At 62.3% G+C, this 55,940-nt stretch carries 61 protein-coding genes (2 of these 61 running past the window's edge); 16 read left to right on the forward strand and 45 right to left on the reverse strand.

The features are described 5' to 3' along the window. From AC5WNJ_RS13545 to AC5WNJ_RS13565, 5 genes are all read right to left on the reverse strand, one after another. Window positions 1-6,727, reverse strand: partial view of a cadherin-like domain-containing protein gene (locus tag AC5WNJ_RS13545; protein WP_495929946.1) — the 5' end (the start) only. It extends 16,436 nt beyond the left edge of the window; the window shows 6,727 of its 23,163 coding nt (coding positions 1-6,727); its start codon is at window positions 6,725-6,727; the stop codon falls past the left edge of the window. 216 nt (window positions 6,728-6,943) lie between these two features. Beyond that, window positions 6,944-9,031 carry a transglutaminase TgpA family protein gene (locus AC5WNJ_RS13550; protein WP_495929947.1) on the reverse strand — a complete coding sequence of 696 codons (2,088 nt, stop codon included), beginning with the start codon at window positions 9,029-9,031 and terminating at the stop codon, window positions 6,944-6,946. Then, the gene (locus tag AC5WNJ_RS13555; protein ID WP_495929948.1) at window positions 9,028-10,047 is read right to left on the reverse strand and encodes a DUF58 domain-containing protein; all 1,020 of its coding nucleotides are present in this window, start codon (window positions 10,045-10,047) and stop codon (window positions 9,028-9,030) included. The genes AC5WNJ_RS13550 and AC5WNJ_RS13555 overlap by 4 nt, the downstream gene beginning before the upstream one ends. Then, window positions 10,044-10,973 (reverse strand): AAA family ATPase, encoded by a 930-nt coding sequence (locus AC5WNJ_RS13560; RefSeq protein WP_495929949.1) that lies wholly within the window; start codon window positions 10,971-10,973, stop codon window positions 10,044-10,046. The genes AC5WNJ_RS13555 and AC5WNJ_RS13560 overlap by 4 nt, the downstream gene beginning before the upstream one ends. 118 nt (window positions 10,974-11,091) lie before the next feature. After that, window positions 11,092-11,604 (reverse strand): NUDIX hydrolase, encoded by a 513-nt coding sequence (locus AC5WNJ_RS13565; RefSeq protein ID WP_495929950.1) that lies wholly within the window; start codon window positions 11,602-11,604, stop codon window positions 11,092-11,094. A gap of 311 nt (window positions 11,605-11,915) precedes the next feature. On the opposite strand from AC5WNJ_RS13565, the gene AC5WNJ_RS13570 reads away from it, so the two are divergent. Next, window positions 11,916-12,467 (forward strand): copper chaperone PCu(A)C, encoded by a 552-nt coding sequence (locus AC5WNJ_RS13570; protein WP_495929951.1) that lies wholly within the window; start codon window positions 11,916-11,918, stop codon window positions 12,465-12,467. Between the two features lie 148 nt (window positions 12,468-12,615). On the opposite strand, the gene AC5WNJ_RS13575 is transcribed toward AC5WNJ_RS13570, so the two are convergent. Further along, a complete protein-coding gene (locus tag AC5WNJ_RS13575) occupies window positions 12,616-13,227 on the reverse strand; it encodes a LysE family translocator (protein WP_495931056.1) in 612 nt (203 codons plus the stop codon). Window positions 13,228-14,163: 936 nt separating this feature from the next. Between AC5WNJ_RS13575 and AC5WNJ_RS13580 the strand changes: the two genes are divergently transcribed. Next, window positions 14,164-14,409 (forward strand): hypothetical protein, encoded by a 246-nt coding sequence (locus AC5WNJ_RS13580; protein ID WP_495929952.1) that lies wholly within the window; start codon window positions 14,164-14,166, stop codon window positions 14,407-14,409. A gap of 490 nt (window positions 14,410-14,899) precedes the next feature. Here AC5WNJ_RS13580 and AC5WNJ_RS13585 read toward each other — a convergent pair whose 3' ends face one another. From AC5WNJ_RS13585 to AC5WNJ_RS13760, 36 genes are all read right to left on the reverse strand, one after another. Continuing rightward, a complete protein-coding gene (locus AC5WNJ_RS13585; RefSeq protein ID WP_200019372.1) occupies window positions 14,900-15,121 on the reverse strand; it encodes a hypothetical protein in 222 nt (73 codons plus the stop codon). A 39-nt stretch (window positions 15,122-15,160) separates the two neighbouring features. Further along, window positions 15,161-17,032: a hypothetical protein gene (locus tag AC5WNJ_RS13590; protein ID WP_200019371.1), complete on the reverse strand. Its 1,872-nt coding sequence runs from the start codon at window positions 17,030-17,032 to the stop codon at window positions 15,161-15,163. 1 nt (window position 17,033) lies between these two features. Beyond that, complete coding sequence (locus tag AC5WNJ_RS13595; RefSeq protein WP_495929953.1) at window positions 17,034-17,435, reverse strand: hypothetical protein; 402 nt, start codon at window positions 17,433-17,435, stop codon at window positions 17,034-17,036. Beyond that, window positions 17,432-19,117, reverse strand: coding sequence for a LamG-like jellyroll fold domain-containing protein (locus tag AC5WNJ_RS13600; RefSeq protein ID WP_495929954.1), 1,686 nt, complete (start codon window positions 19,115-19,117; stop codon window positions 17,432-17,434). The genes AC5WNJ_RS13595 and AC5WNJ_RS13600 overlap by 4 nt, the downstream gene beginning before the upstream one ends. Continuing rightward, entirely contained in the window at window positions 19,118-20,275 is a 1,158-nt protein-coding gene (locus AC5WNJ_RS13605; protein ID WP_495929956.1) for a hypothetical protein, read from the reverse strand. Between the two features lie 76 nt (window positions 20,276-20,351). Continuing rightward, on the reverse strand, window positions 20,352-23,750 hold the full coding sequence (locus tag AC5WNJ_RS13610) for a hypothetical protein (protein WP_495929957.1): 3,399 nt from the start codon (window positions 23,748-23,750) through the stop codon (window positions 20,352-20,354). A gap of 28 nt (window positions 23,751-23,778) precedes the next feature. Then, window positions 23,779-24,177, reverse strand: a complete 399-nt coding sequence (locus AC5WNJ_RS13615) for a hypothetical protein (protein WP_495929958.1) — start codon at window positions 24,175-24,177, stop codon at window positions 23,779-23,781. Window positions 24,178-24,210: 33 nt separating this feature from the next. Then, window positions 24,211-27,555 (reverse strand): coiled-coil domain-containing protein, encoded by a 3,345-nt coding sequence (locus AC5WNJ_RS13620; protein WP_495929959.1) that lies wholly within the window; start codon window positions 27,553-27,555, stop codon window positions 24,211-24,213. Window positions 27,556-27,682: 127 nt separating this feature from the next. Continuing rightward, window positions 27,683-28,435: a phage tail tube protein gene (locus AC5WNJ_RS13625; RefSeq protein ID WP_495929960.1), complete on the reverse strand. Its 753-nt coding sequence runs from the start codon at window positions 28,433-28,435 to the stop codon at window positions 27,683-27,685. 52 nt (window positions 28,436-28,487) lie between these two features. Next, on the reverse strand, window positions 28,488-28,982 hold the full coding sequence (locus tag AC5WNJ_RS13630; protein WP_495929961.1) for a hypothetical protein: 495 nt from the start codon (window positions 28,980-28,982) through the stop codon (window positions 28,488-28,490). 21 nt (window positions 28,983-29,003) lie between these two features. Next, on the reverse strand, window positions 29,004-29,612 hold the full coding sequence (locus AC5WNJ_RS13635) for a phage tail protein (RefSeq protein ID WP_176677863.1): 609 nt from the start codon (window positions 29,610-29,612) through the stop codon (window positions 29,004-29,006). A 2-nt stretch (window positions 29,613-29,614) separates the two neighbouring features. Further along, window positions 29,615-29,932, reverse strand: coding sequence for a head-tail joining protein (locus AC5WNJ_RS13640; protein ID WP_176493351.1), 318 nt, complete (start codon window positions 29,930-29,932; stop codon window positions 29,615-29,617). Between the two features lie 4 nt (window positions 29,933-29,936). Next, entirely contained in the window at window positions 29,937-30,932 is a 996-nt protein-coding gene (locus tag AC5WNJ_RS13645; protein ID WP_495929962.1) for a major capsid protein, read from the reverse strand. 99 nt (window positions 30,933-31,031) lie between these two features. After that, the gene (locus tag AC5WNJ_RS13650; protein WP_495929963.1) at window positions 31,032-31,448 is read right to left on the reverse strand and encodes a head decoration protein; all 417 of its coding nucleotides are present in this window, start codon (window positions 31,446-31,448) and stop codon (window positions 31,032-31,034) included. A gap of 21 nt (window positions 31,449-31,469) precedes the next feature. Continuing rightward, a complete protein-coding gene (locus AC5WNJ_RS13655; RefSeq protein ID WP_495929964.1) occupies window positions 31,470-32,534 on the reverse strand; it encodes a head maturation protease, ClpP-related in 1,065 nt (354 codons plus the stop codon). A 9-nt stretch (window positions 32,535-32,543) separates the two neighbouring features. Continuing rightward, the gene (locus tag AC5WNJ_RS13660; RefSeq protein ID WP_404626694.1) at window positions 32,544-34,031 is read right to left on the reverse strand and encodes a phage portal protein; all 1,488 of its coding nucleotides are present in this window, start codon (window positions 34,029-34,031) and stop codon (window positions 32,544-32,546) included. A gap of 1 nt (window position 34,032) precedes the next feature. Then, complete coding sequence (locus AC5WNJ_RS13665) at window positions 34,033-34,272, reverse strand: head-tail joining protein (RefSeq protein WP_043336586.1); 240 nt, start codon at window positions 34,270-34,272, stop codon at window positions 34,033-34,035. A 31-nt stretch (window positions 34,273-34,303) separates the two neighbouring features. Next, entirely contained in the window at window positions 34,304-36,367 is a 2,064-nt protein-coding gene (locus tag AC5WNJ_RS13670) for a phage terminase large subunit family protein (protein WP_495929965.1), read from the reverse strand. Continuing rightward, window positions 36,360-36,860: a DUF1441 family protein gene (locus AC5WNJ_RS13675; RefSeq protein WP_495929966.1), complete on the reverse strand. Its 501-nt coding sequence runs from the start codon at window positions 36,858-36,860 to the stop codon at window positions 36,360-36,362. The genes AC5WNJ_RS13670 and AC5WNJ_RS13675 overlap by 8 nt, the downstream gene beginning before the upstream one ends. A 308-nt stretch (window positions 36,861-37,168) precedes the next feature. Further along, window positions 37,169-37,666, reverse strand: a complete 498-nt coding sequence (locus tag AC5WNJ_RS13680; protein WP_495929968.1) for a BRO family protein — start codon at window positions 37,664-37,666, stop codon at window positions 37,169-37,171. Window positions 37,667-37,947: 281 nt separating this feature from the next. Then, entirely contained in the window at window positions 37,948-38,175 is a 228-nt protein-coding gene (locus AC5WNJ_RS13685; protein WP_495929970.1) for a hypothetical protein, read from the reverse strand. Continuing rightward, window positions 38,159-38,584, reverse strand: coding sequence for a hypothetical protein (locus AC5WNJ_RS13690; protein WP_317292800.1), 426 nt, complete (start codon window positions 38,582-38,584; stop codon window positions 38,159-38,161). The genes AC5WNJ_RS13685 and AC5WNJ_RS13690 overlap by 17 nt, the downstream gene beginning before the upstream one ends. After that, window positions 38,572-38,925 carry a phage holin, lambda family gene (locus AC5WNJ_RS13695; RefSeq protein ID WP_131431534.1) on the reverse strand — a complete coding sequence of 118 codons (354 nt, stop codon included), beginning with the start codon at window positions 38,923-38,925 and terminating at the stop codon, window positions 38,572-38,574. The genes AC5WNJ_RS13690 and AC5WNJ_RS13695 overlap by 13 nt, the downstream gene beginning before the upstream one ends. Window positions 38,926-38,969: 44 nt before the next feature. After that, entirely contained in the window at window positions 38,970-39,500 is a 531-nt protein-coding gene (locus AC5WNJ_RS13700) for a glycoside hydrolase family 24 protein (protein WP_225347802.1), read from the reverse strand. 107 nt (window positions 39,501-39,607) lie between these two features. Then, window positions 39,608-40,036 carry a type II toxin-antitoxin system death-on-curing family toxin gene (locus AC5WNJ_RS13705; protein ID WP_495929972.1) on the reverse strand — a complete coding sequence of 143 codons (429 nt, stop codon included), beginning with the start codon at window positions 40,034-40,036 and terminating at the stop codon, window positions 39,608-39,610. A 6-nt stretch (window positions 40,037-40,042) separates the two neighbouring features. After that, entirely contained in the window at window positions 40,043-40,213 is a 171-nt protein-coding gene (locus AC5WNJ_RS13710) for a hypothetical protein (protein WP_495929973.1), read from the reverse strand. Window positions 40,214-40,486: 273 nt separating this feature from the next. Beyond that, on the reverse strand, window positions 40,487-41,044 hold the full coding sequence (locus tag AC5WNJ_RS13715; RefSeq protein ID WP_495929974.1) for a hypothetical protein: 558 nt from the start codon (window positions 41,042-41,044) through the stop codon (window positions 40,487-40,489). A gap of 35 nt (window positions 41,045-41,079) precedes the next feature. Then, a complete protein-coding gene (locus tag AC5WNJ_RS13720; protein ID WP_495929975.1) occupies window positions 41,080-41,616 on the reverse strand; it encodes a VRR-NUC domain-containing protein in 537 nt (178 codons plus the stop codon). Then, a complete protein-coding gene (locus AC5WNJ_RS13725; RefSeq protein WP_417285594.1) occupies window positions 41,613-41,915 on the reverse strand; it encodes a hypothetical protein in 303 nt (100 codons plus the stop codon). The genes AC5WNJ_RS13720 and AC5WNJ_RS13725 overlap by 4 nt, the downstream gene beginning before the upstream one ends. A 178-nt stretch (window positions 41,916-42,093) precedes the next feature. Then, window positions 42,094-42,450 carry a hypothetical protein gene (locus AC5WNJ_RS13730; protein ID WP_495929976.1) on the reverse strand — a complete coding sequence of 119 codons (357 nt, stop codon included), beginning with the start codon at window positions 42,448-42,450 and terminating at the stop codon, window positions 42,094-42,096. Then, a complete protein-coding gene (locus AC5WNJ_RS13735) occupies window positions 42,437-43,186 on the reverse strand; it encodes a hypothetical protein (RefSeq protein WP_495929977.1) in 750 nt (249 codons plus the stop codon). The genes AC5WNJ_RS13730 and AC5WNJ_RS13735 overlap by 14 nt, the downstream gene beginning before the upstream one ends. Beyond that, window positions 43,128-44,057 carry a DnaT-like ssDNA-binding domain-containing protein gene (locus AC5WNJ_RS13740; RefSeq protein WP_495929978.1) on the reverse strand — a complete coding sequence of 310 codons (930 nt, stop codon included), beginning with the start codon at window positions 44,055-44,057 and terminating at the stop codon, window positions 43,128-43,130. The genes AC5WNJ_RS13735 and AC5WNJ_RS13740 overlap by 59 nt, the downstream gene beginning before the upstream one ends. Further along, on the reverse strand, window positions 44,054-44,269 hold the full coding sequence (locus tag AC5WNJ_RS13745; protein ID WP_495929979.1) for a hypothetical protein: 216 nt from the start codon (window positions 44,267-44,269) through the stop codon (window positions 44,054-44,056). Before AC5WNJ_RS13745 ends, AC5WNJ_RS13740 begins: the two co-directional genes overlap by 4 nt. A 41-nt stretch (window positions 44,270-44,310) precedes the next feature. Further along, the gene (locus AC5WNJ_RS13750; RefSeq protein WP_495929980.1) at window positions 44,311-44,631 is read right to left on the reverse strand and encodes a hypothetical protein; all 321 of its coding nucleotides are present in this window, start codon (window positions 44,629-44,631) and stop codon (window positions 44,311-44,313) included. Window positions 44,632-44,712: 81 nt separating this feature from the next. Further along, a complete protein-coding gene (locus AC5WNJ_RS13755) occupies window positions 44,713-45,207 on the reverse strand; it encodes a phage regulatory CII family protein (protein WP_417285599.1) in 495 nt (164 codons plus the stop codon). 62 nt (window positions 45,208-45,269) lie between these two features. Continuing rightward, window positions 45,270-45,515 carry a transcriptional regulator gene (locus AC5WNJ_RS13760; RefSeq protein ID WP_345947308.1) on the reverse strand — a complete coding sequence of 82 codons (246 nt, stop codon included), beginning with the start codon at window positions 45,513-45,515 and terminating at the stop codon, window positions 45,270-45,272. Between AC5WNJ_RS13760 and AC5WNJ_RS13765 the strand changes: the two genes are divergently transcribed. Next, a complete protein-coding gene (locus AC5WNJ_RS13765) occupies window positions 45,411-46,286 on the forward strand; it encodes an XRE family transcriptional regulator (protein WP_495929982.1) in 876 nt (291 codons plus the stop codon). The two genes, AC5WNJ_RS13760 and AC5WNJ_RS13765, sit on opposite strands and share 105 nt — an antisense overlap. A 320-nt stretch (window positions 46,287-46,606) precedes the next feature. Further along, window positions 46,607-46,882, forward strand: a complete 276-nt coding sequence (locus AC5WNJ_RS13770; protein WP_176676543.1) for a hypothetical protein — start codon at window positions 46,607-46,609, stop codon at window positions 46,880-46,882. Between the two features lie 349 nt (window positions 46,883-47,231). On the opposite strand, the gene AC5WNJ_RS13775 is transcribed toward AC5WNJ_RS13770, so the two are convergent. After that, complete coding sequence (locus AC5WNJ_RS13775) at window positions 47,232-48,122, reverse strand: DUF6694 family lipoprotein (RefSeq protein WP_495929983.1); 891 nt, start codon at window positions 48,120-48,122, stop codon at window positions 47,232-47,234. 216 nt (window positions 48,123-48,338) lie between these two features. Between AC5WNJ_RS13775 and AC5WNJ_RS13780 the strand changes: the two genes are divergently transcribed. From AC5WNJ_RS13780 to AC5WNJ_RS13835, 12 genes are all read left to right on the forward strand, one after another. Next, window positions 48,339-48,626 (forward strand): hypothetical protein, encoded by a 288-nt coding sequence (locus AC5WNJ_RS13780; RefSeq protein ID WP_495929984.1) that lies wholly within the window; start codon window positions 48,339-48,341, stop codon window positions 48,624-48,626. A 96-nt stretch (window positions 48,627-48,722) separates the two neighbouring features. After that, window positions 48,723-49,340: a hypothetical protein gene (locus AC5WNJ_RS13785; RefSeq protein ID WP_495929985.1), complete on the forward strand. Its 618-nt coding sequence runs from the start codon at window positions 48,723-48,725 to the stop codon at window positions 49,338-49,340. Next, window positions 49,337-50,251, forward strand: a complete 915-nt coding sequence (locus AC5WNJ_RS13790; RefSeq protein ID WP_495929986.1) for a DNA cytosine methyltransferase — start codon at window positions 49,337-49,339, stop codon at window positions 50,249-50,251. Before AC5WNJ_RS13785 ends, AC5WNJ_RS13790 begins: the two co-directional genes overlap by 4 nt. A 19-nt stretch (window positions 50,252-50,270) precedes the next feature. Next, window positions 50,271-50,444, forward strand: a complete 174-nt coding sequence (locus AC5WNJ_RS13795; protein WP_225347789.1) for a hypothetical protein — start codon at window positions 50,271-50,273, stop codon at window positions 50,442-50,444. Beyond that, window positions 50,441-51,067, forward strand: coding sequence for a hypothetical protein (locus tag AC5WNJ_RS13800; RefSeq protein WP_495929987.1), 627 nt, complete (start codon window positions 50,441-50,443; stop codon window positions 51,065-51,067). The genes AC5WNJ_RS13795 and AC5WNJ_RS13800 overlap by 4 nt, the downstream gene beginning before the upstream one ends. Then, window positions 51,064-51,783 (forward strand): helix-hairpin-helix domain-containing protein, encoded by a 720-nt coding sequence (locus tag AC5WNJ_RS13805; RefSeq protein WP_495929988.1) that lies wholly within the window; start codon window positions 51,064-51,066, stop codon window positions 51,781-51,783. The genes AC5WNJ_RS13800 and AC5WNJ_RS13805 overlap by 4 nt, the downstream gene beginning before the upstream one ends. Continuing rightward, window positions 51,780-51,998, forward strand: coding sequence for a hypothetical protein (locus AC5WNJ_RS13810; protein ID WP_495929989.1), 219 nt, complete (start codon window positions 51,780-51,782; stop codon window positions 51,996-51,998). Before AC5WNJ_RS13805 ends, AC5WNJ_RS13810 begins: the two co-directional genes overlap by 4 nt. Continuing rightward, window positions 51,995-52,573, forward strand: coding sequence for a hypothetical protein (locus AC5WNJ_RS13815; RefSeq protein WP_495929991.1), 579 nt, complete (start codon window positions 51,995-51,997; stop codon window positions 52,571-52,573). The genes AC5WNJ_RS13810 and AC5WNJ_RS13815 overlap by 4 nt, the downstream gene beginning before the upstream one ends. Before the next feature lie 184 nt (window positions 52,574-52,757). Next, window positions 52,758-52,946, forward strand: a complete 189-nt coding sequence (locus AC5WNJ_RS13820) for a hypothetical protein (RefSeq protein ID WP_495929992.1) — start codon at window positions 52,758-52,760, stop codon at window positions 52,944-52,946. Between the two features lie 247 nt (window positions 52,947-53,193). Next, window positions 53,194-53,370 carry a hypothetical protein gene (locus AC5WNJ_RS13825; protein WP_495929994.1) on the forward strand — a complete coding sequence of 59 codons (177 nt, stop codon included), beginning with the start codon at window positions 53,194-53,196 and terminating at the stop codon, window positions 53,368-53,370. Window positions 53,371-53,384: 14 nt separating this feature from the next. Further along, window positions 53,385-53,714, forward strand: a complete 330-nt coding sequence (locus tag AC5WNJ_RS13830) for a helix-turn-helix domain-containing protein (protein ID WP_495929996.1) — start codon at window positions 53,385-53,387, stop codon at window positions 53,712-53,714. A gap of 26 nt (window positions 53,715-53,740) precedes the next feature. Then, window positions 53,741-54,580, forward strand: a complete 840-nt coding sequence (locus AC5WNJ_RS13835) for a tyrosine-type recombinase/integrase (RefSeq protein WP_495929998.1) — start codon at window positions 53,741-53,743, stop codon at window positions 54,578-54,580. A 283-nt stretch (window positions 54,581-54,863) separates the two neighbouring features. On the opposite strand, the gene AC5WNJ_RS13840 is transcribed toward AC5WNJ_RS13835, so the two are convergent. Both AC5WNJ_RS13840 and AC5WNJ_RS13845 read right to left on the reverse strand, forming a co-directional pair. Continuing rightward, window positions 54,864-55,085: a hypothetical protein gene (locus AC5WNJ_RS13840; protein WP_200019372.1), complete on the reverse strand. Its 222-nt coding sequence runs from the start codon at window positions 55,083-55,085 to the stop codon at window positions 54,864-54,866. A gap of 39 nt (window positions 55,086-55,124) precedes the next feature. Then, window positions 55,125-55,940, reverse strand: the 3' portion of a protein-coding gene (locus AC5WNJ_RS13845) for a hypothetical protein (RefSeq protein ID WP_200019371.1). 1,056 nt of this gene lie beyond the right edge of the window; the window shows 816 of its 1,872 coding nt (coding positions 1,057-1,872); the start codon falls outside the window, past its right edge — the gene reads right to left on this strand; it ends in the stop codon at window positions 55,125-55,127.

Here is a 55,940-nt window from a genome sequence, read left to right on the forward strand (position 1 = left end):
CCGTGAAGCTGCCGGTGACGGTGTCGCCGGTGGCTTCGGTAACGCTGTTGTCGTCCGTGCCGCTGATGCCGCTGATGGTCGGCACGCCATCGGTCGAGCCCGTGACGGTGATGGTCAGCGTGGTGCGCGAGGCATCGCCATCGGCATCGGTGATGCCGTAGGTGAAGATGTCGGCCAGCGGGTCGCTGTCATCGTTCAGCGACTGGACGTCTGCATTGCTGTTGTCCAGCACGTAGCTGTAGCTGCCGTCACTGTTGAGGGTCAGCGTGCCGTAGTCGCCGATGATCTCGGTGCCGGTCGTGCCGCTGACGTTTGCCGCAAGCGCGTCACCGTCCTCCAGAGTGCCTTTCACGACACCGGTGACCAGGGTCGGCGTGTCGCTGCCCAGGGCATCGGCGGCCGCATCGGCATCCGTGCTGTCGCCCTCGCCGCTGATGACATTGCCGGTCAGGGCATCAGAGGTGTCTTCGGCGATGGTGCCGGTGTCCTCGTTGGCCGTCGGGACGGTGTCGACGATCGCGATGTCGAGACTGTCGGTGGTGCTCTGCCCGGTGATGTCGGTGACCACGACCGCGAAGCTGTCAGTGATGTCGCCGCCCGAGTGATCCTCGGTCTCGCCATCCTCGACGTAAGAGTAGGTAACCTCACCGGTCCCGGCGTTGTAACCGGTCACGCTCAGGGTGCCTTCGCTCCCCTCGATGACCACCGGATCGGCCTCGGTCGCACCCGTGATGTCGACCGACGTATCCGCATCGACGCCAGCAATGGTGACCGTGGCAATCCCGGCAGTGGCGGCGACCGTGAAGCTGCCGGTGACGGTGTCGCCGGTGGCTTCGGTAACGCTGTTGTCGTCCGTGCCGCTGATGCCGCTGATGGTCGGCACGCCATCGGTCGAGCCCGTGACGGTGATGGTCAGCGTGGTGCGCGAGGCATCGCCATCGGCATCGGTGATGCCGTAGGTGAAGATGTCGGCCAGCGGGTCGCTGTCATCGTTCAGCGACTGGACGTCTGCATTGCTGTTGTCCAGCACGTAGCTGTAGCTGCCGTCACTGTTGAGGGTCAGCGTGCCGTAGTCGCCGATGATCTCGGTGCCGGTCGTGCCGCTGACGTTTGCCGCAAGCGCGTCACCGTCCTCCAGAGTGCCTTTCACGACACCGGTGACCAGGGTCGGCGTGTCGCTGCCCAGGGCATCGGCGGCCGCATCGGCATCCGTGCTGTCGCCCTCGCCGCTGATGACATTGCCGGTCAGGGCATCAGAGGTGTCTTCGGCGATGGTGCCGGTGTCCTCGTTGGCCGTCGGGACGGTGTCGACGATCGCGATGTCGAGACTGTCGGTGGTGCTCTGCCCGGTGATGTCGGTGACCACGACCGCGAAGCTGTCAGTGATGTCGCCGCCCGAGTGATCCTCGGTCTCGCCATCCTCGACGTAAGAGTAGGTAACCTCACCGGTCCCGGCGTTGTAACCGGTCACGCTCAGGGTGCCTTCGCTCCCCTCGATGACCACCGGATCGGCCTCGGTCGCACCCGTGATGTCGACCGACGTATCCGCATCGACGCCAGCAATGGTGACCGTGGCAATCCCGGCAGTGGCGGCGACCGTGAAGCTGCCGGTGACGGTGTCGCCGGTGGCTTCGGTGACGCTGTTGTCGTCCGTGCCGCTGATGCCGCTGATGGTCGGCACGCCATCGGTCGAGCCCGTGACGGTGATGGTCAGCGTGGTGCGCGAGGCATCGCCATCGGCATCGGTGATGCCGTAGGTGAAGATGTCGGCCAGCGGGTCGCTGTCATCGTTCAGCGACTGGACGTCTGCATTGCTGTTGTCCAGCACGTAGCTGTAGCTGCCGTCACTGTTGAGGGTCAGCGTGCCGTAGTCGCCGATGATCTCGGTGCCGGTCGTGCCGCTGACGTTTGCCGCAAGCGCGTCACCGTCTTCCAGAGTGCCTTTCACGACACCGGTGACCAGGGTCGGCGTGTCGCTGCCCAGGGCATCGGCGGCCGCATCGGCATCCGTGCTGTCGCCCTCGCCGCTGATGACATTGCCGGTCAGGGCATCAGAGGTGTCTTCGGCGATGGTGCCGGTGTCCTCGTTGGCCGTCGGGACGGTGTCGACGATCGCGATGTCGAGACTGTCGGTGGTGCTCTGCCCGGTGATGTCGGTGACCACGACCGCGAAGCTGTCAGTGATGTCGCCGCCCGAGTGATCCTCGGTCTCGCCATCCTCGACGTAAGAGTAGGTAACCTCACCGGTCCCGGCGTTGTAACCGGTCACGCTCAGGGTGCCTTCGCTCCCCTCGATGACCACCGGATCGGCCTCGGTCGCACCCGTGATGTCGACCGACGTATCCGCATCGACGCCAGCAATGGTGACCGTGGCAATCCCGGCAGTGGCGGCGACCGTGAAGCTGCCGGTGACGGTGTCGCCGGTGGCTTCGGTGACGCTGTTGTCGTCCGTGCCGCTGATGCCGCTGATGGTCGGCACGCCATCGGTCGAGCCCGTGACGGTGATGGTCAGCGTGGTGCGCGAGGCATCGCCATCGGCATCGGTGATGCCGTAGGTGAAGATGTCGGCCAGCGGGTCGCTGTCATCGTTCAGCGACTGGACGTCTGCATTGCTGTTGTCCAGCACGTAGCTGTAGCTGCCGTCACTGTTGAGGGTCAGCGTGCCGTAGTCGCCGATGATCTCGGTGCCGGTCGTGCCGCTGACGTTTGCCGCAAGCGCGTCACCGTCTTCCAGAGTGCCTTTCACGACACCGGTGACCAGGGTCGGCGTGTCGCTGCCCAGGGCATCGGCGGCCGCATCGGCATCCGTGCTGTCGCCCTCGCCGCTGATGACATTGCCGGTCAGGGCATCAGAGGTGTCTTCGGCGATGGTGCCGGTGTCCTCGTTGGCCGTCGGGACGGTGTCGACGATCGCGATGTCGAGACTGTCGGTGGTGCTCTGCCCGGTGATGTCGGTGACCACGACCGCGAAGCTGTCAGTGATGTCGCCGCCCGAGTGATCCTCGGTCTCGCCATCCTCGACGTAAGAGTAGGTAACCTCACCGGTCCCGGCGTTGTAACCGGTCACGCTCAGGGTGCCTTCGCTCCCCTCGATGACCACCGGATCGGCCTCGGTCGCACCCGTGATGTCGACCGACGTATCCGCATCGACGCCAGCAATGGTGACCGTGGCAATCCCGGCAGTGGCGGCGACCGTGAAGCTGCCGGTGACGGTGTCGCCGGTGGCTTCGGTGACGCTGTTGTCGTCCGTGCCGCTGATGCCGCTGATGGTCGGCACGCCATCGGTCGAGCCCGTGACGGTGATGGTCAGCGTGGTGCGCGAGGCATCGCCATCGGCATCGGTGATGCCGTAGGTGAAGATGTCGGCCAGCGGGTCGCTGTCATCGTTCAGCGACTGGACGTCTGCATTGCTGTTGTCCAGCACGTAGCTGTAGCTGCCGTCACTGTTGAGGGTCAGCGTGCCGTAGTCGCCGATGATCTCGGTGCCGGTCGTGCCGCTGACGTTTGCCGCAAGCGCGTCACCGTCTTCCAGAGTGCCTTTCACGACACCGGTGACCAGGGTCGGCGTGTCGCTGCCCAGGGCATCGGCGGCCGCATCGGCATCCGTGCTGTCGCCCTCGCCGCTGATGACATTGCCGGTCAGGGCATCAGAGGTGTCTTCGGCGATGGTGCCGGTGTCCTCGTTGGCCGTCGGGACGGTGTCGACGATCGCGATGTCGAGACTGTCGGTGGTGCTCTGCCCGGTGATGTCGGTGACCACGACCGCGAAGCTGTCAGTGATGTCGCCGCCCGAGTGATCCTCGGTCTCGCCATCCTCGACGTAAGAGTAGGTAACCTCACCGGTCCCGGCGTTGTAACCGGTCACGCTCAGGGTGCCTTCGCTCCCCTCGATGACCACCGGATCGGCCTCGGTCGCACCCGTGATGTCGACCGACGTATCCGCATCGACGCCAGCAATGGTGACCGTGGCAATCCCGGCAGTGGCGGCGACCGTGAAGCTGCCGGTGACGGTGTCGCCGGTGGCTTCGGTGACGCTGTTGTCGTCCGTGCCGCTGATGCCGCTGATGGTCGGCACGCCATCGGTCGAGCCCGTGACGGTGATGGTCAGCGTGGTGCGCGAGGCATCGCCATCGGCATCGGTGATGCCGTAGGTGAAGATGTCGGCCAGCGGGTCGCTGTCATCGTTCAGCGACTGGACGTCTGCATTGCTGTTGTCCAGCACGTAGCTGTAGCTGCCGTCACTGTTGAGGGTCAGCGTGCCGTAGTCGCCGATGATCTCGGTGCCGGTCGTGCCGCTGACGTTTGCCGCAAGCGCGTCACCGTCTTCCAGAGTGCCTTTCACGACACCGGTGACCAGGGTCGGCGTGTCGCTGCCCAGGGCATCGGCGGCCGCATCGGCATCCGTGCTGTCGCCCTCGCCGCTGATGACATTGCCGGTCAGGGCATCAGAGGTGTCTTCGGCGATGGTGCCGGTGTCCTCGTTGGCCGTCGGGACGGTGTCGACGATCGCGATGTCGAGACTGTCCGTGGTGCTCTGCCCGGTGATGTCGGTGACCACGACCGCGAAGCTGTCAGTGATGTCGCCGCCCGAGTGATCCTCGGTCTCGCCATCCTCGACGTAAGAGTAGGTAACCTCACCGGTCCCGGCGTTGTAACCGGTCACGCTCAGGGTGCCTTCGCTCCCCTCGATGACCACCGGATCGGCCTCGGTCGCACCCGTGATGTCGACCGACGTATCCGCATCGACGCCAGCAATGGTGACCGTGGCAATCCCGGCAGTGGCGGCGACCGTGAAGCTGCCGGTGATGGTGTCGCCGGTGGCTTCGGTGACGCTGTTGTCGTCCGTGCCGCTGATGGTCGGCACGCCATCGGGCATACCGGTGATCAGGATGTCGACCGTGGTGGTCGAACCATCACTGAGCTCGACCACGAACGCCTGGCTGACAGTGTCACCTTCATTCAACCCCTGAACGACAGCGGCTTCGTTATTGAGGATGTAGGTCCACTCGCCAGCCTCGTTGACGCTAAAAGTGCCGTAATCATCGCTTTGCGTGCTAGCGACAACATCAGTACTTTCGACATCGACAAGCGCGCCGGAAGCTTCGGTAACGCCATCCTCCGTTACCTCTCCAGAATCGCCGCCAATCAGGGCGCCCACGTCATTGCTGGTCGCGGTGTTGCCGGCCGGATCGCTGACCGAGGCCTCGACGCTGTATTCGCCTTCGCTCAGCGGCGTCTCGGCGTCAACCGTATAGGTGCCGTTCTCGACGGTGGCGGTGACGGTCTGTTCGTTGCCGTCGCTGTCAGTGATGACCAGGGTGACGGTGCTGCCGTCTTCGGCATCGGTAGTGCCGACGATGGTCGGCGTGGTGTCGGAGGTCAGTGCCGGAGCATCGACGGTCAGCGCCGGGGCGCTTGCGTCGATCTCACCCACGTCGTTGCTGGTCGCGGTATTGCCGGCCGGATCGGTGACCGAGGCCTCAACGCTGTACTCGCCTTCGCTCAGCGGCGTCTCGGCGTCAACCGTATAGGTGCCGTTCTCGACGGTGGCGGTGACGGTCTGTTCGTTGCCGTCGCTGTCAGTGATGACCAGGGTGACGGTGCTGCCGTCTTCGGCATCGGTAGTGCCGACGATGGTCGGCGTGGTGTCGGAGGTCAGTGCCGGAGCATCGACGGTCAGCGCCGGCGCGCTTGCGTCGATCTCGCCCACGTCGTTGCTGGTCGCGGTGTTGCCGGCCGGATCGGTGACCGAGGCCTCAACGCTGTACTCGCCTTCGCTCAGCGGTGTCTCGGCGTCAACCACGTAGGTGCCGTTCTCGACGGTGGTGGTGACGGTCTGTTCATTGCCATCGCTGTCAGTGATGACCAGGGTGACGGTGCTGCCGTCTTCGGCATCGGTAGTGCCGACGATGGTCGGCGTGGTGTCGGAGGTCAGTGCCGGAGCATCGACGGTCAGCGCCGGGGCGCTTGCGTCGATCTCACCCACGTCGTTGCTGGTCGCGGTATTGCCGGCCGGATCGGTGACCGAGGCCTCAACGCTGTACTCGCCTTCGCTCAGCGGCGTCTCGGCGTCAACCGTATAGGTGCCGTTCTCGACGGTGGCGGTGACGGTCTGTTCGTTGCCGTCGCTGTCGGTGATGACCAGGGTGACGGTGCTGCCGTCTTCGGCATCGGTAGTGCCGACGATGGTCGGCGTGGTGTCGGAGGTCAGAGCCGGCGCGTCGACCGACAAGGACAGCACGACCTCTGTCGGCAGTGTCGGATCAAGATCCAGCCCCAGACCATCTTCGTCCTCATCATTGAATTCCGGGTCGGTAAAGCCGCCCTCATATTCATAGGAGGTCCGTTCGACACGCCCTTCGCGCCCCACCCCAGAGGCATCCAGGAAACCACTACGACTGCTGCCTGGCGCACCGCCACTCTCACCCGCTGCGGGAGCTTCCTGAATCGCGGTCGGGTCTTCGCCACGAGCGATCGCTTCGCGCAACGCTTCCACTGTCGGGTCAACAGGCGCTTCCCCACGCGACTCGGCCAACAAGACCTCAACGCCGATCGGTGCCCCCTGCGGCACCACAAGCTGGGTGCCGTCTTCCAGCACCACGATCGCGCCCTGCGGTGCGACCAGAGTGGCTGTCGGTTCAAGCGTCATTCCATTGACGACACGCTGCGCCTCGTTGGTGGAGGAAACAACAAGTACTGTGCCTTCTGTGCGGATGACCTGGACCATGGGGGCATACTCCTGCTGGGGAAAGGTGCTGCATCATGCTGCGAAGAGGACAATGGCATGTTCGAAAAGAACGGATGTTTACATTTTGATACACAAAATCACTTACTGCAACTTAGCAATTTTCAGTAGTGGCATCGCGCCATGATGATTAGATGTCTAATCACAAAAAACCTCTATCAATCAGTTACTCACACTCATGAAGGTCGTCGTTGCGCTTCAGCGAATCTTGCGAGACTGAACAGACCACTGCCGCCGGATACTACGCAAGGGCGGTGATTGATCATGAGATCTCGCTAATACCGTAGCATCGTTGTAGAGCCATTGTTCAATCAGATCTGCCAAATGTAACAATACTTTTACATTCTGCGGCTGCTGCTGAGCAATACGACGCAAGTGGCTGCCGGGCGCCTCGCCCACGTGAGGGCCATGGCCCGTACGCTCCAGCCGCTTCACCAACCTGCGGTAGGCCCGCACACCTGCGTGCGCTGACACCTCACGGCCAGACAACAACACCAGTGCCACGCCTGCCAGCACCACACTGGCCAGCAGCCCGAGCACACCCCAGACAAGCCACTCCCAGCGGAAGTCACCAAACAGTCGCTTCCAGAGATTTCGCTGCTCGTCGAGACGGAACCCCACCACGCTACGTTGCCAGCGGTATTCGAAACGCTCCCACTGCCGCCTCAGATCACTGAGCAATGAATTATTCAGCGTGAAGGCACGCAAGCCAGCATCGGCCATGAAGCCCGGCTGCCCCTGCAGGCTCAGCGCCCCCTGCGAGATTCGCTCGGGAGCCACCGCCGCGGTGGGATCAAATCGATGCCAGCGGCCGGCATAGAACACCTCGACCCAGGCATGGGCGTCATACTGGCGAATGCTCAATTCCTGCGGCCCACCGATGCCATCGCCTTGTGCCTCGCCGCCCAGATACCCCGCAACCATCCGCGCTGGCAACCCGGCAGCACGCGCCAGAAAAACGCTGGTAGAGGCGTAATGCGTGCAATAGCCCCGCAAGCTGTCGAACAGGAAATCATCGACACGGCTGAGCCCCTCGAGACGCGGTGGCGTCAAGGTGTAGTGGAAAGGCTGGCGATTGAAATACTGGAAAAGGCGTTGCAGGAAGATCTGCGGATCTCCTCCCGACTCCCGCATCAGATCGCGAGCGAACTCACGGGCACGCGGATTGCCATCATCGGGCAATAGCTGATCAAGGCGCTGCATCCATTGCGGAGCCGTTGTCGGTGGCGCACCGGAGGAAGACATCTCCAGCAGCTCGCGGGTATTGAGTGACGCCAGCCCCTCAAGGGTGCCGTCGATCAGGTACCGGACCTCGCGACTGGTCGTCAGTGGCGTGCCGAGGCTCGGCCGCCAAGGGCGCGGGTCCGGCTCCAGCAGCAGCTCATAGCGATGACGCGCGACTTCCCCCTCCCTACGCGTCCCGCGCTGAACGTAGCGCTCGGCTGGCCCGCCCAGCGCCTCCTGAAGACGCTCCGGCGTGGCGCGCGACCAGCGCACGCCATCAAACAGGCTCAGGGTATACACACGCCAGTAGCGCTGGGAGGCCGCAGGCAGTCCGGTGTCGAAACGCGCCCGAAACGCCAGGGCATCACTGCGACCCAGAGCGGCGATATCACCGGGAGAGACACTGTCGGTAAGCCCCGTGGTGGCCTCGTTGAGCTGCGGCACGTTCCATAGCGGCGGCAAGCGGGGAAAGAGCACGAACAAGCCCAGCATCAGCGGCAGGGACAGCCCCATCAGCCAGGCCGTCTCCCGCATGGCCTCGCGACGTTCGCGTGCACCGGCGATCAACACCAGCCCGCCGACCAGCCACGCCGCGGCCATGACCGAGGCCGCCGCCATCAAGGGCCCCTGGTCATGCAGGAAGGCCGCCGCCAGCACCACGAAACCCAGCCCGCAGACCACGCGACCATCGCGCAGGCTGTCCGTCTCCAGCAGCTTGAGCAGATAGATGCCGACCAGCAGGCCGATCATTGCCTCCAGGCGCAGCATCTGGCCGTATTCGAGAAACAGGCCCGCCGCGACCATGGCCACCGCCGCCAGCCGCAACAGGATGCCAGCGCGCGGAACTCGCGCCCGGAGTTGCTGAAAGCGCCACAACGCCGCCAGCAAGGCCGGCAGGGCAAGCCATACCGGCATCCACAGCACATGCAGCGCCAGCACCAGACACTGGCCGATGAACAGGTGGCGCAGCTCCAGCCAGCCCAATGCCTGATCAGGCGTCAGCGGTTTGCGCTGCCACCAGTGTCGTCTGGCACCAGAGGAGCTGGCTTTCGACAAGGTCATACGCCGCCCTCCTGGCTCAAGGGACGACTCGCGCCGGCTCGCTCGGCGGCCTCACTGGCCGCGAGCTGGGCGGACCATGGCAACCTTCCCTCGCCGCCGAACAGCGTCAATGCCTCAAGCACTCGACGGCGATGCGCCCCACCACTGGCGATGGCCAATGTCTGGCCCGGCAGCCGCAGACCATAGGTCGCCTGGGCGCCTTCCGCCTCCAGCACGCGTGCCGTGAGCTCCGAGAGCCGCTGCTCCATGTCGCCACGACAGGCCTCGTAATCCAGCCACAGCGAGGGACGCGCAGGCGTCTCGAAGCGCTTGGTGACCAGCTCGCCGCTGCGCCCCCAGTGCTTCCAGGCGATATGCGCTGGCGCATCACCCGGTACATAGCGGCGCAGTCCGGCGAAATCGCCCTGCTCTATCTGCTCGAGCGTGCGACGACTGCCCTGCGGGGTGGAGGGAAGCTCTGGCTGTGGATAGACGAGGACCGGCGTGTCGATCGCGACCCAGGCCCACAGGCGTACCAGTCCCAACGGCCAGCGCGACTCCAGCGTCAGCGTCGGCAATGAGAACTGGCCACGCTGAAAGGCAGCCAGCTCCAGCGGCGCACTGCCTTCGCCGTCATGGATCTCGAGTCGCTGGCGCGCCTCTCCCAGCCGAACATCGATGGCATGCGAGCGAGCCCGACCGGTGAGGCGCACCATGACGCGCAACGTATTGCCCGCAAACGCCTCGCCATCGGCGATCAGCTGCACTCGCACGCCCGCCAGATTGCGCCAGCTGCGAAAGATGCTGACCACTGCCACGGCGAACAGCCAGAAGGACAGACCATGCGCCAGCGAGTTCTCGTAATTGATCCCCAACAGCAGCAGCAGAATCACCAGCACTGCCCAGAACAGCCCGAAGGGCGTCGGCAAGATCATCAAGCGCGCGTGATGAAGCGCCTCACCTCCGCCAGTCGACATCTTGCGCAGCATGCGGGCTTTCACGCGCGTCCATGCCCCGGGCTTCGCCATCTGGGTCATGCAGGCACCACCGCCACCTGCCCGAGCAGATGGCGCGCCACGGCCTCACCTTCGACAACACTGCCTTCACTGAGGCGGTGCCCCACAACGGGCGCCCAGACCGCTTGCACATCCTCCGGCAGCACATAGTCACGTCCTGCCAGCAGTGCCCAGCCACGCGCAGCACTGGCCAGCGCCAGCACCCCGCGCGTCGAGAGACCATAGGCCACTTCAGGCGAGCTGCGCGTCGCCGCCACCAGCGCCTGCAGATAATCCAGCAGCGGGTCAGACAGACGCACACGGTCCACGGCGGCCTGCCACTCCTTGAGCACCGAGACGGGCAACAAGGGTCGCAGCGCCTCGATATGCTGACGCCCGGCATTGCCCTTGAGAATCTCGCGCTCGGCTGCGGGTTCCGGGTAGCCCAATGACAGCCGCATCAGGAAGCGGTCCAGCTGGGACTCCGGCAGCGGGAAGGTGCCGGATTGCTGAAGCGGATTCTGGGTCGCGATCACGAAGAACGGTTCTGGCAGGCGACGGGTCTCGCCCTCCACCGTGACCTGACGCTCCTCCATCGCCTCCAGCAACGCGCTCTGCGTCTTGGGCGTGGCACGGTTGATCTCGTCCGCCAGCACCAGCGAGTGGAACACCGGGCCGGGGTGGAAGCGGAAGTTGCCCTCACGCGGATCAAATACCGACACGCCCAGAATGTCTGCCGGCAATAGATCGCTGGTGAACTGCACCCGCTGCATGTCCGCTCCGATCAGACGCGCCAGCCCCTGGGCGAGGGTCGTCTTGCCCAGCCCGGGCAAATCCTCGACCAGGACATGACCACGACACAGCAGACAACAGAGCGCCAGACGGATCTGGCGCGGCTTGCCCGCCAGCACCGCCGACAATGCGGCTTCCACCTCTTCCAGCTGCTGTGGCAATACCTTGGCATTCATGCAAAGACTCCAGAACAAAGTGAGGAGGAGGAGATGCGGCCATCACGATGGGCAGCACACGCCAGATGACGCAGGGCCAGCGGCGTTGCTGCCCAGGCTCGACAAGGAAAAGCGAAGATCATCGGCCCAGGCTCTCACTCAGAAAGCCTTCACTAATCAGGCGCTCAAGGGCCATACGGCTATCAGGGGTTGAAGGATGCAACGCAAGCGCATCAGCAGGCGTGACCCAGAAGGCATCTGCCACTTCTTCAGCCTGCAGCGTCAGCGGGCCATCGTAATGCACCAGATACGCACTGCCGAAGACATGGTTGGTCGCGTCTGTGTAGCAGAAATCGAAACAATGCTTGAGCGGTGCACCGCGCACGCCAATCTCTTCCTCCAGCTCGCGACGGGCAGCCACCTGCACGGCCTCACCGGCCCCGACAACCCCCCCGCTGGCAAGATCGAAATAGCCGGGGAACACTTCCTTGCTCAGGGTACGCTTCTGGATGCACAGCTCACCGCGGCCATTGAGCACGAAGGCATAGGTCGCACGGTGCCAATAGCGGTAGCGTCGCATCAAGCGACGCGGTGCCGTGCCACAAGGGCGATTCTGCGCATCGACCAGCTGAATGATTTCGTCCTGGATCACCGTTCCCTGTTCCTTGCCTGTCCTTGAATCACTTCGATAGTCACCCGCGACGACCAACACCGCCGAATGGCATCGACCAATGCGTCCCACGGTAGCAGAATGCGACGAAGCTGCCTTCAACTGCGGCCCGGACACCTGCCTTCACCCCCTGGCAACAGGTGACGCTCGCATTCGTGCAAATCACCTAAAACAGAACTCTCTGCAATAGCCTCTACACTAGAGGCCATCGACGTCAGAAAACACCACACTGGCATCATGGACCGCTCCCATGGTCATTCTCTTTACACACCCAGACAGGAGATGCGCACAGCATGAGGCAACCTCGCCAGGGACATGGCGCGCCGCGACGCGCCGGAAAGATATCGGCTGGCCTGACCGCCCTTCGCACCATCGCCACCACCGCCAGCAGATGGCTGGCGTCGCTGGCCCTGCTCTCCCTTGCCACGGTTCACGCCACTGCGCAGGAGCCCCTGTCCGCCGCTCCCCATGTCGAGCAAGCCTTTGCGCTACCGACGCCACCGGGTGCCACGACCGGGGCCGCCTACCTGACACTCTCGATCGCAAAGGGCGATGCCGTGCTGACAGGCGCCAGCACGCCGATGGCCGCCACGGTCGAATTGCACAGCATGCAAGTCACGCAAGAGCGCATGCAGATGCACAGAATCGAGCAACTGGCGATTTCCTCTGACGCGCCGCTGACGATGACTCCCGGTGGCGGCCCCCACCTGATGCTGATCGGGCTGACGCAGCCACTCACTGCGGGCGACAGGCTGCCGCTGACGCTGCATTTCCTGGCGAGACCTGACACGAGCCTTGAGATCTCGATCAAGGACTACGCCGAGATGATGTCGCTCAGTGAGTAACGCCATCGGTGCATACGCCTCTATCGACAAACACCTCTATCGACAAACGCCTCAACCCGCAAAACGCGCATGTAAAACGGCCCTGACACAAGGTGCCAGGGCCGTTTTCTCAAGAAGCGCCAGATCCTCACCGGGCTGACAGGCTGTCTCAAAGCCCCCAGACCACCCGCAACGCCAGCCCCAGCAACACCACGCCCGTCAGTCGATTGACCCACATCGCGCGCGCCTGCAACCAGGGCAGCACCCGCGAGTGCGACAGCACCAGTGCCACCAGCACATACCAGAGCCCGTCGATGCCCATGGCCGTCACGACGACCAGCCACTTGCCCATCTCGCTCATCTCCGGCGTGATCAACTGACTGAGCAGCGCCACGAAGAACAGGATCAACTTGGGGTTGGCCAGCGCCACCATGAAGCCATCGCGTATCGCCATGGAACGGGACGTCGTGACGGCCTGCGCCTCCAGCGCTCCACCGCGACCCGCCCGCAGTGCCTTGAACCCCAACCAGGCCAGATAGGCTGCCCCCAGCAGCATGATCGCCTGGAAGACGTCCGGATAATGAACGATCAAGGCGCCGAGCCCCCAGGCAGTCAGCGCGGCATACAACCCGACTCCCAGCGCATGACTGATACCGGCGGCGACCCCCGCACTCCTGCCGCCGTCCAGGGTATGGCGCAGCACCATCGCCAGACTCGGTCCGGGCGACATCGCCCCCATCGCGCATAGCGCAACCAGTGACAACCACAGATTCAGCGGCATCCAATGCATGAAGGTCATTCCATGTTCCAGTCAATTGGTGAAAGCGACACAGCGCCGGCCTCGGACATACACCTGGGGGGATCACCTGACAGTAGCCCGGCGCTCGCGATGGGCCCGCACTCCCCATCCAGCGCTGTTCAAGGGATGAGATCATCGGACACATACGACTCCCACCAAGTCTTCAGGCAGACGCAGTCGAGTGTATCAAGCGCCGTGCTGATGCGGCAGCAGGCCATATGGACGACCTGAACATGCCCCTCACGATGGGGATCACACGAGCAGGAGAGTCCACCCTCGAAGGCGGCCATCGTGCATGGATTTATATGAGAAAATAATAAAGTACAAAAATTTACACATTTGAAAACTTGTGCAACAAATCAGGAGTTGTACAAGTTTGAGATAACCAGTAACGTCTCTACCGCTGCTCAGGAAGAGCGGCAGGTTCAGCGTAGTGACAGGCCAAGTGCACAGGAAGTGCAGCCAGGGACAGGCCCTGTCAAAGGATGACGCGCAGGCTTGGGGACTTCGCTCCCGGCCAGGAAGATTCGTAAGCCTGAGCGGGTAGGTTTACGAATCTTCATGACTGGCAGCCTGCGAGCTCAGGGAAAGAGATCACTACGCTGAATGACACCGAATTCAGTCAGTTTCTGAAAGGTGTCCAAGATTTTTCGGGTCAGCAGCGCCCGATCGCTGCTCAGGAAGAGCGGCAGGTTCAGCGTAGTGACGGGCCAAGTGCACAGGAAGTGCAGCCAGGGACAGGCCCTGTCAGAGGATGACACGCAAGCATGGGAAGCTTCACTCCCTGGCCAGCAAGATCCACGAGCCTAAGAGATTGGTTCATGGGCACTCATGACTGGCAGGCTTGCGCACTCAAGGAAAGAGACCGCTACGCTGCACCTAACCGAATTCAGTCGAAGGCTGAGAGGGAGAGGAGACATGGAAGGGAAAGCGAAAGCCGCACTGTGTTGTCCGGCATGCTCCGGCCTGAAGATGGAGTATCAGTACCACACTCCATCAGCCGACCACCTGGTGCACTGCCAGGATTGCCATGAATACGTCGGCAAGTGGTTCACCCTGCGCCAGGAACTCGCGATCCAGAACACCCGCATCGCGCTCCTCGATCCCTCCCTCGCCAGCAACAGCCTCTATCGACGCGTAACGAGCATTCCACATCAGGCCTAAGTCGCCGTTTGGATGCACGAGACACAGGAAAGCCCCGACATTCGATCGGGGCTTTCCTGTGTCTGGCCCCCTGCCGTCACGTACAGCGCACAGACAAGCAGCAGCTATCGCTATCGCCAGCGCCAAGACAGGCGAGGCGTGATGAGATTAGGAAAAGCTGGTATTCGGGGCAGAGACTGAGCGAGCGAAGAACCACAAGGAAGATGAATCGGTGGGAGCCAGAAACGCAAAAAGCCGCTCGAAAGCGACTTTTTCAATTCTGGTGCCGGTGGTCGGACTCGAACCGACACGCCTATTAAGCGGCGGATTTTGAATCCGTTTTTGGCATTTCGTGGACTGCGCTGGCAGCGGGTCTTTCGAGATATTTCAGACACTTAGCACATTCCATGTGCCACATGACGGACGTTATCTGGTCGCAGTCTGCGACCAAACTGCGACCACGCTGGAATGGTCGCAGTTTGAACGCGACCATATTGCGTGTGAATTTTCCTCACACCTCGATCATCACCACCGGCAAGCTCGGTGCCTCGCCGATGATCTGATCCCCCTCCACGTAGACCATGCTGCCAACCTCGGCAACGCCCTGGCAGGTACGCACCCCACCGCCGACAAGATCCACGCGCACACGCGAGCCACTGATGCTGATCACTTCTCCCACCTGTCGTGGGGTGGTGGGCATCAGGGCCAGCAGCCGCTTATACGGATTGGCCATCATTCTCTCCTGTTGTCATTTGATCCCCACCCCCATTCCTCACAGATGGAAGCGCTGCAGTTCGATTGACTGGCGCACACTCAGGGCGCGCCCCTGCAGGCTGGCGCGTACGCTTACGCCACGGGACATACCCTGCCAGCCATCGCACTCGATCAGCTGTCCCGGCAATACCAGCCCACCCAACGAGGCGCTCAGTGGCATCTCGATGCTTTCCGTGGACTGTCGCAGCGTGGCAGCAAGTTCTGCGATACCACGCGATTGTGCGGGAGCCTGCTCGGTAATGAGACTATCCACCACTGTCGGGGCAAGCTCATCCCCTGCTGTACCGCGCCGGATGATCTGCGCCTGAATGCCCCCGGTATCGCCGTGGAGCCAGACACCATTGCGAGCATCACCGGGCTGCTGATCACTCCCCATCTGGGTGATGATGTCACGCGGGATCACCAGCCCCGCCTCTGTCTCTTCCCATTCCCATGGGGCAGTGGGATAGCGCGGCGCCACGATCAGCGTCTGGCTCTGCTGGTGCGCCTGCACATAGCCACCGGCCGCCTCGGCAATGCGAGAGATGGCATCGATGGGTGCAAGGCTGTCATAGCGCCAGGCACCGGCAGGCACCAGCCAATCAGCCAGCTGCCAGTCCAGCGTCCAGCCAGTGGGCAGCTCGGCCTGTGCCAGCTGCGAGGCAGTAGCTTGGCTATCTTCGGTGTAGCTTCGCGCCGTGGCGTAGGGCGAGCCGAGATAGGCCGCCAGCGATCGACCGCTGATGGTGATGCTGTGGCTCTGCCAGCTTTCGGAGCGCCGCCAGCCGTCCACGATGCAATGCCATGCCTCACCATTGATCTCGGCGGCAACCTCCACTGGCTCGCCATCGACCCCTTCCACCAGTGACTGAGCATCTCGCCCGGCAAGCCCTGCCGAGAAGGACCATGCCCAGCTGTCGGTGTCGATGCTGAGGGACATCTGGGTCGCGGGAATCTCACGCCCGTCAGACAGGCGAATCAGGCGGGCGGTGTTCTGCACGATGTACAGCCTCCGGACAGGAATGGTCGGGGTGGTGGGGATGTCACAGGTCAGGCCAAAGCGCAGCACCCACGGGGCGCTGGGCATGGTGTGGCAGAACTGCAGCAGGGTGCTGCCCTCTACCGGCTCCAGATCGGGTGGCTCAGTCGGGCCCGGGGGCAGATCGATACCAGGTGGCGGTTGACGCGCCTGCTCCCAGGGCACCCGCCAGTCCTCACCGGTGGTACGGCCTTGCTGGAAGGGAGAGTGCACCACCACGCCATCGAGGGTGCGGGCTTCTTCATAGCGGGAGCGACGGGTCGCATCAGCGCGCGGCGGGTGCTGGTAACCACTCGAGCGAGCCGTGGCAATGCCCTGCCCTTGCTCCCATACCGGCCGTGATGCGCGGCGGACACGCGGCAGCTGCAACCACTGGCTGCCACTGAGAGTGCCCAGAATGCGCTCGGTCTGCTCCCAGCGCGCGCCACTGGCGGCATCAGTGCGAGGGCGTGACGCCCAATCGCCCGACTGCCCTGCCGAGAGAGATAGCGCCTGCTCAAACCCTGATCGCGTCGCATGCAGGCTACGAAGTGGAGGTTCCCACCCGCTCCGGCCTTGCGCCTCTACCCGCGCGGCATTCTCGAACCGTGACCCCGCCTGTTCGGCAGGACCACGATAGGCATTGATGTCCCGAGTCATGGCGACATCGATAACCGCCGGTGCGCCCAGCGTGGCGACGACCTCGATCAGCAGCCCTTGACTGAGCGTGGCATCCAGCTCTGGGGGCGGCAGCGTAGTATCTACTGCCAACGTGATCCGCTCTTCACCTTTGCCACCGCTGAAATCCAACACCAGCTGAAGGGCATCGCCTGCCAACGGCTGCCCAGTGAAACGCAGATCGATTGGAGTCACATCAGGCCTCGGCGAAAATGATTCGACTGATTCGGGTAATGATGCCGCGATAAATCGTCGTCGAGCTGATGGTCACGTCAGCGCCTGATCCCTCGATGCCGACATCCAGATCCATCACCCAGCCACCCTCGCCATCCACCAATCGCGCCCAGGTGGCTTCGCCGTCGTCGTCGGCCATGACTTCCTCGAAACCGGCCCCTGTCAGCACTCCGCTCGAGATGTCAGCCGCGAAGGGTTGGGGCACCTCCAGCGTGGCCAGCGCCACCTGATCGGTAACGGCAGCACCAGGTGATGGGCGAGTGCCTGAGTACACAACGAAAGATGCCGGCGACTCGCCGGCATCGATAGCGGTGGCAATGGCTGCCAGCCGCGCATTCTTCACTGCTGTCGAGAATTGGATCACGGGCTGTCCTCCAGCTCAGGATGCACGTTGTCAGATACCACCGCGTTCTGCTGCAGGGTGTGATCGAACGCCATCACAAAGAAGGCGCGACGCGGGTCGAGGTCCGTAAGTCGGTATTTGCCATCGGCATCACTCCACGTCTCGCGCACGATGCGGCCAGTGGCGCGCTCATGCACCCGCACCCGCCGGCTGACGGGCTGCGCCTGGATGTCCAGAACGGTGCCTGCAATGACGCCCATGCGCGTCGGATCAGAGACGCCGCCAGTCGGCGTGCCATTGGCACCACTGCCATCGACTTGATCGAGGTGCGACATGCCTTCCCCTGCCGTTGCCTCCACCATCTGATCGCTCATGCCTCTGCTATCAATCGCGGACGGATTGGGCACCGGCACGGTGGCGGTGGTATACCCTTGGGGCTTGGGGCGAGTGAGTGGGCGCATCGACTGCTTGGGCATCCTGGCCTCTGCCAGCATGCCGAAACGGGCCGTCAGCGCCAGTACCTCACTCTCAGTCAACAGCCGGTCATAGGACGTGAACGCTCCAATAGCGCCAATAAATCCATCACTGCCGGTGTCGGGGTTTGCGCCTATGGCAACTTGCGTGGCCTCAGAGTCGGAATGGCCAAACGCCGCATTGCTCTCTGACAGCACCCCATCTTCATAAATACTGACAACACCATCACCCACCAGCAGCACCAGAAAATGAGATTTTCCATCGCGCTTCAGCCGGTGATTGAGATAGGTATTACGATTTGCCCCAGCCCCCACCTCATAGAAGGTATACAGGCGCGCAGACACATCAATGCGCCACGAATAGTAGTTACTGGCCACATCCTCGCCAGGGCTGCCCAGCGTGACCAAGTTGGAAAAGTTGTCGTGACCGATAGAATCCATGCGATAGAGCATGGCAATGGTGTGGTTTTTGGTCTTGATCATGGCGGGGCTACTGTCACTTCGCAGCATGGCCTCACCATCAAACACCATGGCAGGCACGCCGCCTAGGGTGGTAGGTGTTGCCCCGATGATCTCAGCATCAATGCCCCCGACCTGATCGACCACCTTGCCCCCGGCCACGATGCTCATGTCATACGCCGCGATCTCCCCGCCAATCCCGCCGACTGCCCAGCTAGGGCGGAAGTCACGTACCGCAAGACTCATCGCTGCTTGGTCTTGCTCGGGCCTGGTCAACGCCTGGTCATACCCTCGAACATCGACCACGCGCAGGTCAGCCGCAGTGGCCTGAGAGATGGTCAGAGTTTCGAGTGGCATGGCAGCCGCCGGCCTCTCGATGCCTTCTCGCCCATCCAGTGCCACGCCGATACTTGCCCCGTCATGCGTGATAAAAACGGTGTGATAGTAGCCAGGGTAAAATCCCTGGGCCTGCACGCGCTCGCCGGATACGACAAGCCAGAGGCCATCAGCATCTGTCTCCAGCACGATGCCGCTGTCACCCAGGACAAGGCTAGTGCCGCCCCCTGCTGACAGCATCCAGACCTCGAGCGTCCAGGGTGCCACCAGCCCCATCGGAAATGAGGCGCTAGCACCAGGCACGGCCAGATCAAGCTCTTTGGTCGCCTCGAGCATCTGACTCGGCGTCCAGTCACCCAGCGACTGCTGAGCGGCAGAGTCGCCCAGCTCATCCACTAGATCACCCTCTAGCGGGTAATGGTTTGTGAGTGCCATTTATACCTCCTGCCAGCGATCAAGCCGCCAGGCCATCAACGTCTCCTTGCCGGCATTCCCGCGACTGGCCGCCAGGCGAAACATGACGGGCACATCATCCATCTGGGGCAGATTGTCCACCACCGCTTTGTCGTACCCTGCCCCCGTGTGAAGCGGTTGCAGCATCCCTGGCATCGAGCCGCGCACGCCGCCTGACTCAATGACCAGCATCTCGCCCTGCGCCACATAGAAGCCATTATCCTGCGGATTTGGGTAACTGATCAGGCTGCCGATGCGATCCCCGACACCCTCCAGCGTCCAGCCCACCGCACCAGGCAGCTGATGCCAGGCACGCGCGATACTCATCTCGACAGTCGAGCCAAAGTAGGGAAGCGCGCTATACGTCTCGTAAGTGTCTGAGGTTGAGGACCAGGTGCCATCCTGCAGCCCCGCGACCACACAATGATATGCATCGCCTGGGCGTACCGTCTTAATGTCACCCCAGACGAATACCCCGTGCTTACCTTGGCCGCCATAGCGGTTGAGGTAGAACATCGTCAGACCATCCCCCAACAATGCCCAATCGCGCGTCGTCTCCTTTGCGGAATAGGGCCATTGCCGTGACGCGGCCACGGTATACGTGTCGATGTCGATCATCTCTTCAATGAGACTGACACGCGCCTGGCGGCCACTGTTACTGCTATGCCCTCCCCAGGTGCCATTCTCCACCATCAGCATCACCTCGGTGGCACGCTCGCTGGTACGCTTGAACACTGCGCGATGATTGTCAGCATCCTCTGCTGCGATCTCCCAGCCGCCCACGGGTGCCGTCTTGATCTCGATCAGCTCGCCGGTCGCCTCATTGGCAGCGGGCGCGGTATCGAGCGCGAAGCGCACCCAGTCGCTGCCGATGGCGGTCACGCGATGCTCGCCATTGTAGCCAGCCTGGTCTGCCCCGCTGATGGCGACCACCTGCCATTTGAGATAGCCGTGGCCACTGCCCACGCTCGCGGTGGCTTGCTGGGTGGCGCTGTCATACGTCAGCGAGGCGATGGGCTTGGTGTTGAAACCGGTCACAAGGCAGGCTTTCAGCAGCTCGATCAGCGCACCATATTGGTCGCCATTCTCGGGGCTGGATCCCATGTCACTGCTGAACCACTTCACCGGAAAATCGGCCATCGTAATGACTCCTGAAACGAATTCGCCCGGCAGGTGCCGGGCGTAGAGAATGAAACTTGAGAGCTGATGTGTGGCGTCAGGCGTTGGCGTTGCCACGAATCTGCAGGCGGAAAGAATCTTGCTGGCCGCTGGCCGGCCCCTGGAGGATCACGCGCGCCAGCCACATCGGGAAGTTGGCGCCGATGGTCGAGAATCTGATCACGTTGCCATTCACCCAGCCGGCCCCGAATCCGCCAGCCTTGAGGGTCCAGTAGGGCACGCCGTGATTGGGGTTGGTGGGGGCGGTGTCTTCATTGATATTGCCCACACCGATCTCACCCACAGTGCGGCCGATGATGCGGAAGTTGCTGGCGCCAGTGAAGATCAGCGCCCAGTCTTCGGTGATGGCCCCGCGGTTGGTGATGATGGGCGGATAGGTGGTGGTGTTGTACTCGGCCAGGGTGCCGTCTGCGCCGTCGTTGTCATCCCTGCTCCAGTCCCGGTCCCAGCTGGCGAGGTCGAAGAAGTTGGTGACGCGCGCCTGCAGATCACCGGCCACCATCGCGGCGCTGACTAGAGTGTCATCTGACGGATAGTCGTGACTCAGGTTGCCCTTGAGCGTCAGCACGCCTGAGAGGTCCACATCTCCCACCAGCAGCATGTCCTCGACACGGTGAAGGGCGTACCAGGGTTCGGGGTATGTGGCCGTGTCAGGCGCGGCGAGCTGCACGGTGCCGGCGTCGAGGTCTGCACTGTACTGGGTGGCTGGCACCTCCTCGCCGGTGGCGTCCTCCACCACCAGACTGGCCAGACGGGTACGTCCCACATCCAGCGTGGTGCCATCCGCCAGCCCCAAGGGGAATGGCGCTCGGCCAGTGTGGTGCACCACCACCACACCGCCGGCACGATAGATGGGCACGCGGCCATCGCTGGGCAGGCGCACGGGGTCGATGCCGATCAGCTCAGCCTCGAGCGGCAGCGTGGTCAGAATGACGGCATTGAAACGCGCGGTGCTCGGGATCACCTCGGTGGGCCGCCAGATCATGCCGGCATCATCCACCGCAGCGGCGTCATACCAGCTTTCTGACTTCTCGGCGGCTGTCAGGCTGGCATCGGTCACCTGCTTGCCGAACATGACGCGCACCACCCCCGTCTCGAAGCTGACCCGCCCTGCCATCTCATCACCCTCGATCTCGCCGGAGAGTGCCGCCTGGCCGGTGATCGATCGGCCGTCGAGCGTGGTGGCCTGAATCAGTAGACCACCCACCTGCAGCGGCGAGCCGGGCGTGCGGAAGAAGGCTTCATCCAGCGTCCAGGTGCCGAAGGTAGACACGAGTGTCTGCACGGTGATGGTGGCGCTGGTGCCTGTCGGCCAGTCGGTGATGCGGGCATCGCCGCTGCCATAGTCGATGGTGCCCGCCAACACCCCAGCGCCATTGCTGTCCACGCTGCGATAGAGGCTGCCCTGGCGATCGATGAAGGTGTCACCCCGGAAGGTGAAGCTGAGCGTGCCGGGCACCACGCTGTCCTGCAGCAGCGGCATCAGGTCTACATCCAGCGGGGCGAGATCCTGGGTGATGGTGTGGGTGGTCGGGGCGGCGCTGTCAGCCTGAGACGTGACCCAGACGCTTGAACCATTCTCGAAGGCATCACGGTGCTCATAGCTGCCCCAAGTACGGTTGCCGTCGCCGCTCGCGCTGCCTGTGTCCCACTCATTGAACTCATTGACCTTTTCCACCTCTAGACTTACCGCGCCTGTGGCGTAGTCAATGCTGCCCTCCCAGCCCACCAAGCCACCGTTGCCGTCATCATCTACCGAGTAGGTCACGGTGACTTCATCGCTATTTTCTTCAACATTGACCCAAGTGCGGGGCTCTTTACGGGTGCCGCCACTCCAATAGCCCTGCCTTGACTCTTGGTAGCTCTTGGTACGAGTAACCGTCCAAGTGGCTGAAAAGCTACCGGGCCTGATCGGCGCGTTGCTCACCTGGAGGTCAACGAAGCCTGCCGCACTGGCCGCTGGCAGGAACTGCTCAAGCTGGGGCGCACCATAACTGTAGTCCATGGCAACCTGCGAATTGGCGTCTGGGAAAGCATCGCCATTGAACGCCACATAGGCCTCGCCAGGCTGAGGCGTCCCATCTGCATCGGCATAGCCATAGACCACACGGCCGGTGGCCGCACCACTGAGATTCCCCAGGCCATCATCGGTGGCCGTCTTCTCACTGCCGCCAGAGATCCAGCGCACGGTAACGCTACCAGGCGTGACACCAGGGTGCTCGAGCACGAATGACATCCAGGGCTTGTCGATGGTGGCTTGACCGGCACGGTCTGCGTAATGCACCGGCGTGCCCCAGCTGAACAGGATGGCGCTGCCCACATCCGGCATGGCGCTGAGCGTGACGTTGACCGATCCGCTGGTGTAATCCACCCGCCCTGCGCCATTGCCGGTGAGGTCACCATTGCTGTCTTCATCTCTGAGCTCATACCACTTGCCCAGGCTGCGGAAGGCGATCACCACGCTGCCCGGGGCCGGCAGCGGATTCAGGCGATTGACATAGGTGAAGCCGCGATTGTTGAGCTCTACCGCGATCTGGGTGGTGCTGGCGATCTGCGCCACCTCGAAGGATTGGCCGTTGCTGCTGACGGTGATACTCGCCGTGCCGCCCACCTGCACATCGGTCACTGCCTGCTCGGTGGTGGTGGCCGGTACCAGTGGCGCGTAGGTGCTGGCGACCTGCACGGTGTTGTCACCAAACTCAGCGGGCTGGGCCAGAGTGCTGACGCCATAGTAACGGGCAGCATCAGTGCTCTGCCCTTCGCGGATCACGGTGTCAGGGTTCACGGTGCCGGGCTTGGGCTGCACGCCATAGACGCGCTGACGCAGTGAGGTCGAGATGCCCAGGGTCAGCACGCGGCGCTCGAACGTCTGCACGTTGCTGCCATTCAGATACTCGAAGGTTCTGATCTCGTGATCGATTTCAGTGATACGCACGTACTGCACCTCGCCGGCGAAGTCGCCCTGCTCGGTGATCAGCGCCAGCACATCGCCTAGGTCCGGCAATGGGGCCTCGGTCATCTGAAACGTGGTGAGGCTGCGCTGACCGGCGAGCTGATCGCCCAGCAGTGTCATGCGTGAATTGACGCCGGCGGTGACATAGCTTTCCACATGGTCACGCGCGGCCTCCCGCTCATCCGAGGGGGAGCCGGTATCGAACATCACCACGCTGACGTTCGGGTCGGATGGCACCTGATCGATGATCGCGTGGGCGCCGAAATACTGGGCGGTGTTGTCGGTCAGTACGCCGGCACCCACCTTGCGCAGCGAGGTGCGCCCTGCAGCGCGATCAAGATCAGAGATGTCATCGAATATCTCATTGCTCGCGCCGTCCGTCACGGTACGCCCGGTGAGGCGACCACCGCCGTCGGCGTTGTCGGTCATGCGCTCAGACTGCAGGATGCGGATGTCGCCGCTATGAATCGTGTCGTCGGCCATGTGGCTGGCTCCAGCAGGAAGGTGAGAATCAGGCAGTGATCAGGCGCAGCGTAATGGTGTAGGGGTGATCCGGCCCCTGGCCGCCAGCGGCGAGGCGATAGACCTCGGTGGCCGTGACCGCCTCACCACTGGCATGGTCGAACACGCAATCGAAGGTTTGCCCATCGCCCCAGATGAGCGTCATGGGCGTGCCGTCTGGCCGTGGCGTGGCCGCCAGCTCAGAGAGGGCCAACGCGGTGGCGCGGGTTACCCAGGCCCCGTTGCCGCTGGCGAGGGTGATGGGGCGCCCCGCCGCCTGCGCGGATTCCTCGATGATGAGTGCCCCGGTCAGCGTGGGCGTCTGCACCTGGCCGACGCTGTGGGACACCAGCTCATCGGTCCACTGGATGTCATCGGGCAGCACAATGCCCTCAAGGGTGATCGCCATGGTGTTCTCTCAATAGAAATGAAACGCCCGCCATCAGCGGCGGGCCGTCGTGCGTGAGGCTTGGGCCAATCGATCAAGGAAGGCATCGGCCTCGCGCTCGTCCACCCCGTTGAGGGTGACGGTCTCGTTACCGATGTTGAGGTCTACCGCCACGCGGCGCTGGGCCTGCACCGATTGGGTGAGCTGGCTGGTACGGTTCTGGGCGTCACGGTTGTTCTCGCGCTGGGTGACCTCGGCCTCCTGCACGTTGCGCTGACGCTCAGCCTCATCAGCCAAGGCCTGCTGCTTCTCCTGCTCGGACTGGGCGCGGATATCCTCAAGGCGCAGGTTGTGGGCGCGTTCCGCCAGACGCAGCGACTCCTGCGCCGCGCTGATGGTCTGAGCATCGCCCAATGCCCGGGCGGCGTTGAGCGCCTCCTGAAGCTCGGTCTGTTGCTGCTGATACCGCAGCGCCTCGACCTGGGCGCTATCGCCCTGCAGGCTGGCGAGCTCCGAGCGCAGACTGGCCAAGGTGTCACTCACGCTGTCTGACAGCGACTCGACCTGACTGCGCACCGACTGGATGGAGCTTTCGAGACCGGAAAGATCCGACTCATCGAGCAGGTCGAAGCGGCGTGAGAGATCATCCATGTCCTGCGAGAATGCGCTGGCTGGTGCCCGCCCTGCCTCGATCTGGTCGGTCAGCGATTCCACGGCGATCTTCTGCTCGAGGAAGGCGATCTCGGTCTGACGTGACGTGGTGGCGAGGTCTGTCATCCAGGCTGTGAAGCCGGTGGAGTCGAGACGGGTGGCGAGGTTGTCGCGAAGATCACCGATTTCATGATCCAACTCGGCAATGCGCTCCTGCATTCCCTCGATGCCTTCGGCCTGGGTGTCGATGCCCCAGTCAGTCGCGAAGGCCTGATAGGCGGCGTCACTGAGTGACCGCATCTGATCTTCCGTCTCGTGCAGGGCATTGCTCATCAGCTGGGCAATGGTCTGGGCGCTGCGCGTGACAGAGGCCTCCACCGTCTTGGCCGTGTCGGCAGAGGCCTGCTGCGTCTTGTCTCCCGTGTCCCGGGCTGCCTTAGCCGTGGCTTCCTGAGCCTCGATCCACTGCGCCTTGAGCGTGCGAGCCCCGGTCACACCATCCTTGACCAGCCCATCGAGCACCGCGCCGAAAGCCTTGATGCCCTCGTCAGAGCTGATCTGCTCCTTGGCACCGACATAGGCACGGCTCAGCTCCTTGGCGGACAGCTCACCGGTGGAGGCGATCTTGGTGAAGGCATCAATAGCCGAGCGTTCCGCCTCGGTCATACCGGTGCGGATCTCTTCCAGGGTGGTGCCCATGTCCTTGGCCAGGCGGGCACCAGCAGATTTCCACTTGGTCGCGAGGGCATCCGCACCGGTCACACCGTCATTCACCAGCCCATCGACCTGATCCTTGAGGGCGGCGATACCCTTGTCAGACTTGATCTTGTCCTGCGCCTTCTCGAAGGCCGTCGCCAGCTGCGCCGCACTCAATTCACCACTGGCCGCCAGCGTGGCGAAGGCATCGAGGGCTTCCTGTTCGCTGTCCGCGATACCACTGGACAGCTCGCCCAGCGAGGTACCGAGCGAAGTGGCGGCGTTTTCCAGTGCCTTCTGACGTTTGGCGGCCGCATCCGCTGCCTGCTTGGCGGCCTTCTCTTCCTCTTCGGTCTGCTTCTTGGCGGCGATAGCCGCAGCCTCAGAGGCAGCGGCCTGCTTGGCAGCCGACTTGGCGGCTTTCTGCGCGGCCGTATCGCTGTTGTCGAAGGCATTGAAGGCATCCTTGGCAGCGGCAGCAGCTTGCTGGGCATAGCGCACTGCATCCGCGTTCAAGTCATTCAAGGTGGCACGGGCCGTAGCTGCCCGTGCCTTGGCCTGCGCCACCTGCGCCTCGGATGCCAGCCCTACCATCTCCAGCGCCCTGACCGAGGTAGCCGTCAACTCCAGCACCCAGGTGGAAGCTGCCGCGACCGCAGCGACCAGCCCCGCGACAACAGATTGCACACCACGGAAGACCGCCGTGAGGGAGTTGCCGAGGAATTGCCCCGTATCAATGATCGACTGCATGGCGCCGCCGATCTGCTCGCGATGCTCTATGAAGCTGCGCGCCCACTCACCGCCGGTGCGAATCACACCCCCGATGGCTGTGGCGAGGTCGTCCAGCAGCCCGGGGTTTTCCGCCAGTGCCTGCTCGAAGTCAGCGGACACCTGATTGACTGCCGGCGACAGCTCGCCCATCAGGCGATTGCTCAACCCTTGTAGCCGGCCTTGCAGGCGGGTGATGGCGGCATCGGTCGCTTGCAGATTGGCGATCTGCTCCGGGGACATGATCAGCCCCACCTCGCTGGCCTCTTCCATCAGCGCTCGGAGTTCAGCGGCATTATTGGCAAGCAGTGGCTGCAGGCGTGTGGCATCGTCTGCCAGCGATTCCAGCAGGTTGACCTGAGAGGCCTGGGGCAGATTCTTCATGGCATCGGCCAGGCGCAGCACCATCTCGTCTGGCGCCAGCTCGATCAGCTCCTCGGCCTTGATACCCAGGGCATCGAGGGCGTCCTGCGCCTCACCGCCACCGTTCTGGTAGGCGTCACCAATCTTGTCGGCAGTGTCCTTGAAGATATCGGCGGTCTTGTCGGCATCGATACCGGCACGCTGAAAGGCGTACTGATAGCCCTGCAGCGCCTGAGTGGAGATACCCAGCGAGCGCGACGTGATATCCAGCTGCTGGGCCATCTCGGCCTGCTGAGCGGTGTAGCGCGTGGCCCAGCCAACGGCCAGCCCTGCCCCTGCCACCGTGGCGGCGGCAGCACCGGCAGCCCACTGTTTGAGTGAGGCACCTGCTTTCTTGAAGCGGCTTTCGCTGCGCTCGGCCTGATCGCCTGCCTGGGCGGCTGAGCTGCCCATGCCGTTGAGCGCGTTCTGGGCCTCACGCGCCTCACGCGCCAATCGCAATTGTTCTTGCGAGAGGCTGCTGGTGTTGATGCCGGCGTCAGTCAGGCTCTGCCCCAGCTGAGCCGCTTGCGCTGCCTGCTGCTCATACGCTGCGCCGGTGCGAGCTGCCACGGCGCGAGCTTCGTTGAGGCGATTTTGCTGCGCGATGCTGGCCTGGCCGCTGGCCTCGATCTCCTGCTCGAGCACGCGCACCTTATCGGCAGCCTTGTCCCATTCTTTCTGGGCTTTGCCGGTGGCAGTGGTGGCCTGCTGGAAGGCACGCACCAGGCCGCGCTGATCCTCGAGCTGATCCAGGTTGCTGCGCAGCTCCTCGGCGTTGGCAGATAAGTCGCTGACACTATCGGCGGCCGCCTCGGTGCTCGGAGAAATCAGGTTTTTGGCCTTGAGCACCAGCTCTACGGCGCGATCTTTCAGAGCCATGGCGGCATCTCCAGGCAGAAAAACACCCGCTCGGTGGCGGGTGTGGATAACTCAGAGGCGGCCGGATCTCCAGCCGCCTGGAATAAGCCCCAGCAGCTGAGCCGCTGGGGTGGTAGTGCGGTGATGCTTAGCGCGCCATGGCTACCTTGAAGTAACGCGACACGCCGGCACCGACCTTGCTGGAATCGACCAGCAAGCTGCCATCGAGCGACAGCTCGCCAAAGTCGTCACCGATCAGCGCCAGGCCAGTGGTCGGGCTGAACTTGACGCGGTGCGCGGTGACAGTCACGGGGCGGTCGCTCTCGGCTTCGTTCAAGCCATCGAACACCAATTCGTATTCGTCGCCGCTGCCGGTCATGGCCTCGATCACATCAGCCGCTGCGCTGGTGTAGTCGATGGCGACCACATCGCCCTCAGAGATAGCACCGCCCTCGGTCACGTAGACGCCGGCACCGGTGATCTCGTAATCGACATCCTCGATGGCCACATCACCCGCGCCATCGGGGTCGATGGTGACAGTGATGCTCTCGGAGCGGTCAGGCGTTTTGCTGAGCGCCAGCAGGGTGCCAGGGTAGGCGGTGTGACGCTCGCCAGTGACGGGGGCGCTCTGCACCTCGGAGCGAGTACCGCGCAGCGCCATCGCCACGTTTTCGGGGCGCAGCTCCAGCATGGTGATGCTCGCGCCCACGCTGCTGACGCGCTGGATCTCGTTGGCGTTGCCGCCGCCGGCCTGGGTGTAATCGGATTGGGTCAGCGTGTCCGTCTCGACAGAGAACTCGAGGGCGGAACAGTTGCCGACTTGCTTGAGGCCGCCACCGCTTGAGCGGTTGCGCAGATACACCATGCCTTTGCCGAGATAGCTATAGGTTTTCGTGGCCATGTTGTGGCTCTCCAAATATGCGGGGTGGTGGGTGTCGTGCAGTGATGCGCGGTCAGGTGTAGTGCTCGACGCACTCCATGGTCACTGGCATGGATGCCAGGGCGTAGCGGGAATCCTCGGCCAGTGCATACTCGGCCGCGCCCAGCGTCACGCCGTTGTGCTTGAGCACGCGCGTCAGATCATCGCTCTGGTCCATCAGCAGGCACCGGCGCAGATCGGCCAGCCCTGCCTCGAGTGCCGTCTCGCCGGCGGTCGCATCGTCCTCACTGCGCGGCAGTGCATCGACCACCAGCACCAGGCGCGCGTCAGTGCTGAGCTTGGCGCGATTTTGCCGCGTGTCGGTGGGGCGCTCGGTGTCAGACTGCAGCGCCAAAATCGGCACATGCTGGCGAGCACCCAGTGCCAGAATCCAGAATCCCCGCCAGACGCTCAGACCGAGATCGGTGTGATAGCCATTGGCGCGCATGATGCTGGCCAGCCTGGCCTGCAGCGCGTGCATGGCTTGTGTGGTGATCGGCAGCTCAGGCGCTGCCAGTGAGTCGGGCATGGTGACCTCTCAGAGAATGGGTCAGCTCAGGCGATCAAACTGCCTGATGAACTCATCAGCGGCATGCTGCATGGCCTGGGGTGCGACAGTCGCGCGCACGTCAGACCACACCTGGTACACGCTGGGGCCGTGCATCACGCGGTAATCGCTCGGCCCATCGCCGGTGCGCTCTGCCGGTGCCCACTGGCCACTCCCAGCAAGTCGCACCCAGAATGCGCCCTCGATCCGCTTGGTGCCGCCGCCAGTCTTCACCCTGACGCCCTTCACGCCTGCCGCCTTGCGACCTGCTGCGATGCCCCGTGCTGGGTCACCCTTGAGGCCGCGCCGGCTGCTGGCCTTCACGGTGCGCATCTTGGCCCCGTAGCGAGTCAGCAGCACCGCGCGAGGATTGGCCGCAATCCGCGTCGAGAGATCCGTCGAGGTGGCGAAGGTGCGCACCTTGAGATTGTCATTCACATAGCCGGCAGAAAGTGCCACCTGCTGGCGTATCGCGGCGCTGCCCAGAGTACGGGCACGCCGCGCGGCAGAATTGAGCGCGAGCTGCGCCGCCTTGGCCGCCGCCTTGGGTGCCAGGCGGTAGGCATCAGCGACGCCCTCGAGGTCGCGCAGATCCAGGCTTGTCGCTGCCATTGTCAGTACCTCGAGGCTGTCCAGCGCTGCTCGAATCCGTCATCGCCAATTGGCTCGAGCAGCGTCCAGCGGTCATCGGGTTTGCCGGTGTCGATCAGCGTGCCCCGATCCACCCGCCCCACCTCCTCAGTGAGCACACCGATCTCACACCGCGATTCCAGCACGATGCCAAAATCGTCAGTAATGGTGGCGTCACGGTCGATGATGATGCGGGTGGGGATGGGCGCGCCGCCACGCGGGGTAACGGTGGCGGGCACGCTGAGGCCGCCGACACCGAACAGCAGCCGGTTAGCTGCTGCCTCGATCTCGTCGATGCTCATTGGCTCAGGCCGTCTCGACCAAACGGATGCACGCGCCTGGGCGAGTGTTGAGAATGATCGGGTTAGATTGGGCCTCCAGCTCCACGCCCTTGCCGTGCGGCAGGCGGTCGGTGCTGGAGTAGAACGGCAGGCCGATAGTGTTCACAGCCTCGACGTAATCGGCCGGCGCATAATGCGCGAGGAACATGTCCGGCACGCCCATCGGGATCACGATAGCCTCGCCGGTGGCGACAAAGGGCTGGCCGGCGACATTGCCCACGGCGCGCTCCCAGGTGATGCCACCGAACTCGAAGGCGTCGCGGCCATCGCCGCGCAGCTTGTCGCTTTTCTGGTAGATATACGCCTCGCGCACGCTCGGATTGCTGAGCAGCTTGCGCCAGAAGCTGCGGCCACAGAACGCATGCGAGCTGGTGTAAGGCTGCATCTTGAGCGCATCCTCGATGTACTCGTTTACGTCCAGCGCCTTGGCCTGCACATCAGTGCCCTCAGAGCTGAGCGCCATCTTGACGGTCTTTTGCTGGATGCCAAACGCGCTATAGAGATCCGTCAGCACGGTCTTGCCGTCAGCGTCCAGAATCTTGCCTTTCAGCGCGCCCATGCGCTGCCACTCGAGGGTGGCGTCGATACGGCGCGCCATACGTGCCAGGCGGGCATCAACCAACTGCTGCACGCCCTCGAGCTGGTCCTCGCTGCCGAAGGCACGCACGTTCTGCACTTCATCCGCGAGGATGGTGTCAGTCACCGGCAGGTGTACGGCATTGAAGGTGACGCCGGTGCGCTTGTTGCGCTTGAGCGGGTCTGCCGGCGCGCCACGCTCGCCAGCCGGCACCAGCGCCAGGGTGTCGCCATCCTTCTCGACGGTGGCGGTGGTAGTGGCAATGCCGGCTTCTTCAAAGATGCCCAGCTGGCCAAGGCGAGACGGCACGTAATCGGCTTCATTGATCGAGGCCGTCAGGCTGCCGATAGAGAAGATGTCAGAGGAGAAAATATCAGCGGGCATGTCGCCCTCCTTGAGATGTCGGGTACGGTCGGGGTCGTGCGCTAGAAACGACAGCGCCGCCCAGTGGGCGGCGCATCAGACGGTGTAAGTGCGGGTCATTTATTCGACGGCGGGATCTTCAACGACAAGCACGCCCACCGGCAGCTCGACACCGCGCAAGATGATGCCGGCCTGAGTGAGCGCGGTATTCATCGCGCCCAGCTGGCCGTCGTTCATGCCGTCAGTCCAGGTGATCGCGGTGCCATTCACCTCGCAATCGCGCACATGCGCGACGGCCGGCACCGGCCCATCAGTGGCATCTGCCGGTCCATAGAGGATGCCAGCAGCGATCTCGGTGCCATCGCTGGCAGTCGGGTCATGCGCCACGTAGGTGCCATCGGTGGCCATGGCCAGCACGGTGCCGGCCGCCAGTACGCCAGACGCGACCACAATGGCCTCGCGCGAGCGAGAGCCGGCAGCCTCTGAGAGTACGTGCTCGCCGGTACGGGCCGGCTCAGTGTGTTTAATCGGGGTCATGATGCTCTCCAGGTGGTGCGGTTAGGATGCGCTGCGAGCGCGGCGGCGGGCATAGATGCCCTGGGTGTCGATGCCGGCACGCTGGCCACCCTCGGGCGAGTGGCTGGAATGCACGCCGGCGCTCGAGGCAGCGGCCACGTCGAAAACGTATTCGCGGGCGGTATCGGTCTGCATGTCGCTGGCGACCAGCTTGGCGAGCAGCTGGTGCTGGCCGGTGGTGGTGCAGGTGTCGATGATGGCGACCACGCGCTCACGCTCAGCCGCGACAGCCTCGCGCTGCAGGGCAGCGGTATCAGCCGCCGGCGCGGTTGCCGGCTTGTCACGCCAGGCGAGAATCTGATCGCCCAGCTCAGCGGCGCGGGCCTCGGCCTGGGCCGGCTCGATGTCGAAGGCCAACGCCAGGGCATCGGCGGCGCTCATGGCGCTGGGTGCCGGTGCAGGCTGAGCCGGTGCGCGCTGCTGCTCGAGGTGGTGCTGGGCAGAGCGGCCGGCAGCGGCCAGGGCGCGGGAGTAATCGCCAATCGAGGCGGCCGCTTTGAGATCAGTATCCACGGCGTCGATCAGTCCCAGCGCCATGGCGTCCTCGCCGGTCATCCAGGTTTCTGCGCGCATCGCCTCCTGAATCTCAACGCGGCGCGGCTCGCCGGCACGCGCGACGAACAGCTCGAGGATGCCATTGCGGATAGTGTCGAGATCATCCGCGAGCTTGCGCATCTCGGTGGCGTTGCCCATGGCGACGGTCCACGGGTCGTGGATCATCAGCAGCGAGCCGGTAGCCATCTCGCGGCGATCCCCGCCCATGGCGATGGTCGCGGCGATAGAGGCGGCGATGCCCTCCACGCGCGTGGTTACCTGGGCCTTATGGCCGCGCAGATAGTTGGCGATAGCGATGCCATCGGCCACGTCGCCGCCTGGCGAGTTGATATGCACGGTCAGTGTCTCGACATCGCCCAGCGACGCGATGGCGTTGATAAACGCGCTGGCCGTGGTGCCGTCACCGCTCCACCAGTCGATGCCGATCTGGTCATTGATCCACACGTCAGCGTGGCGGCCATCAGCGGCCGCCTGTACTTCAAACCATTTCATGGTGATTCCTCATTGGTCGGGGTCGGCGTCAGGGTCTGGGTCGCTGGCCTGCGCGGTGCCGTTTTTGGCCACGCGGCGCGGGTCAGAATCGAGCACCAGCCCCTGGTCATCTGCGCTCACGTTGCCGCGCGCGATCTCTTTGTCGAGCTGATCGAGCGACCAGCCGCGCTCTGCTGCCGCCTCGCCGCGAGGCTTGAAGCCGGCGCGCACCTCCATCAGATCGGCGGTGACCTCCTTCACGGGGTCCACCCATTGCCACTTGGGCGCGATCCAGTCGATGGCCAGCAGATCCGCGCGGCGGCGTGCGTAGTCGGGAATGACCAGCGCCCCGCTGCTGACGGCGGTATCGAGCCACTTGGCCGCGATAGGTCGGCACCACTTGTGGATCACCAGATCGGCCTGCAGCATCTCAGCCCGCCGGCGGAACTCCAGCAGCCCCGCACGGATCGAGGAATAATTGACGCCCTGCAGATCGCCGGTCAGCTGCTCATGCGTCAGGCCGGCACCGCGCGCCACCGCGTGCATCTCGGTGCGCAGCCAGTTGGTGTAGCTGCTGCCAATGTCGGGCGGGTCGGAGAATGTCACCTCCTCGCCATCCTCGAGGTAGTGGATGCCGCCAGGCTCGAAGGCGTCGATGCCCTCGCCTGGCTCGCCATCCTCGACATGAGTGCCAAAGAATGGCCCTTCATCCTCGGGGTCGGCATCGGCCTTGCGTTTGACGAATGCCCCGAACAGCTGCGCCAGTTTCTGGCGCGCGAGGGTGGCATCCTGCATGGCGTCGATCTCATAGAGCCTGACGATCACGCTGGTCAGCTCAGGCACGCCGCGCAGCTGGCCAGGGCGGGTGCGCCGGAACAGGTGCAGCACCTGATCAGCCGGCACCGGCACGCGAGCATTGATCTGCGCGGTCAGCTTCTCGGCAGGGTGGTAGCGCCAGAGATGGTAGGCGCGGCGCTGGCCGATGCCGTCCATCTCGATGCCCATTTTGATCACGCGGCCGCTGAGGGTGGTGGAGTGGCTGGCGTCCAGGTGGTCGGCCTCGATCACCTGGAGCTGCAGCGGCACGCTCAGGCCATCGCTGAGGCGGCGATAGCGGAAACGCCCCAGTACCTCGCCGGCCTCGAACTGACTGCCAATCGCCAGCGCCTGCAGCCCATAGAAGCTATCCAGGCCATCGGCGTCGGCCTCGCCTGCCCAGCGGTCCCACAACGCCTGAATCTCAGGATCTGACCACTGGGGTCTGATGCCGGTGCCCACCAGGTTGGCCACGTAGCTCTCGCGCGCGCCGCTGGCGTATGCGTTGTTGCGCACCGCATGGCGCGAGCGCGACTTGAGCAGCGGCAGCGAGTGAGCAATGGCGGCATTGGGGCCGGTGGTGGTCACGCCCCGCCCTGCCATGCGTCGGCCCTGGCTTGCCCCTTCATAGGCGCTCGCCTTGATCCCCAGCCGCGAGGCGGCACGGCGCATGCCCCGCGAGAGGGTGCTGATCACGCCCATATCACAGCCCCTTTGATGTCGTGGTGTAGCGGGTGCGGGATCTCAGCCGGCGGCCGATATGCGAGGCGCTGGCCACTTGTGCCGCGATGGTGCGCTCCAGCTCGCGCAGCTTGTCGATGTCGGCATCTGCATAGCTCAGCGTTTTGCCGTTGGCCGTGCGAAACGATGTCACCCGCTGGCCGGTGGCCAGATCGAGCACCGCCTGGCGAACGCGAGCGAGATCATCAGCGGTATATGCCATGGGGTAGGCTCCAAAGGTTGCCGGCCACGCCCTATAGGCGCGACTTGACCACCCGCCGGCGCTTGCGCGCGGCCGGTGGCTTGGGTTGAGTGACGGCGGGGGTGGCGTCTGGCGACTGCGAGATCAGCGCGTTGTCGTCCCAGGCGGCTGCCCAGGGCGGCGGCGCGTTCCAGTCGATGCGCTCGCCTTTCATCAGGATGAACAGCGCCAGGTTGTACACGCACAGATCAAACGCCTCATTGGGTCGCTTGCCTGGCTTGCGCCATTTGCCGCTCGCGGGGTCGCGGATCTCATACGTCAATTCGTCATACCACCAGCGCCCCAGCCAGCTGGGTGTATGCAGGTAGCCCGCGCCGGCGTTGTCGCGGTCCATCATCGCGGCAACGGCGTCTTTCAGCAGATCGGTGCCCAGCAAGTAGAGCGGCACGTCGCCGCGCGCAGTGGATTGGCGCGACTTGCGGCCAGTGTTGTCTGGCCATGTCTTGCGCACTCGCGAGCTGCCGCGCGTGCTCGAGCCTTTGACCAGGAAGGCGCGCGACTGCAGGCCATCGCGGCGCAGCCGGCGGTGCCAGTCATATGCCTGGCTGGTCACGCTCTCCTCGCCCTCGCCCTCGCCGCCGGTATCCACCGCGATGGATGCCACCGGCATGCGGCGGCCGCTGCCGTCCTCGAGCTTGTAGCTGCGCAGCAGCACATCACGGGTCAGTAGATCCCAATCCTCTGGCTGGGTGGCCGGCGAGATGGGGCGCGGCTCCTGGTCATTGTCGGGGCCGCGATCCTCCTTGATGTTGAAGCGGTCGATCACCCAGCACTCGCGGTGCGCGCCCCAGCCCTGGATCTGCACGACAAAGCGGCGATCCTTGCCGCCCTGAACGTCCACGGCAGCGGTCAGGAAGCGCACGCCCTGGGGCACGGTGCGGCGCTGGTAATCCTCGGAGCGATCAGCCAGCCGCTCGCTCGAGCGTTGCGTGGCTGCGCGCCGGCGCAGATACGGCCGGCCCCAATCGGTGTTTATCACCGCCTTGAGCGTTTCCTGACTGTCAGTCTGCTGGTAAGTCTCCTCGGCACGCCTGAGCTTTTCATTCAGCGACGCCCAGGACTGGAAGGCCGCGGCCGGCCCCTCCATCCAGAATGAGGCGATGCGCGATCGCCGCGGGGTGCCGATCATCTCGCCGGCCTCATCGAGCTGGGCACCCTCAGGCACCCAGCGGCCGGCCAGGTTGAGCTGACGCTTTGCCGTGGGGTCGATCTCGGTGCCGCAATGCGGGCAGAACACGCACCCCGCCTGCCGCGAGAAATTGTCCATCACCGGCGGGAACCACTGCCGGCAGTGCGCCTCGGGGCATTGCCAGTACCAGAGCCGCCGGTCGCCGGCGTTGAACAGATCCAGAATGCCGGTGGTGGGCGGTGCCATATGCGGGGCATCGTCGGGTCGCCGCCAGTCGGGATCGGTGATCTCGCGCCCTGGCGAGGACTCGGCCAGCGTCATACCGGTGGAGCCAAATGTCTGGGTACGCTTGCTGGCGAGCAGGAAGGCGCTACCCTCGCCATCCACGTCATCGGGCAGGCGGTCAAAATCGGTGATCAGTACGAACTGATAATCGCTCGAGGCCAGGACGTTCTTTGACGGCCATTTGATGCCCAGGTAGTTGCCGGCGCGAAAGGTCTTGTCATGCACGTTGTTGTCGTGGCCGCGCGGACTCATGCGGCCGACCAGGCGAGGCGAGTTGACCAGCATGCGGTCAATGCGTTTCTTGCTGAACTCGCGCGCCTTCTCCTCACTGATCTGCACGATCAGGCCATCGCCTGGATCACACTCGATCTTGTAGGCGACATAGCCATCCACCAGGGCATTCGTCTTGCCGGTACGCGCGGGGCCGACAAAGATCACGGCGTCATAGAGCCGCGATCCCATGCAATCCAGCGGCTCGCGCATATAAGGGGTGGTGTCTGCGCTCCAGTCGCGCACGGTGCCATCACCGCTGACCACCTTCATGACCTCGGCCGCTGACTCGCTGGGCTGGATGCGGCGAGGCGGCCGGATCAGCTCGGCCACGTCGCGCCGGATAGAGGCGGCACTGGCGGTGCTAGTCATCGTCAGCCTCTCCATCATCCGCGATTATTGCCTGATACATCTGCTCGCGTAGCGCGTCGGTCACCTGCTCCACTAGCTGGATATTCTCGGGAGCCAGGCCGGCGTCGCGCTCCAGCATGTCGGCCAGCGAATCCAGGCCACTGGCCACCGCCTTGGCCAGTCGGCTCATCTCGCGGTGCGCCTCCTCCACCGGCACCAGCAGGCGCAGCTGCTGCTCGAGCTTCACGCGCTCGGTTTCGGACTGGTACCAGGCTTTGCGATCCTGGGGCGGCAGATCATCGGGATCACCGCCGGCGACCCCGATCATGTCGGAGTACAGCGCGGGGCCGACATCCGCCAGGGCATAAACGCTGGTACTGCCACGCTGGCCGGCCGGCACTACACCAGCGGCGCGCAGCCGCTTGCGCACGGTATCGCGGTGCAAGCCGAAGGCGTCAGCAATGCGCGTGATATTCCAGTGGTACGCCTCTTTTAACGCGCTGATGTCTGCCATGCGCTGGCCACCTCTGCTGATCACGTCACTGCCGAAGCATCGGCACCATCGGCACCTCGAAAGTCAATAGCTACGCGGGATTGCACGCGGTGCTGCTGCCGACGCTAGAAACCCGAAAAAATGCCGAGATCCGCGAGTCTGCGCCCCCGTGGTTGCTTCACCCCTAGCCAGAAGGACCCGCGATTTTTCTGCAGGCCGCGTGGTTGCTGGGCTGCAGGCCGGTCACGGCCTGTCAGGCATTACCGCGATGTGAGTAATTTTTCATTTGCTCTTCGCTCCACGAGCCGCGACCGGGGAAAGGAAAGTGCTTAAGAGTCGAGAGCGAGCGACAGCTGCAGCCTCTCTTGCCAATACTCAGCACGACTCTCCATAGCTCTCTTGTCCTGCTTCCATCGGGATAACCCCCGACCTTCATCGCTTGCCTGAATCCGCCTATCCTCGAGGGAAGCGATTGCCGATTCATACTGACGGCGCACGTAATCTCCCCCCTGATGAAGTGCATCGAGGATATCAAGCACCCAGCGCCGAAATTCCTTGGCCTTCTTGGTGCGGGCAAACATTCCGATCAAGTGAGCGCCACGAAGCGAGAAGACGCGCGTTTCTTTGAGCTGGCCATGCTGGTCGGTCAATTTGACCGAGGAGGTCATTGTGTCCGAGAACTCATCCCGGTTTCTGGAGTAGATGCGAGTTACAGCACTCGCATCCTTGTACCCCAAGGCTTGGGCGATTTGCGATCCCTTGGCCCACGCCTCGCCATTGCGTGTGATCAACTCGATCTTCGTGCCTTTGAATACCATCGTTTCCATAGGTGCCATCCTCTGGGATAGATCATGTTCACACGGGTTTGGCAGCCCACAGATTCGACACCAACTGCCGACCCCATGACCTATCCCGCAGAACTCTGTGTTAAGCGCCGTGTGAAGGGCGTGGAAGAAATCTTTACTTAACCTGCTGATATAGATGAATTCCCGCAGAGGAAGGGAGTTGCTATGACCCTCCGAATTTAATGCGAGTCTCCAGCGAAGTAATGATGAAGCGCCCACAAAAAAGCCCCACCGGATGGCAGGGCTTTTCAATTCTTGTGGTGTTACTCAACAGTCGTCTGCTCGGCACCATCAGGGCCATCGGCCAGGCGCTCGAGGATCGAGGCCGTCGCCGTGCGGTCAGCATTGAAGCGGCGGCGCTGTGACTCATAGTCAGCCAGCAGGCTGAGCAGATCGCGGTTGGATGTCACTGGCCGATCAGGGGCAGGCAATGGATTGAGCAGGTAGCTCGGCACATCAGGCGTGCACTGCCACTCAGTGGGCATCACCACTGGCTTGCTCTCGAAGGCGCTGCAGCCACTCAGCAGCAGCATCAGGCACAGGCCGGTCAGCCCAATCCCCAGTCGGCGCATCGTCTCTCTCCATCCGGCGTGCAGCTGCCCGGGCAGCCATGATTGAACGGTCATCCAGGGCGCGACTAGCCTCGCGTGCCTCCAATGCGACGGACAATCGCTTCATCTGATTGCCGTAATGCAGCGCCATCATCTCGAGCCCGCGGTTGACCGCCTTCTCGGTGGATAGCTCAGCCTTGAGGTCATTGGCATGCTGCTCGGCCTTGGTCGCCTCATAGGTCTTCATCGCACCCCAGCCCAGCACCACTGCCATCAGGACGACCTCGATCTTCACGCCTGATATCAGCTTGCGGCCCCATGCCCACGCGGTCGTGATCAGTGCAGCCATCGTCCCAGCACCTTATCGAAGATGGCGTCAGACTTGGCACGCAGCCACTCGACACCGAGGAAAGCGATCGCAGCCCCGATGGCCACGGCCATGTCCTGATCCAAGCCACCCCAGTCCAGCAGCGGCTTGAGCGCCAATGTCAGGCCACCCACCAGGGTCGCCTCGAGCAATGACTTGTAGAAACGGCCACCGGCATGCAGGCCGCGCAGCAGCGCGATCACGAATGACAGCCCCGCTGCATAGAGGTTGGCTTGATACGGCTGTAGCCACTCCAGCAGCATCTGCCATGTCGATGGATCGCGGTGTGGCATATCGGCGGGCTCGTGGTCGTCATCATGCATATGGCCTCCTGAGTCGGTAGGCCCTGCGTAGTTCGTCGTTATCGTTATGCGATGTGGCCGCCAGCACGCACGTAAACGCCCAGCAGCTCATCGGTATCAAGCTCACGCTGCCCGTAACCTGCCCCCGGCAGGCTCGCCCAGATGCGCCGGCAGGCGTGGATGGCCTCAGCGATGCGTCCGTCATACACCAGCCCAAGTGCCCGACACTGGCGAATCAACTGCTTGGCCGCCTCATCCTGAGAGGCTGGCGAGAAGTCCGGCAGGTGGAAGCGCTTGGCCAGGTCATCCCACGTCCCTACCAGGAACTGGTACCGGCCTGCCGCCGTGCTGTGGATGTTGTACGACTTCAGCCACACCGACTGGCGGGGATGATCATCGAAGCCGTCGAAGGTCTTGCCACCCACCAGCACGTCATAGCCCTCTATCGAACTGAAGCGGGGCGTGCCCTCGGCATAGGCAATGGTGTCCAGGAAGGCCGCCAGATTGCTGGCGTCATCAGCCGCCGGATCAACAGGCGCATCGAAGCCCACCAGCTCGACCTCATCGAGCCAGTGCGCGGGAGCATGTGCAGGCATGGGCATCACCGGTAAGCAGAAACAAGAACGCCCCGCTGGAAAGCCAGCGAGGCGTTATGTGGGGTGGCGCCGGCAAGTCGGCAACCACTGGCTATATCAGCCGTGCTTCAGTTCAGATCTGTTGAGTCGAACTCTCGTGACCAGTAGTAGAGCCAGTCGGCGAACTCTTCCTCAGTGTAATCGTGGCAAGCAAGTCCTTCGTACATGAGCACGATATCTGTCTCCGGTGCCGTCAACTCCCACCCATTGATGAGCAGGAAGTCGAACACACAACCAGCAGCAGTGCGCTTGTTGCCATTTTCAAAGCAATGGTTCTGGACTAGAGAAGACCCAAGCACCGCAGCCAGCGTAAAGATATCGTCCGTCTGCGCGTAGCTTCGATACATGCAAGGGCGTTGCTGAGAGCTCTCCAAATTGCCTTGGCTCTTGATGCCGCATGGCTCTTTGGGAGTCAGCGCCAGCATGCGTTGATTCATGCTGACGATATCTTCAACCGATAGATAGCGAATGCCGCCAATGCCGTCTTCACACGTCACGTAGCGTTATACCTTGGCCAGTTCGCGGTAAGCATTCTCATAGCGAGCGAAGGAACGCTCACGAGCTTTCTCGATCTGAGCACGGTGATCACCAAGGCAGGGGCGAGCAGTCGCGGTCTGACCTTCCTTGCGGGAAGGGATGACGAGTCGCTCTTTTTTCATAAGTGCCTGATTCATAGTGACCTCCAAAGTCTCAGTGGCTACCGACAAAAACGCCCTGTGCCATTGGCCAGGGTCGTCGTCGCGTGCTCACGAGTGAAGGCTACGCCAATCACCTGTAGAGTTCAATATAGCTCACGCTGGCTCACTCACTATCACCACACCTCAGAGCAGATACGAAAAAGCCCCGCCAGATGGCAGGGCTTTGAAATGAGTGGTGATCCAGAGACGCAAGAATCACACAATAGCTGGATCGTACCCTCTCGCGGCCGCTTTTGCAACATGTGGTAGTCAGGCAGCCATTTCAGCCTGAGAAAGCACCATATACAGTAGTGAATCACGACCGCGCGCTGCTGCTTTTCGAAGCGACGTAGATGACTTGAACGGCGCCACCTTCACCGCCCCGGGCACCCAGCCCAGCCGCGCCAGGATCGCCACCTGCGCCGCCACGGCCTGCGATTGGGTCATCATGCGCGGCGACTGGCAATGCTGTACCGGCGGAATCGCATAGGCCGCCAGCAGTACCGCCATGCGCTGTCGATCACTCAGGCGTGACAGCAGCGCCGCCGCCATCGTCCGCCACTGGCTTTCCTGCTGATAACGTTCTGCCGCCTTGCCAACGTGATCCACCAGGCCCGTGCACTCACCACGCCCTTCCCCCATACCGCCCACCGATGACACCTGATGCCATCCGGCATTCTGATGGCGTAGCCCGGTGCGATACTCGATCTCTTCCTCGAGCAGCTCATCCAGAGCATGCGCCAACGCCTGCTGACGCCTCACGCCCTCCGGCAGCTTCTCGATCAGGCGGAAGGTCTCCGCCAGCCCCATATCCTCGATCCGCTGCATGTCCTGCCCTCCTGCTCCGGGTTACTACGTGAGCACTATGCCGTTGCCTTGCGCCACTCACTGCCATGCGGCATCACCTCCGGCTCACCGGCCACCACTGTCTCGGGCCAGCTCGCATAGGCCACCAGCACCGCCTTGGCCTCATCCACGCCCTTGGCCAGCACTGCCAGATAGCCATTGCCCTCCATCTTCTCAAGCCATTCGCGCTGAGACTTCGCCAGGGCAGCATCATGTGGCGGGGCCGCTTTGAACTCGATGTAGAGGCCGTGATACCCACCGCGAGCCGTGGCCACCACCAGATCACTCACCCCAGCCCGCACGCCCTGCATCTTGAGGTCTGCCGCCGTCTTCTTGTTGCGCTGGCCACCATTGGGGACGTGGAAGGTCACACCATGCAATAGCTGCCCCACCTGCATACCGTTCTGCTGCTGTGCGTACAGCCAGCGAATCAGCACCTTCTGCTCCAACCCTTCACGGTCGATGCGTGGCGCCGGCTTGCGGGCTTGGCCGGCGGTACGGTTCGGCGACTTGCGGGCCGCCACCTTGGCGGAAGGATGTGTTGCCCAGCTCATGACGATGCCCTCACCTGATTGGATTGCCAGCGGCGATAGTTGGTGATGATCCGGCGCAGCATGTGCGCCGCCCTCGGCTCGTGATCAATCTCGGCACGACTCTTTACCCCACAGGCCGTGCGAATGAAGTCCACCGCGTCTTCCTCCTTGTGCGTACCATCCGGCAGCACGTTGGTGTCGATGCCATGCCGGGCGCGACGCGCCTGATCCAGATAGCGATGGAACCCCTCGGCCTGGCACAGCATCGCGGCCTTGCGGGCCAGTGGTCCTCCAACGGGCTTGGGTGTGGCCTCTGTCACGCTTGCCCCCTCAGTCGCTCACCATTGGCATTGAAGCGGGGAGCGCCCAAGGCAATGCAGCGCGTGCACGTCCCCAGGCATCCCGCCATCTTCTTGACGGCCACTCGCCTACCGCAAGCAAAGCAGCGGCGCAGGGATGAACGATTTGGGCGCTTGAAGCTGCCGGCGGGTCGATAGCTCACTGCAGCACCCCCAACATATCCGGCTGACGCTTTACCGGTGCCAAGCGGATCAGGCGGTATTCATGTGCGGCACTGTCTCCACGCCGGCGGCTCTCCACGATCAACCCATGCTGGCGCCGCAGATCTCGCAGGCGGGCACTGATGGCTGCCTCACTATCCAGTCGATCGAAGCGCTTGCGGATCTCGGCAGCCAGCTCATGCAACATCAGCCACGAGCGCGATTCACTGAGTGCCAGATACGTCCGACCTAGCTGACAAGCCGGATTGTCCAGCGACGCGCGGCGCAGACGAGTCGCACCAGCAGGATTGGTACCGATACCCGTGGTGATTGCCTGATTCTTATGATTCGCCATGTGCCAACCCTCCTCGCATCATCTTCAGTGCCTGGGCAGGTGTGATACCTGCCAGCTCACCCGCTGCTTTACGGGCCTTCTCCTCCCCCGCCCGAGCCGCACGCTCCGCCGGTGACAGCTGGCCGTCATGCCCAATGGCCGCTTGCGGCTTGAGGTCTTCACCCCGGGCAAAGCGCTCCACCACCTGCTGGTAATACACGCGGAAGGCACGTTCGTGCTTGTCCATGCGCTGATAGCTGGCAGAGGCCATGCCGTGAAGGTCCATGTGCTCGCCCGCGGCGGCGATGGCCTCATGCGGGTACGGCTTGCCAGTGAATGCGTGGTCCTGCAATGCCTGCCAAGCGGTATCGAAGTCCGGCAGGCCCATGCCTTCCGGCGTCATCTCGCAAAGCTCAGCAAAGCGCATCGCGGAGTCAGGCGGGAAGGCGTTGCCACGCTGTCTGAGTGACTTGGCAGTGCGGGCCTTCTCGGCTTGTAGACCGCAGCGCAAGTGCTGGGTGCTCAGGTGACCCAAGGCCGCCAGCCACTCACCATCCACATCACAGCTCACCCATTGGCCGTCCTGCTCCATGCCCCAGCCCATCTCGCGGCAGTGTCGGTGCCAATGAGCGCCATGCAGCTGTCCCAGGCGATCGAACAGCGCATCCACCGCCTTCTGACTCACCCGGGGCAGGTCATCACAGCCACTCGCCATCGATGACGTCGCCGGACGGCGGCTGGCCTTCGGCTTGTTCACGGCGGCGCTGCTCAATGAGTGCACGCCCTTCAGCGGCTGAGAGTTTCGAGTTACGGATTGGACCAGTTGAGCGACGGCTTCCATGGGTGCCTCCAGCGTTGCGTGCAGTGTTGTTCGATGAAGTGTTGGCGTTCTGGCTCATGCGGGCCTGGCGGGCTGCCTCTCGCTTGCGGTTCTCACTCACCCAGCGCACGAAGCGAGTGCACCAAGCATGGGAAGAGTGATAACGACCGGGCTGATCCGCGAAATGCGAGGTGAAGTCCGCCAGCTCGGCGGCATCCCATGTCAGGTCAGGCTGACCACGGCGCACTGTTTCCGTCTGCCAGTGGGTGGCATCCGGCTGCCAGTCCAACGTCATCGGCACCTGACGGGCGCCGGCAGTCGCTTGCGGCTGGCCGTTGTCTGCCTGCTGGGCAGCATTGGTGAAGATCGGGTGCTCGGCCTGCGCAGGTGCGGTAGCGGCAGGCTCAGCGGGCTCAGCTGGAGTGGCATCAGGCTCAACCGGGGCCTCTTCCTCATCGCTACCCGCCATCAGCGCCTCAAGCTCTTCCGGTGACGGCTCATCGGCGGACTGTGGCTGTTGAGTCACGCCCATAGCGAGACGGTAGAAGTTCGAGGTCTGACGGCCAGCCGGTGTCTTGCGGGCCACTACCGTCATCGCCCCTTGCTCAACCAACGCCTCTATCGACCGCTGCACCGTGCGCGTCGTGCAGGACATCTCCTCAGACAGGCGGCGAATGGACGGCCAGCACACGCCCTGCTCGTTGGCGTAATCAGCCATCAGCAACAGCAGAAGACGCGGGAAGGCCCTAACAGACTCGGGCATCTCAGGCATTACTTCGCGTGCCCAGCTCATCGCTTGCAGACTCATGCCTCGGCCCCCGCCAGTGTCAGATACTTGGCAGCACGGGCCTGATGCCACTGCATACTGCCCAGATCGCCACCCTTGTCACCGCGGCGGGCCGCCAGCAACGCATTGCACTGGTGCCAGACGGCATAGGCCGCGTGATATTCGCCGGCGAGGCGCGGCTGGTCTGGCAGCATCTCCTTCAGCTTGGCGACCTTGCGGCCAGCACGGGACATCTCTGTCTCAAGGCGTGCTGAACTCATTCGTGCCGTGATGCTCATGCCGGTACCTCATCGCCCTTGGCTGCCACGCCCAGTGACAGGCGCTCGAAACGTCCTGCCTCGCTCATGTGGTGATCGATCGACAACGTTCGGCGGGCGTCTTCTCGGGCCGTCTCACCCTGCCCCTTGCCGCACTCCAGCAGGGCCACTACGGCCAGGTGGTGCTGCATGCTCATGCGCAGATCAATCACGCCACCCACTCGCTCACGCTTCTCGATCATCACCGCCAGCCGATAGGTCTCAGCCTTGAGGGACTCACAGCTCCAACCGCGATAGCTGGTCAACATCTGCCTGGCTTCACTCGTCTTGATCGTCATGCCATACTCCCTTGGCGTTTTGAGATGCTTCCCCCGTACTGGTTTGGTCGCCTTCGGGGGATTTTCATATCTGGTGCCCGGTTACCGGCCCACCACCTTCAGCGGCTTGCGCATCGCCTGCAGCTGCCCCATCAAGGTGCTCATCTGCTGCTCGATGGCCTTGTGCTGCGCCTCAAGCTGCGCCGCCTCTTCCTCGTCTACCTCTCCATCTGCTATCGCCGCCTGAATCAGCGCCGCCATCGCGCCCTGCCCCTGCTGGGCATCCAGCACTGACGCGAACACGTCACCACGGCTCACCTCGCCCTTCTCGCAGCGCGGCACCGCCACCATGCCCAAGTGATCAAGGAACGGGGCGATCAGGCGCAGCTGGTGCTCGCGGTCCACGTTCCAGAAGATCCCCACCACGTCGATCAGTCGCATCGGCATGGGGTCGTCCTCGGCCACTCGGCGGTAAAGTGACTTCACCGACATGCCGATATCGCTTGCCAGCACCTTGGGGCAGCACTCGAAAACCACGTCGTGTACCGCGTCCAGATAGGCATCCATGTCACGTTCGGGGGCTGTATGGCTGTCCATGGTGAATCTCTCCGTGTTCGTTCCGTTTAAGCCGATATGGGCGGCGGGCTAGGCTGTGAATGTCAGGCGGTGTGCTTATCGCGGCCAAAGACTCGTGGACAAAGGTGTTCAGCCAGAAACGCTCCATCGGTTAATCGCTCTGCTCTCAGGGCCGCTGCGGGCGACATTCCATTTGTGCCGCAAACCCAGTGGGAGACAGACCCTTGATCAACCCCCAAAGCCTCAGCAGTCTTTCGTTGGTTCCCGAAGTGGGCGACAAGACGCCTGTAGATATTGCTCATACAACACCCCTCTATGCGATTTCTCATATTCTAGAGCATGCGAAATCTCATTTGCAACAACATGAGCATGCGCATAACAATCCGGCCATGGAACTCAAAGACAGAATTAGGTCTGCCCGAAAGGCAGCCGGACTCACCCAGGTTCAGCTAGCCGAGCGAGTTGGAATCGACCAATCGGTCATCTCCAGTCTCGAGCGAGGTAAGCACCGGGGTTCGACACATACGATCACCATTGCGCATGCGCTTGGCGTCAGCGCGAGATGGCTGGCTACTGGCGAAGGCGAGATGGCTGATTCTTGGGCTGCCACCAAAAGCGACGCCAGCGAGCTAGTGCTCCATGAAACGGAAATCGTGGACGGCGATGAGCCTCTCCGGGATGACGAGGTAGAGATTCCATATTTTCGTGAGGTTGAGATGGCGGCTGGCAATGGCCGCACGCAAGTCATCGAGAACCACGGGGCGTACATGCGCTTCAGTCTGCCGCGCCTGGCGCGTGCCGGGGTAGACCCCAAGCAGGCCGCCTGTGCCACTGTCTCTGGGGATTCCATGGAGCCAGCCATCTTTGACGGCTCCCCCATCGGCATCGACAAGAGTTGCCGTCATATCATCGACGGCAAGGTGTACGCCTTGGATCACGGCGGCATGCTGCGCGTGAAGCGCCTCTACCGCTTGCCGCTAGGTCGCATGCGGGTGGTCAGTGACAACCACATCGAGTATCCGGAGGAGGTCTACACCCTGGGCGATCCGGATGCCCCGAAGATCATCGGTCGTGTCTTCTGGTGGGAAACCTTTGCCTGAGAAATCCTCGCGCGCACGCGTAACCAGAGAGAGTGGTTCAAGTAGGTAGGTTCTAGGTACGACACCAGAGTCACCCTGACCCTGACACCAGTGTCACCCTGACGCCTGTGTCACCCTCCCAGTGCTTCACCCTGAAAGCCCCTTCAAACGAATGATCGACCCGCCCACCGTGGCGGGTTTTTTATTGCATGCGACATAGCCCCAAAGCTCAATATGGGAAAAATATGCGTAATCTCATTGACCAATAATATGAGCATTGCCATAATCACTCACATCGACACGGCACATCGCCATCGTCACTGAGTGGATTGGAGCAGCCCATGACCGACACAGCCCGCAAGCATCGTTCAGCCATCACCCTCGCCGTCATCGTCGGCGGTCTGGTCACGCTCGCCAGCCTCACCCAGCAGACCGATGGCCCGCGCCAGCTGACCGCTAGCGAAGCCGAATACTGCGAGATGACCGCCATGTGGCAGGAAGATGCCAAGGCCGGTTTCGCTGAATCACAGCGCCGCGGCTGGCCGGACTTCCACGGCAATGCCGCCAGCCTCTGCTCCCCTCAGATTACGCATGGTCAGCAGCTCGCCAGTCGCTGATCACGCCTCGCCCCACGGCCAGCAGGTGGTGCCAGTGGGATTGCGAGCATAACCACCCGCAGATAAGGCGCCGGTTCCTCCCTTGCGCTAGCGGCCTTACCCCCGACACCTGGGCAAGTGGTGTGACAGCTGGAGAGACAGCGCTTATCAGAGGGCATCGGCAGTTGCCGGTATCGCCTGATGAGTTAACCAAGCCGCTGGTATAGGCGGCCGACGCGATGACCAGGCAAAGGAGCCTGAGAGCCGAGGGCGAACTGGACATGACGCCAGTAGCCGAGCCGACGATGTACCTCTCCATGAGAGTGCATCGGCAAGCCATTACCCAAAGTGATGGCTTACCGATGTATTGTTATTCAGAGAACTCAATATCGATAACTTGAGCTACAGCCTTACCCTCAGCCCAATCAGTCAAAGGGGTATCCAAAGTATAATACTTACCTTTGCCCATCTCTTTTACATAACCAGCCTTGAGCGGTTGATTGGAACTACCATAGGAATACTTACTAACAAGAACAGGATTATATTCTTCTTCGAAAATGGTAATCCCTTTTTCATTTTGAAAGTAAACTACGACCTTTACACGATCTAGGCTCTTTGAACCTTCATTTTTAAGAGATAGTCTGACAGCAGGTACATTCTCTTCGCTGTAGGTATCGATTCTTTTAGCTTCGAACTCAGTTATTACAACTTTATCCATGTAGTTATTTTTCTCGATAAAGTCATGCATTTCTTCTTCAACATTTTCAATGCCATCCTTCGCATACGCTACACCGGCAGGCACTTGGTTCATTTCTTCATATTTTTTTAATGCTTCCTTGAATTTTTTATTCTCGAGTAGCTGCTCGGCCTCTTTTTTTAACGCAGTAATCTTTCTTTCTTCTTCCTTTCTCTTTTCATCAATAATTTTACCCCTTTTAATTTCGGCTTGGTGTTTAGATATGATTTCATCCCCTGTCAATCCATCGATCACTTGCAGATTTAGATTAAACTGAGCCTCATTCGACATACCAGCAACATCGCCGCTAAATGCTTTTTCCATAATAGAAGCAATACCAGACTTTCCGCCAATGCTAAAGTACATCAGAGCTTTCTGGAATTCCTTTTTTTTCCCAGATGAGAGCTCCTGCATTATCTCTTGCGAGGACTCTTTGATTGTCTCTTCATTAGTTGCATCAAACTTCTCAGGACCAAAACATCCAGAGAGAAAGACAAGCAAAGAGAGAACAACAATTTTTTTCATAAACACCTCTTCCTTAAGGTTTAACGTATTTCCAACACTAAATCATTAGAATTCAAATTCACTATATAAGGAATGATTCGTAAATCAAACAAGTTATCTCACGTAAAAATGTCTCTCGGCGCATCTTGCCCACCCCAACCGGTGGGCCTTTTTGTGCTCACACGCCAGTCTCTTCTGGGGGCTGACCTGTGCGCTCAACCACTAAAGGAGGCCAGCATGACGCTCTTTCTTCGATCTCGGGTCACCGTCGATGGCATCACCGCGACGATGGCGGAACACGCCGAGCGGCTCGGTATCGGGGAAGGGACACTCATGTCCCGCATGACGCGCTTGGGTCGTCATGACCCGATACTACTGCTTGAGCCAGCCACCAGGTCTCGTAAGCCAGTACCATCACCCAGTCAAGAAGAGATCATCAGCACCTTGAGACGCACGCCCGCCGGCCTGTTGGCAACGGCCAAACGACTGGGCGATTACGCCTCACTCAAACAGGCATCACCATGATTCACCCGCTACTCATCGCCGCCACTTGCCTGGCGGCTTTCTTTTGCCTGCTCACCGGTGGCTGGCTCGACACACTGCTCACCAAGGATGACTGACATGACCCGCGATCAACTGATGGAAAGCCTGCTGCACCTCCCCCACCCGTGGCCGCGGCCCGAGACGGACTGCAATCTGCCGACCGACAACGGCCACGGCGATCTCGAGGGCTGGATCAAGGGCCCGACCAACAACGAATGGCACTACGCATGGATAGGCGCCCATGAGCGCCGCATCGTCATCACCCGGGAACAATGGGAAGAGGCGCTACTGGCACACGTCCAACACCTCGAGCGGCCAGTCAGCGATGCGGTCGCAATCACCTCAGCAGATGAAGTCGATCCAAGCGACTGGAATGGCGAGGGCCTGCCGCCGGTGGGTGCGGTGGTGGAGGTTAGCCATGGTTGGTCTGATAAATGGGTAGAGGCTCGCATCATCTACATCGACAGCCGCCACACGATCTGCACCTCAAGCGATTCGGAGAGAACTGCGCACTTGTACACTGCCAACAATGACTTCCGCCCCATCCGCAGCGAGCGCGAGACGGCGATTGAGGACATGAAGCAGATCACCAAGGCCGCGGCTGACGCTCATAAGCGCGAGCTGCACGGGGCACTGTCGGAAGAGTATCTGTTGGGCGCGCTCTACGATGCAGGCCATCGGAAGGTGAAGGCATGAACGTCATCGACCTCTTCGCCGGTGCCGGTGGATTCAGCACCGGTGCCACTATGGCCGGCTGCAACGTGGCCTGGGCCGCCAACCACTGGCCGGATGCTGTCGAGTGGCACAGTCGCAACCATCCGGACGCAGCGCACATCTGCCAGGACCTGCATCAAGCGGACTGGAGCCAGGTGCCCGCGCATGACCTGATGCTGGCGTCACCCTGCTGCCAAGGCCACAGCAAGGCGCGAGGCAAGGCCAGCGGTAACCCTCAGCACGATGCCAGCCGCTCGACTGCCTGGGCAGTGGTATCAGCTGCCGAGTATCACCGACCGCCAGCCATCCTCGTGGAGAACGTCCCCGAGTTCCTCGATTGGCAGCTCTACCGCCCTTGGGTGCTGGCCATGCAGGCACTGGGCTATGCCGTCAGCCCACACGTAGTAGACGCCGCGGATCTCGGCGCCCCGCAGAACCGCATCCGCATGTTCCTGGTGCTCACCCAGTCCGCCCAGCCACTCAAGCTGAACCTGCCGACACTCGATCACCTGCCGGCCGCCAGCTTCATAGACTTCGAGTCAGGACGCTGGCAGCCCATCGAGAAGCCCGGGCGAGCCGCCGCCACTCTCGAGCGTGTTCGCGCTGGCCGCGCCACCCACGGCGAGCGATTCCTGATCAGCTACTACGGCAACACCAAGACAGGACGCTCGCTGGATCGCCCTATCGGCACCATCACCACGCGCGATCGCTGGGCCATCGTCGATGGCGACCGCATGCGCATGCTCAGCCGGTGGGAATGTCGGTCGGCCATGAGCTTCCCCGACACCTATCAGCTGCCGGACAACCACCGCCTCGCCGTGCATCTGCTCGGCAACGCGGTCTGCCCTACGCCGGTCAGCCACATCATCAAGGCGCTGCAGCAAGCCGCGTGAGCGCCTCCGGAGACACCCCGTGAAGACATCCACCAAGCGCTGCCCTCAATGCGGCAGCACGGCACTGGTGCTGTACAGCAGCACCAACGAGAAGCAATGCGGCGACTGCCACCTGATATTCGAGTGGACGCTCGATGAAGGCCAGCCGCCCTTGGTGGGGCCGGCACGCAACGTACAAGGGAGCAAGGCATGACTGATTACATTCAAGTGGGAAAGCGCTTCACCAATAACGTGGCCGAGCACCAGATGGAGGTCATTCTGGATGAAGGCCTCCATCGCCACCTGCTGTTCAAGAAGCCTGGCACCACTGACCAGCACTTCCGCATCGTGACGTGGCCCGGGTACCTCACCATCTGTGGGGACATGGGCACCTTCACGTTCTACCGCAATGCCGACATGTTCGGCTTCTTCATGGGCTCCGGAGGGGGCATCAGCCCCGGCTACTGGCAAGAGAAGCTGCAAGCCGGTGCCGGCAGTGAAGGATCCCGAGCCATTACAGAGGAGTGGGATGCCAGCGCTTTCAAGAAGAACGTCAGGGAGAGATGGAAAGATTGGCTCTATAGCGACACTTTGCCCGACACCAGCACCACTGAAGAGGTGAAGGAATACCTGCGGTACAACCTGCTCAATTGCTGCGATGAGTTCGAAGCAGTCGCCGCGGTTCGTGACTTCGACTGCGATGAAGCGCCGGACATGCTGGACGACTTCCACGAGACCTCAGACACCCGTTACCGCTACCACTACCTGTGGTGCTGTTACGCCATTGTCTGGGCCATCAAGCAGTACCGCCAGCATGAAGACCAGGAGGCCGCATGAACACTCAACTGCAGCACGATGACCCCCTCGCCTTCGCCATTCAGCAGCAGCTCACCAATGCCGACCTGCGCACCGAGCTGATGGCAGAGCGTCAGCGCAGCAAGGCGCTTGAAGGCAAGCTCAAGCAGGCCGAGAAAGCCGCCAAGGAAGCCCAGCAGCACAAGGACCGCGCCGAACGACTGCGCGCCAAGCTGGACGCCACCGAGAAGCAGGCCAGGCAGATTCGCCACGAGACGAAGCAGGCACTGGACAAGGCCCGTGCAGAAGCCCGTCGAGAGAAGCAGCGCGAGGCAGGCAACCACGCCACCATCAAGAGTGACGACGGCAAGTGCATCGTGCAGCTGGCCTATAACCAGGTGCACATCCATGAGCCGGATCGCTGGTACATGGTCAGCAGTCAGCCGCTCAACAAGGCAGAGAAAGCCCGCGTCGTCTTCTGTGGGCTGATCGACGGCATCCGCGCCGGCGACTACGCCGAATTCGTGGAAGGTGCCATCGGCGCCCTGGCCGCCAAGTGGCGCGCCGACAACCACCGGCTGCGCGTGGAAGACCTCGACATTCCCACCAAGGTGATGCGCCGCCTTGAAGATGCCGGCATCGAGACACTGGCAGAACTTCAGGCAGACGGCATCGAGCAGCAGCTGACGACCATCAAGGGCATCGGGCCGGCCACGATCAAGCAAGTCATGAAGGCGGTTGCCAAGGAGGCTGCATGAGCAAGCAAGTGGAAATCCAGATGGGCGCGCTGGCCCCAAGTATCACGCAGCAGCTGGCTGATCAGGGTGTGGATATTGCCCCCAGCAGATCACAAGCGTGGGATAGCCAGGCCGACGCCATTACTCGATTGATGTTCGCTGACATTCTCACGCCGTCACAGGTAGAGGAAGCCCGCCAGCGGCTGATGAAACACATTGGGGAGATGCTGCAATGACCACTCTACGCGACATGCCGATGGTCACCATCGAGCAGAAGAACCGTTTCCGTGAGGCCGCGCTGAAGGTGGAGGCTGAGCGGGATCGGCTCAAAGTCGAACTCGAGAACCGCAGCCACGAGCCTGATATGTCAGCTTCCGATGCCTACCACTATTGCGCCGACCTGATCGAGCCACATGTGGTGGACATGCCTCATGGCACCGAGTGCAACGAACAATCGCTGTGCCGGTCAGTATGCGGCTCCTTGGCCTACCTGATCGCACACTGGCAGGAGGCTCGAGGGCTTCGTGAGGAGCGGGACCAGATGGCGGCGCTGGCAGAGGATCGCCGTAAGTTCATCGTTAGCGGGGCTGAGCTTGGTTATATCTCGCCACCTTGGGACAAAGATGATCCAGCGTATCGCGTCTTCCAAGAGTGCAACTTGGTGCCATCATTTGCAGCTGCCAGTCATGACGCCCGCATGAAGGCTGAGGCGATGGAGGAAGTGTTACCTATGGTCGGCAACGTTCTGGACAGCATCAAAGTTAAGATGATGGCCGCCAAATACCGCAAGCAGGCGGAGGGCGAGGCATGAATACCCGTACTGATATGCTCGACTTTCCCACCGCGTGGAAAATCCAGCGTGAATGCCAGCTAGAACACCACGCCAACTGCTCTTCTGTTCCGGGGTGGCACCCCATGTCAGGGCCCGGGTTGCTCTGTGACTGCGGGGCTGTGGAACGCGAGTGGGAGCGACTGAAGGCGGAGGGCGACAACCAGTGAACATCACCATTACCGACGCGCTCATCGCCATAGGCATCACGCTGGCCATCTGGGGGCTTATCTCGCTCGTCATCTGGGATGTCGGCAGGCAGGTCAAACGAGCCGAGAAGAAGCGAATTCAATACCTGGAAGAGTTTCTCAAGAGTCGACGACCTCCCCCTCCAGACCATGAAGACAAGCAATAACTCCTTGTAAATCAAGGCATATCGAGAGTCGACGACCTCGACTATCACGGCCACCCATGAGGTGGTTTTTTTGTGTCCACAGGGAGGCCAGATGCGTCAGGTATCGCAATCAACGTGGGAGCCGCCAGCACATGGCCCGTGCCCGCAGTGTGGTGGCAGCGGCACATTCCATGGCGTCTTCCATCGCTCGCCCTGTGCTCACTGCCATGGCACCGGGTACGCCGCTGACGATGGTGAGGCGCTGCCATTGGAAGACCTGATCGTGATGATCAGTCGGCGCCGCGATCATTGGCGACAAGCGCACGCCCAGCTGATGAAGGTGCCCGGCGTGCGTCAGGCCGTGGAGCAATACCAAGCGATGCGACAGGCAGAGCAAGAACGTGAGGCCATGGGCTATGGCTCGGGCCGGTATCAAGGTGACTGATGGAGGCAACGGCAGTGAATCTTCTCACCCCCGAGGCGGTAGCCCGCCAACTGAGCATGAGCCTGAGCTGGGTCTACACCCACAAGCACCAGATTGGCTACGTGAAATTTGGAAAGTCTATCCGCTTTGAGCCGGATGCGGTGGCGGCATATGCTAGTGCCTGCCAGCGTAGCCCAGAGCATGAGGGCAACCGATGGGAATCACAGTCAGATACCGCGAAGCACGCGGGAAATGGGTCGTTACCGAAACGCATCAGGGTCAGCGACATCAATCAACGTTTGACGGGACTCGAGAAGGCGAAAGGCAAGCGCGAGAGTATGCCGCAGCGCGCGAAACAGCACTGAATGAAGCAGCGTTTCAAGGCCAGCGGATGGGCCGCGAACGGCGGCGCACGTTTCTCGAAGGCGTAAAGCGGTGGGTCGATGAGTACGACGTCGCCAGCCAGGCAAAGGCCATCCGGCCGGTGGCAGCCTACATGGGCGAGGACGTGCTGATCGGGCAAGAGACAGTGGACAAGGCCAGAGAAATGGCCAGCCACTTGAGAAAGGCAGGACGCGCTCAGAGCACGATCAACAACCACCTGCAGGTGGTGAAGCGAGTGCTCAATCTGGCGTATATCGAGTGGGGTTGGATCAACCAGCCGCTGGGCGACAAGATCCGGAAGAAGACGCCCAAGAACGAACGGCATATCTATCTGAACGCGGCAGAGCTGACGCTACTGATGGAAGCGATACCGGATGCACGCGCTGTGGATAAGAAGGTGATCGCCCTGGCAGCCTTGACGGGACTGCGCCAGGGCGAACTGCTCGCACTTGAGCCTTCGAACATCCACGGTGGTCGCATCCTGCTGCGACCAGATCAAACCAAGTCCGGCAAGGCCCGGGTGGTGCCTGTACCAGAAGATGCTCGGCCATGGTTGCATGACCTGCCCTTCGATACCACCTACGCCCGATTGAGGAAGACGTGGGAAGACGCTCGCAAAGCGATGGGCAGGCCGGACCTGCGCTTTCATGATCTGCGCCATAGCTATGCAAGCATGCTGGCTCAGGCTGGCGAGAGCATGACCACGGTGCGCGACCTGCTGGGGCATTCCAGCCTGATCGTCACAAGTCGTTATTCTCACATGTTCGAGCAGGGCATTGATGAGATCGGAGCGCGGCTGCCGCGGTTGAATGCGACCGGCTGCGACCAAACTGCGACCAAGCACTAAAAGGAGGGAGCTAGAAACGCAAACAGCCGCTCGTAAGCGACTGTTTTCAAAGGTGGTGCCGGTGGTCGGACTCGAACCGACACGCCTATTAAGCGGCGGATTTTGAATCCGTTTTTGGCATTTCGTGGACTGCGCTGGCAGCGGGTCTTTCGAGATATTTCAGACACTTAGCACATTCCATGTGCCACATGACGGACGTTATCTGGTCGCAGTCTGCGACCAAACTGCGACCACGCTGGAATGGTCGCAGTTTGAACGCGACCATATTGCGTGTGAATTTTCCTCACACCTCGATCATCACCACCGGCAAGCTCGGTGCCTCGCCGATGATCTGATCCCCCTCCACGTAGACCATGCTGCCAACCTCGGCAACGCCCTGGCAGGTACGCACCCCACCGCCGACAAGATCCACGCGCACACGCGAGCCACTGATGCTGATCACTTCTCCCACCTGTCGTGGGGTGGTGGGCATCAGGGCCAGCAGCCGCTTATACGGATTGGCCATCATTCTCTCCTGTTGTCATTTGATCCCCACCCCCATTCCTCACAGATGGAAGCGCTGCAGTTCGATTGACTGGCGCACACTCAGGGCGCGCCCCTGCAGGCTGGCGCGTACGCTTACGCCACGGGACATACCCTGCCAGCCATCGCACTCGATCAGCTGTCCCGGCAATACCAGCCCACCCAACGAGGCGCTCAGTGGCATCTCGATGCTTTCCGTGGACTGTCGCAGCGTGGCAGCAAGTTCTGCGATACCACGCGATTGTGCGGGAGCCTGCTCGGTAATGAGACTATCCACCACTGTCGGGGCAAGCTCATCCCCTGCTGTACCGCGCCGGATGATCTGCGCCTGAATGCCCCCGGTATCGCCGTGGAGCCAGACACCATTGCGAGCATCACCGGGCTGCTGATCACTCCCCATCTGGGTGATGATGTCACGCGGGATCACCAGCCCCGCCTCTGTCTCTTCCCATTCCCATGGGGCAGTGGGATAGCGCGGCGCCACGATCAGCGTCTGGCTCTGCTGGTGCGCCTGCACATAGCCACCGGCCGCCTCGGCAATGCGAGAGATGGCATCGATGGGTGCAAGGCTGTCATAGCGCCAGGCACCGGCAGGCACCAGCCAATCAGCCAGCTGCCAGTCCAGCGTCCAGCCAGTGGGCAGCTCGGCCTGTGCCAGCTGCGAGGCAGTAGCTTGGCTATCTTCGGTGTAGCTTCGCGCCGTGGCGTAGGGCGAGCCGAGATAGGCCGCCAGCGATCGACCGCTGATGGTGATGCTGTGGCTCTGCCAGCTTTCGGAGCGCCGCCAGCCGTCCACGATGCAATGCCATGCCTCACCATTGATCTCGGCGGCAACCTC

The organism is Cobetia sp. PDI-23MA (assembly GCF_059507735.1).

Bases quoted from the DNA above. Each gene is read 5' to 3' on its own strand.
- AC5WNJ_RS13550 (WP_495929947.1), bottom strand. From the start codon at position 9,031: ATGACCTTGTCGAAAGCCAGCTCCTCTGGTGCCAGACGACACTGGTGG.
- AC5WNJ_RS13555 (WP_495929948.1), bottom strand. From the start codon at position 10,047: ATGACCCAGATGGCGAAGCCCGGGGCATGGACGCGCGTGAAAGCCCGC.
- AC5WNJ_RS13560 (WP_495929949.1), bottom strand. From the start codon at position 10,973: ATGAATGCCAAGGTATTGCCACAGCAGCTGGAAGAGGTGGAAGCCGCA.
- AC5WNJ_RS13570 (WP_495929951.1), top strand. From the start codon at position 11,916: ATGAGGCAACCTCGCCAGGGACATGGCGCGCCGCGACGCGCCGGAAAG.
- AC5WNJ_RS13575 (WP_495931056.1), bottom strand. From the start codon at position 13,227: ATGCCGCTGAATCTGTGGTTGTCACTGGTTGCGCTATGCGCGATGGGG.
- AC5WNJ_RS13580 (WP_495929952.1), top strand. From the start codon at position 14,164: ATGGAAGGGAAAGCGAAAGCCGCACTGTGTTGTCCGGCATGCTCCGGC.
- AC5WNJ_RS13585 (WP_200019372.1), bottom strand. From the start codon at position 15,121: ATGGCCAATCCGTATAAGCGGCTGCTGGCCCTGATGCCCACCACCCCA.
- AC5WNJ_RS13600 (WP_495929954.1), bottom strand. From the start codon at position 19,117: ATGGCACTCACAAACCATTACCCGCTAGAGGGTGATCTAGTGGATGAG.
- AC5WNJ_RS13605 (WP_495929956.1), bottom strand. From the start codon at position 20,275: ATGGCCGATTTTCCGGTGAAGTGGTTCAGCAGTGACATGGGATCCAGC.
- AC5WNJ_RS13610 (WP_495929957.1), bottom strand. From the start codon at position 23,750: ATGGCCGACGACACGATTCATAGCGGCGACATCCGCATCCTGCAGTCT.
- AC5WNJ_RS13615 (WP_495929958.1), bottom strand. From the start codon at position 24,177: ATGGCGATCACCCTTGAGGGCATTGTGCTGCCCGATGACATCCAGTGG.
- AC5WNJ_RS13620 (WP_495929959.1), bottom strand. From the start codon at position 27,555: ATGGCTCTGAAAGATCGCGCCGTAGAGCTGGTGCTCAAGGCCAAAAAC.
- AC5WNJ_RS13625 (WP_495929960.1), bottom strand. From the start codon at position 28,435: ATGGCCACGAAAACCTATAGCTATCTCGGCAAAGGCATGGTGTATCTG.
- AC5WNJ_RS13630 (WP_495929961.1), bottom strand. From the start codon at position 28,982: ATGCCCGACTCACTGGCAGCGCCTGAGCTGCCGATCACCACACAAGCC.
- AC5WNJ_RS13635 (WP_176677863.1), bottom strand. From the start codon at position 29,612: ATGGCAGCGACAAGCCTGGATCTGCGCGACCTCGAGGGCGTCGCTGAT.
- AC5WNJ_RS13640 (WP_176493351.1), bottom strand. From the start codon at position 29,932: ATGAGCATCGACGAGATCGAGGCAGCAGCTAACCGGCTGCTGTTCGGT.
- AC5WNJ_RS13645 (WP_495929962.1), bottom strand. From the start codon at position 30,932: ATGCCCGCTGATATTTTCTCCTCTGACATCTTCTCTATCGGCAGCCTG.
- AC5WNJ_RS13650 (WP_495929963.1), bottom strand. From the start codon at position 31,448: ATGACCCCGATTAAACACACTGAGCCGGCCCGTACCGGCGAGCACGTA.
- AC5WNJ_RS13655 (WP_495929964.1), bottom strand. From the start codon at position 32,534: ATGAAATGGTTTGAAGTACAGGCGGCCGCTGATGGCCGCCACGCTGAC.
- AC5WNJ_RS13660 (WP_404626694.1), bottom strand. From the start codon at position 34,031: ATGGGCGTGATCAGCACCCTCTCGCGGGGCATGCGCCGTGCCGCCTCG.
- AC5WNJ_RS13665 (WP_043336586.1), bottom strand. From the start codon at position 34,272: ATGGCATATACCGCTGATGATCTCGCTCGCGTTCGCCAGGCGGTGCTC.
- AC5WNJ_RS13670 (WP_495929965.1), bottom strand. From the start codon at position 36,367: ATGACTAGCACCGCCAGTGCCGCCTCTATCCGGCGCGACGTGGCCGAG.
- AC5WNJ_RS13675 (WP_495929966.1), bottom strand. From the start codon at position 36,860: ATGGCAGACATCAGCGCGTTAAAAGAGGCGTACCACTGGAATATCACG.
- AC5WNJ_RS13680 (WP_495929968.1), bottom strand. From the start codon at position 37,666: ATGGAAACGATGGTATTCAAAGGCACGAAGATCGAGTTGATCACACGC.
- AC5WNJ_RS13690 (WP_317292800.1), bottom strand. From the start codon at position 38,584: ATGGCTGCACTGATCACGACCGCGTGGGCATGGGGCCGCAAGCTGATA.
- AC5WNJ_RS13695 (WP_131431534.1), bottom strand. From the start codon at position 38,925: ATGCATGATGACGACCACGAGCCCGCCGATATGCCACACCGCGATCCA.
- AC5WNJ_RS13700 (WP_225347802.1), bottom strand. From the start codon at position 39,500: ATGCCTGCACATGCTCCCGCGCACTGGCTCGATGAGGTCGAGCTGGTG.
- AC5WNJ_RS13710 (WP_495929973.1), bottom strand. From the start codon at position 40,213: ATGAATCAGGCACTTATGAAAAAAGAGCGACTCGTCATCCCTTCCCGC.
- AC5WNJ_RS13715 (WP_495929974.1), bottom strand. From the start codon at position 41,044: ATGCAGCGGATCGAGGATATGGGGCTGGCGGAGACCTTCCGCCTGATC.
- AC5WNJ_RS13720 (WP_495929975.1), bottom strand. From the start codon at position 41,616: ATGAGCTGGGCAACACATCCTTCCGCCAAGGTGGCGGCCCGCAAGTCG.
- AC5WNJ_RS13730 (WP_495929976.1), bottom strand. From the start codon at position 42,450: ATGGCGAATCATAAGAATCAGGCAATCACCACGGGTATCGGTACCAAT.
- AC5WNJ_RS13740 (WP_495929978.1), bottom strand. From the start codon at position 44,057: ATGAGTCTGCAAGCGATGAGCTGGGCACGCGAAGTAATGCCTGAGATG.
- AC5WNJ_RS13745 (WP_495929979.1), bottom strand. From the start codon at position 44,269: ATGTCCCGTGCTGGCCGCAAGGTCGCCAAGCTGAAGGAGATGCTGCCA.
- AC5WNJ_RS13750 (WP_495929980.1), bottom strand. From the start codon at position 44,631: ATGACGATCAAGACGAGTGAAGCCAGGCAGATGTTGACCAGCTATCGC.
- AC5WNJ_RS13755 (WP_417285599.1), bottom strand. From the start codon at position 45,207: ATGGACAGCCATACAGCCCCCGAACGTGACATGGATGCCTATCTGGAC.
- AC5WNJ_RS13760 (WP_345947308.1), bottom strand. From the start codon at position 45,515: ATGAGAAATCGCATAGAGGGGTGTTGTATGAGCAATATCTACAGGCGT.
- AC5WNJ_RS13770 (WP_176676543.1), top strand. From the start codon at position 46,607: ATGACCGACACAGCCCGCAAGCATCGTTCAGCCATCACCCTCGCCGTC.
- AC5WNJ_RS13775 (WP_495929983.1), bottom strand. From the start codon at position 48,122: ATGAAAAAAATTGTTGTTCTCTCTTTGCTTGTCTTTCTCTCTGGATGT.
- AC5WNJ_RS13780 (WP_495929984.1), top strand. From the start codon at position 48,339: ATGACGCTCTTTCTTCGATCTCGGGTCACCGTCGATGGCATCACCGCG.
- AC5WNJ_RS13785 (WP_495929985.1), top strand. From the start codon at position 48,723: ATGACCCGCGATCAACTGATGGAAAGCCTGCTGCACCTCCCCCACCCG.
- AC5WNJ_RS13790 (WP_495929986.1), top strand. From the start codon at position 49,337: ATGAACGTCATCGACCTCTTCGCCGGTGCCGGTGGATTCAGCACCGGT.
- AC5WNJ_RS13800 (WP_495929987.1), top strand. From the start codon at position 50,441: ATGACTGATTACATTCAAGTGGGAAAGCGCTTCACCAATAACGTGGCC.
- AC5WNJ_RS13805 (WP_495929988.1), top strand. From the start codon at position 51,064: ATGAACACTCAACTGCAGCACGATGACCCCCTCGCCTTCGCCATTCAG.
- AC5WNJ_RS13810 (WP_495929989.1), top strand. From the start codon at position 51,780: ATGAGCAAGCAAGTGGAAATCCAGATGGGCGCGCTGGCCCCAAGTATC.
- AC5WNJ_RS13815 (WP_495929991.1), top strand. From the start codon at position 51,995: ATGACCACTCTACGCGACATGCCGATGGTCACCATCGAGCAGAAGAAC.
- AC5WNJ_RS13835 (WP_495929998.1), top strand. From the start codon at position 53,741: ATGGGCCGCGAACGGCGGCGCACGTTTCTCGAAGGCGTAAAGCGGTGG.
- AC5WNJ_RS13840 (WP_200019372.1), bottom strand. From the start codon at position 55,085: ATGGCCAATCCGTATAAGCGGCTGCTGGCCCTGATGCCCACCACCCCA.